Consider the following 56,008-nt stretch of genomic DNA (forward strand, 5'->3'; position numbering starts at 1 on the left):
AAGTACTAATAATTTAGCAAAAAGTTACTTTTAATGAAAAATGTGATGTTGCTTCATAGTTAAAGGCTGTTGGTCATAATTCAATAAAGAGTTGGCAGGCTTAATGGTTGTAATTCGTGTGAAATAAGTTTGCTTTAAGAACGGTTGTTTAAATTGGCTGTTTTTAAGTTGTTGTTAATGCTAGTCATTTCATGGTTTTAATGACGGTTTCCTGGTGGGTGATTTGTTGTGGTGATTACTGGTCTTAAATTCATTTGTCGAGGTTATGGTTTGGTGGTGGTGAGGTTTATAGCAGGTCAAGGCTGTTGGCTTGGCAAAGAAAGCGGGCTTTTATCGTTGCTCTTGACCGATAAAGAACCCGCTAATTTTATAAATATTATTAAGTGTCGATATTGTTAACCTTATGCGCTAACTGCTTCTAACTTAATATCTTTTCTTTGTTTCTTTTGAATGTCTTTCCATACTAATGGCACTACAATCGCAGCCAATAAGATGTTTGACAGTGGGACTGATAACCAAACACCGTCTACACCGATGTATTGCGGCAAGAAATATAAGAAAGGCAATTGCACCAACATATTACCTGCTGAAATACCCAGAGCTTTACCACCTTGGTTCACCGCCATAAAGTAAACAGAAGCCAATGCAATAAAGCCATCAAGGAACATGGCGAAGAGGTGCAACCGCACACCATTGATGGTTTCTGCTGCTAATGCTGGATCGCCATTGCTGAACAGGCTAACCAAGGTGTTAGGGAATAAGTTCAGGAATGCGACCGAAGCAATACCAGACAGGACGACAACCTTGCTGGCTAAAATCAGTGTTGCGCGAATTTTCTTACCATGACCGGCGCCGTAGTAGTAGCTAACAGGTGGCTGCATACCGCTTGCGATACCTTCGGCAAGTAGGTAGTACATGGTCATCAGGTAGCCAACAATGGCAAAGGCACCAACATGGATAGCACTGCCATAGCTCATGAATAACTTGTTGTGTACTGCAACAATAAAGCTGAAGTAGGCGTACATAAATAGGCTAGATGTACCCAAGCTAACCGCATTCACTGCAATGCGTGAGTTAAACCTGAACGTTTTTAGCGATAGCCTTAGTTTTGAATAAGACGTAAAAAAATAGCCTACCGCCACAACGGTAATACTGATCTGCGCGATGATGGTTGCTATGGCAGCGCCTTTAAGGCCCATGTCCATGTGCCCAATGAACAGGTAGTCCAGAATGATATTGATAATAGCGCCCGCCATCATCAAACCTGTCGAGAAGTTAGGGCTATCATCGTTACGAATCAACATGGGGAGCGCGCCAGCTGCTATGGTAAACACTGCGCCCCACGTGAACACTTCGATATAAGCACTACCCATTTCAAGTGGTACACCTGTTGCACCTTGAGCAATCAACAGCGATGGTGCCAGTGTCGTCAACAATGCCATCACTAGTAGGCCAGCAATAGCAATCAATATAAGACCCGTCGATAAAGCTTGTTGTGCCTTGGTCTGGTTCCCTTCACCCTTGTAAATAGAAATAAGGCTACCTGAGCCCATACCCACGAGTAAGCCCAAACCTGCAATTAGGCCGATGATTGGCCAAGCCATATTGATACCTGCTAAGCCTTCGAAGCCAATAAAGTGACCAACGAAGATACCGTCGATAACTTGATAAAGGCCGTTGACCAGCATGGCGGCAACCGATGGAATTGCATAACGCCAGAAGGTTTTGCTGATGCTTTGGTTGTCGATGGGAGTGTTGATTGATTCTTGCATGAGTTTCTCTGGCTTTTGTGACTTTGTGGGGCATTATCTATGTTTACCAGATTGGTTGAAGTTACTATCTATCCGCTTTTCGGATGGTACAATAAAGACTGACAGAGAGAAATAAGTGCGAGGCAGCACATGAATTGGACGATAGATCAGTTAGATGCCTTTGTCACCGCCGTGCAGCAGGGCTCGTTCTCGGCAGCGGCGAGAAAGTTGGGCAAAGCGCAATCACGAATCAGTACCGCAATTAATAACCTGGAGCTGGATCTTGGGTTTGAATTGTTTGATCGAACAGCACGTTTGCCTGTCCTTACACCTGAAGGAGAGGACATGTACATTGAGGCTCAGGCTGTGCTTGCACAGTGTGAGCGGTTAAATGCTAGGGCGATGACTGTGACTTCCGGTGAGGAAGTCGCAATTACAGTAGCAATGGAAGAGGCGCTTCCTGTTACGGCATTTGAAGCCTTATTTGGTCGAGCAGCTGAAGCTTTTCCGACTTTAAAGTTGACGATCCTAAATGGCTCGCAAGACGATATCGCCATGTGGGTTGCAACCAAACAGGCCGATTTAGGTATTCTGTTTAATGTTAAACAGATCCCGGACTCGTTGGAGTTTATGTCCATTGGGCATTTTCAGCACTCATTGATTGTATCTCGTAAGCATCCTCTGGCGAATGTTAACGCCCCAACCATTAGCCAGCTTAACCAATACCGGCAATTAGTGATTCGTGGCAGGATGGACTATGGTCAAGCAAAAGCTATCTCGGCCAATTATTGGCACATTGATAGTTATTATTTAATCACTGCTATGGTAGCTCGAGGCATAGGCTGGGCGTTGGTACCGGAACATGTTGCGAAAGAAGAGTGGTATGTCAATGAATTGCTGGAGCTTTCAACTGAAGAAATCCCTGAGCCTTTATGGGTTGAAATAGGGGTGGTACGCCGGCGGGATAGAGGGTGCGGTAAGGTTATTGAGTGGCTTTATGATGAGCTGAGTGAAATGTTGTAATGGCAGACGCACTGACACAAAGATAACAATCAACCCATAGCAAAATCATACGTTTATTGATACTGTCAATGAAAGTAGTTGTAAGGAGAGCCAACCCGATATGTCAGATGAATCACCACAAAAACAAACCGAAGTTACCACTGATAATGCGTTACCTCTTATTCTGGCGGGGCCGATTTTACGAAAATGTAGCGGTTCAGAAATTACCTTATGGCTAGCGCTGTCGCAGCCCATTTCCGGCCAGTTTGAATTGTATCTTTCGGGTGATGCTCAGGCGTGTTTTGTTGGTGATTTAAATGCGGGTGAGCATATCCAATTGGGTGAACGGGCTTGGGTTTATCAGGTGACACTTCGGGGCGATTTTCCTGTTAATCAGCCCTTGGAGTATCAGTTGGTGACAGAGCAGGGGTTACTGACTGATCTTGTCCCGGAATTGCTGTATGAATCCGAAACGCGTCCGCAATTGGTGATAAAAACGCAGGCCGATTATGTCATGCATGGCTCGTGTCGTAACCCTCACTATCCGAGCCAAGACAGCTTGGTGGCGGCTGACGATAAAGTTGCGGCCCTACCATTATCGGAGCGCCCTTCATTATTAATGATGAGTGGTGATCAGATTTATGCCGATCATGTCGCAGGGCCAATGCTAGATGCGATAAGGCAAGTGATTGAGCTATTGGGGCTGCGTGATGAGCAGTTTGAACAAGCACCGGTAGAGACTGCTTCTGCGTTATATCAGCATGAATTTAACTTCTATCTTCGTGACAAGATATTGCCGCATTATCTCGATGGTGGAGAGGGGGCGATAGAGCGTTTTCCTAAACTCGAAAGTTGGCTTCGCCGCAAGGTACCGGTATTTAGCTCTCGGGAATCTGGCAACCACCTAATTTCACTTGCTGAGTTTGTTGCCATGTACTTGCTGGTGTGGTCGCCGACATTATGGCAATACGTTGATAGCGCTAAACTGCAAAAATCGAATTTTACCCATAGCAACCGTACGCTTGAGCCGCAATGGCAACAGTTGTGGCAGGCCGAGAAGGAACAAATCGATCTGTTTGTTTCAGGTTTGCCAAAAGTACGTCGGTTAATGGCGCATTTGCCGACTTATATGATCTTTGATGATCATGACGTGACCGACGATTGGAATCTTACCCGAGGTTGGGAGCAAGCTGCTTATCAGCATCCGTTTTCTAACCGTATCATTGGTAATGCATTGATTGGCTACTGGGTATTCCAAGGATGGGGAAATGCACCCGAGACGTTTGACGATCGTTTCGTTTCAGATATTAGGCAGATCTTTGTTCAGCAGGATAACGAACATCATGATGCTGTGATTCAACGCCTGTATAAGTTTGAGCAATGGCATTACACCATCGAGACCAGTCCAAAAGTGCTGGTGCTGGATACCCGTACCCGGCGCTGGCGATCAGAGTCGAAGATGAACAAGCCATCGGGTTTGATGGACTGGGAGGCGCTCACTGAGCTTCAGCAGTCTTTATTGAATGAACCGGCTGTGATTATCGTCTCACCCGCTCCGATGTTTGGGGTGAAGTTTATTGAAATGCTGCAACGTGGTATGACTTGGTTAGGGCAACCCCTGTTGATTGATGCAGAAAACTGGATGGCCCACCCGGGCTCGGCTAATACGCTATTGAGTATTTTTACTCACTCGAAAACACCGACTAACTTTGTGATTCTCTCGGGGGATGTCCACTATTCGTTTGCGTATGACATCAAGCTTCGATATAGCAAGAGTAGTCCTAACATCTATCAGATAACCTCAAGTGGTATCAAGAACGAATTCCCCAACGCATTGCTCCGTGTTTGTGATTTCATGGATAGAATGCTGTATAGCCCACGTTCGCCATTGAATTTCTTCACTAAGCGTAAGCGTTTAAAGATCTATAAGCGGGATCCTGACACTAAGGGTAGCCATCGCTTAATCAATCGAAGTGCGATAGGTGAGGTAAGACTCGATGAGCAAGGTAAGCCGGTTGATATTGCGATACTTACCGCTGAAGGTGAGCAGGTTTCTTTTCCACCAACCAAGTTGTAGGCGGCTTGGTGTAAAGGTAAATAGGATGAGTAAGGCAACCCTAACTTGCTAACGCATTTCGTCGTTAACTGAGTTGGGTTGCTGCTTGATAGGGCTACGAGTATGAGCGACTTTGCTGAGCGATATTTGCTCAAGCCGCTTCGCAAAGGTGGCTAGCTTGGGTGATCTCATCGATAAGTAGCATAGAGGCAGATTGCTGATCTGCAGCTGAGCTAAAATCGATAGACAGTACTTCAAGCAAATCTTTTAGCAGGAAAGCCAGATGAGAGGCTTCGCTATCGTCTTGAGTGTAGGGCTCAAGATCGAGGATAAGCTTCTCAACATCTTTCGTTATCGCGCTAGGCGTATCACTCTTCCAATGTGCCCCTTTTTCCTTTACAGCATGATAGATTGAGTGGCATGTATTCATTGCTTCAGTGTCCTTAATAGAACATTCAGTTATAAGGTTTCAATTTTCTTAAGGTACTCTGAGTTGCTATCACAGTAAGCACTTTGTTACCCATAAGAACTGTGAGGAATTTTAAATCCACTGAACGAAAAACACTAGTAGGGTTAAGGTTATTTGTAATGCAATTAACAATTCTTTGCTTCTGGTCAATTACGCAACAGCTGAGCGTTACCGCTGATATATCACGCACCAATCACTTGCTTGGTATCATGTTTCATCGGGTATGAAACGCAAGAATGAGCGTGTTACGCTGTCATGACGTTAGATCATAAAAGTGGTCATTCGGCTAAACACCTACTTAGGTATTGATTCTAGCTAAAGTTGATGCAGTAAAAAGTAGAGGCCTTTAGCAATTTGCTTAATTTCATTCAACCTAGGATGGATTCTGGAATAAGTTAATAATGACTTTTAAAAGTATCGAATGTTTCATTTTCTATTAATTAACTTAAGAAAAACTTAATCGAAATTTAAGAAAAAGTTTATCCCTCATCATTTGGCGTTAATAAACCGAGTTTAATGTATACCTCAGTAACGAGGGCTTATATCCACCTCATATAAATGCACATTATTATTAGATTTAAGGGATAAACACATGTTGAAAAAAGCTGCTATTGGCATTGTCGCTGCACTTGCATCAGGTGCGGTAATGGCGAATTCTGAAGTGACGGTTTATACCGCTTTTGAGTCTGACATGCTACGTAATTATGAGCGTGCATTTAACGCACAATATCCAGACACCAAAATAAACTGGGTGCGTGATTCAACAGGTGTGGTTACAGCAAAGCTATTGGCTGAAAAAAATAACCCTCAAGCAGATGTTGTATGGGGCTTAGCCGCAACAAGTTTGATGGTGCTAGATAACGAAAAAATGCTAGAACCTTATGCGCCAGCAAACTTGAGTGCACTTTCTCCAGCATTTCGCGATAGCAATGAAACTCCCCATTGGATTGGCATGAATGCGTGGATTGCGGGTATTTGCTTCAATACTGTAGAAGCAGAAAAACATGGCCTTGAAATGCCGAAAACATGGGAAGATCTCACTAAGCCAGAATATAAGGGCCATGTGGTCATGCCTAACCCAAACTCTTCAGGTACTGGTTTTCTTGACGTAGCGGCATGGCTACAAACCTTCGGTGAAGAGAAGGGATGGGCATACATGGACAAACTGCACAACAACATTGACCGATATACGCACTCAGGTTCGGCGCCGTGTCAGTTAGCTGCAACCGGTGAGACGACGATGGGCGTATCTTTTGCGTTCCGAGGGGCAAACCTTAAGAGTCAGGGGGCGCCAATCGAACTCATCTTCCCTGAAGAAGGGCTAGGTTGGGATATGGAAGCGGCCGCCAAAATTAAAGGTGCGAAAAACCCAGAAGAAGCAAAACAAATCCTAGATTTTGCCGCAACGCTGGAAGCAAATCAGCTGTATAACAAAGGCTACGCTGTCGTTGCCATTCCTGGTGTCGCGAAACCTGTTAAACACTTCCCCGAAAACCCAGAAACGTTAATGATCGAAAATGACTTTGCATGGACAGCAGCAAATCGTGAAAGCATCTTAAGCGAGTGGGCTGAACGTTACGACGGTAAAACCGAAAAGTGATCTTTTAAAGAATTAGCTGGAGGGCGGATAGTTCTCCAGCCTTTTACCAATAAACGAATCGTACGGCAATCACCCTCGCCATTCATTGCTGTACCGGTTTATCAATTGTCTCAGGTTATTTTATATGTCTATGCAGACCTATCTCAGTATCGATAATGTCGTAAAGAAATTTGACCAGTTTACTGCACTGAATGATATTTCTTTGAATATTAAGCAAGGTGAATTTGTTTGTTTTCTTGGCCCTTCAGGCTGCGGGAAAACAACATTGCTACGTGCTATCGCTGGTTTAGAACTGCCAACCAGTGGTACTATTATTCAGGATAATAAAGACATTACTTTTTTACCGCCTGAACAGCGTGATTTCGGTATTGTTTTTCAATCTTATGCGTTATTTCCGAATCTGACGGTCGCAGAAAATATTAGCTTTGCTTTAAGAGAGCAGGGGCATTCAAAACAGGAAGTAAGCAAGCAACTTGAAAAGTGGCTAGGTATTATTGATTTGCCTGACTCGGGTTCGAAATACCCATCGCAACTTTCAGGTGGTCAGCAGCAACGTGTGGCATTGGCAAGGGCGCTTGTATTATCTCCGGGCTTATTATTACTTGATGAACCGTTGTCAGCGCTTGATGCGAAAGTAAGAACCCACTTACGCAGTGAAATTCGCCGTATTCAAACAGAACTTGGTATTACAACCATTATGGTAACGCACGATCAGGAGGAGGCACTCTCAATGGCTGATCGGATTGTGGTAATGAATCATGGTGTGATTGAGCAAGTTGGCACACCGCAAGCGATCTATAAGCAGCCAGCGTCTGAGTTTGTGGCCCGCTTTGTTGGTTCAATGAACTTCATTCCACCTCATCACGCATTGTTAACCGATAAAGACCTGCCTTTTGGCGGTAAAGTTGTTGCGCTTCGCCCAGAAGATATTTTGCTTGAAAGTAGCAAGCTAGCATCGGCTGACAACAATGCTGTGGTGAGTGCTTGTGAGTTCTTGGGACCTATAGTGCGCATCAGTTGCAAAATTGATGACGGGTTAAATCTGACTGTGGATATGGCAAGTGATGCGTTTTTGCGAGAAGCCATCGAAGTAGGGAGTCGAGTATCCCTCTCATTTTGCAAAACGAAACTACAAACCTTTGAAGCGGAGGCGGCATAGCATGGACGCTTCAGTATTGCCCGGCGCGCAGGTACAGCAAACACAAAAACTGCCAAAAATGGGTTTCAAACGTCTAAGCCGTGACCAATGGCTTATGGCGTTCTTATTATGCTCGGTCATTATTTTAATGACGATTGGCCTGGTATTACCGCTTTTGACTATGTTAATCAAAAGCTTGTATGGCACAAATGGTGAGTTTGTTGGTCTTGCAAATTATATCCAATACCTATCTACGCCATCATTAAGCCAATCGCTTTCCAACACTCTAACCATGGGGGTAGTCGTGACCGCAGTGGTTGGTGTGGTGGCGTTTGGCTATAGTTTTGCACTAACCCGCACTTGTATGCCAGGCAAGACTGTTTTTAAAGCACTTGGCTATTTACCGATTTTAACTCCCTCGTTGCTGCCGGGTATTGCTTTGGTCTATTTGTTTGGTAACCAAGGTGTTGCGAAGGAATTGTTATTGGGCAGCAGTATTTATGGCCCGATAGGGATCGTGCTTGGATTGGTGTTCTGGTGCTTTCCCCACGCGATGATTTTGATCTCAACTGGCCTCTCTAACTCCGATGCTCGCTTGTATGAGGCAGCTAAGGTGTTGCGTATACCTGCGTGGAAAACCTTCTTTGTGGTGACGCTTTCCAATGCCAAATATGGGCTTATCTCGGCACTGATTGTTATTTTCACCCTTGTGGTATGTGATTTCGGTGTAGCAAAAGTGATTGGCGGCCAATATAACGTATTAGCGACAGATATCTACAAGCAGGTTGTTGGTATGCAAAACTTCTCGATGGGGGCAGTAACAAGCGCTGTGTTGTTATTACCTGCATTGGTTGCTTTTGCTATCGATCGCTGGGTCAGGAAAAAACAACAGCAAATGATGTCTACCAGCGCAGTGCCTTACCAGCCTAAGCCGAACAAGTTACGTGACGGTGTCGCGTTCGCGTGGTGTTTACTTGTTGCCCTGAGTATTCTCACTGTCATCGGTATGGCAGTGTATGGCTCTTTAGTGACTTTTTGGCCATACAACACCACATTAACGCTGCGTCATTATGACTTTGAAAACCTGACAGTATACGGCTGGATGCCGTTTTATAACTCGATCAAGATGGCATTGCTAGCTGCGGGTATCGGTACCGTGTTTACCTTTGTGATTGCCTATGCTGTCGAGAAGGCCAATGGTATGCAGCGCCTACGTAGTTTGATTCATTTGATCGCCATGTTACCAATGGCGGTCCCTGGCTTGGTACTTGGCCTTGGCTATATCTTTTTCTTTAATGATTCAAGCAATCCGCTGAATGTGCTGTACGGCACCATGGCTATTTTGGTGCTGAACACCATAGTTCACCTCTATACCGTGGGGCACTTAACCTCACTGACGGCATTGAAACAATTGCCTGCAGAAATTGAAGCAGTTGCAGCATCGTTGAAAATTAGTCAATTCAAAGCTTTTTGGAAAGTCTCTGTCCCGGTTTGTCTGCCAGCGATACTTGATGTGTTCATTTATATGTTTGTCAACGCAATGACGACTACGTCTGCGGTGGTTTTCTTATATTCGACACAAAATATAGTGGCCAGTGTGGCGGTCATGAACATGGCTGATACTGGCGCGATGGCTTCGGCTGCAGCAATGGCAATTATGATCATGTTGTTAGCCGCTGGTGCGAAAGTGCTGCATCTGATCATCAGCCATTTCCTTCTCAAGCATACCCAGCGCTGGAAAACACGTTAACGACTGAGAGTTAGCCTCCCTGAAGTAGGGGAGGCAGGATAATGAAATGAAAAAATACCTGATTATTTTTGATATGGACGAAACTTTGGTTTCGTCGGATTGCTCGACTCTTTGGCATAAGTATCTTGTTGAGAAAGACATCGCCAATGAGCCAGGCTTTTTGGAAAAAGATAAAGCGTTGATGCAGGCATATTACGAAGGGAATATGTCGCTTAATGAGTACTTTTCTTTTTCGGTTGAGCCGTTAGCACAATTGAGTGAACGCGAGCTCACCTTACATATTGAAGATTTTATTGAAGAAAAAGTGCTTGCGAATGTTTACCCTCAGGCGCAGGCATTGATCCACCGGTTGAATAGCCTAGGCCATACCACCATGGTGATCTCAGCAAGTGCCAGTTTTTTGGTGGAACCAATAGCCCGTCGTTTAGGTTTGCATGAAGCGATGGGCGTGGATTTGAAGAGGTCATTATCAGGAATCACAGGTGAAGTTGAAGGTATTGCCAGTTACCAAATGGGCAAGGTACTTCGTTTGAAGTTATGGCTAGAGCATAAAGGCCCTTTTGATAAGATCACTTTCTTTAGTGACTCGCATAATGATTTACCCCTGCTGGAATACGCGGCTTGCGCAGTTGCCGTCAATCCAGATAGTAAACTGGAACACATTGCCCGCGAGAGTGGCTGGAATATTTGTGAATGGTCGGTTGCATCCTCATTATCGGTGAGCCAACAGCATGCCAAATCGCTGATATCGATGATTGAAAACAGTTAATACTCGTTGGCGGGTCATTTAGCCGTCATCTGCTTTACATCATGTGGTTATATTCGTCGATTAGTCTTGGTGGTTTTCATTGATATGGTAAGTGAGTCTATGTTGCCACCTTTACGTGCTTTGGTTGTATTCGAAGCTGTTGCACGTCTTCGCTCTGTTAGCCTTGCGGCAAAAGAATTGAATGTTACTCAAGCTGCAATTAGCCAGCAGCTCAAGCAGCTTGAGTCTTTTCTTGACACTCAGTTGTTAGAAAGGGGGCGGAGCGGAATGACATTAACCCATGCAGGGCAAAAATATCACCCTGTTGTATCTTACACCCTTGGCCAGTTAAAAAAGAAAACCCAGTCGTTATTTGGCGAAGAAAAGTCTGAAGTACTCAGAATGCGGGTGAACAACAGCTTGGCACAACAGTGGCTACTTCCTCGGCTTAAAAGTTTTTACCGTCAGTACCCATTTATTCGAATAGATATCGACACCGTCGATTGGCCATCGCGTAACCCTTGCGATACTGTCGATGTTGAAATCACCAACGGCCGGTATGGCGGATCTGATATTCAAACCGAGCGGTTGTTTAACGAACAGTGGCACTTGGTTTGTAGCCCTAAATACTATGAAAAGCACAAAGAAAAATTAGTACGCTTCGAGCTTAATGATCTGGATGCTATTCAAGTGAAGGGGTACGAAGATGATTGGTATTCATGGTTGCATTTTCATGGCTTAACCTCGGCGCCACCGCGTGTCATTCTTGAAGTGAACAACTCCCTTCAAGCGATGCAAGCCGCGAAGCATGATATAGGGCTACTGATGGTGCGCTCGTTAGTGGCCATGGATATGCTAGAAAAAGGCGAACTGGTGATTGCAATGCCGGGGGAGATGCCAGAAGAGCGAGGTCATTACTTGATAACCCAGAGTAAACGTCCACCTAAAGTACAGCTATTTTGTGACTGGCTATATGCCCAAATGTCACATTCAAAACCAGATCTTGAAGTGATGCTACAGCACTAAGAAAGGCGTAAGTCGATAATTGCACTATATTTCTATTGTTACGCTTATTCTAATAATCGGAGGGAGCATGGCAGTGAAGAATAGTATATTTGTTTTAGGGGCGATTTTTACGTTATGTAGTGCGACATCTGCATGGGCAAATTGGAGCTTGGATGGGCCGAAATCCACGATTGGTTTTTCATCCGTAAAGAATGATTCAGTGCTGGAGCAGCACACATTCCGTAATCTATCTGGTGCAATCAGTGATGCTGGTGATGTGAAACTCTCAATAGATCTCACCAGTGTTGATACCAATATCCAAATCCGTGATGAGCGGATGAAGAAAGAGTTGTTTGAAACAGAAAAACACCCACTGACGATGCTGGTGGCCTCGGTAGATTCTGAAGCACTCAGCAGCATGTCGCCGGGTAAAACCATGGAAACGGATATTGAGTTCGAGCTTGATTTACATGGCAAGAAACAAAAACTTGGAACGCGAGTACAGGTAACAGGGCTAGAGAACGGCGGGTTACAAGTGACTACCCTGAAGCCTGTAGAAGTAAAGTCGGCCCAATTTGGACTGGATACCGGTATTGATAAACTCAAAGACATTGCCAAGCTCAATAGCATCTTGCTGACGGTACCCGTCTCTGCCAATTTGATTTTTGTGGCTGAAGAATAGTTCATCGAGTGAGCCGCTTTTTACATATTGAAGCAAATTGAATATAAAGAGCCAGCAGTTAGCATTGCTGGCTCTTTTTAATAGTGCTACTTTGGCATTTGTTAATAAACCGTAAATTCAAGGATGAAAATGAACAAGGTACGCTTTGGAAGCAATGAAATAACCCCAAGTAAAGTTGTGTGTGTCGGAAGAAACTATGTCGCTCATATTCATGAATTGGGCAATGAAATTCCACAGGGCATGGTGTTGTTCGTTAAGCCTAACTCAGCAATCTCTGCTCAGTTAGCTTCAAGCCATAATGGCGATCAGTTACATTACGAGGCAGAGCTCTCTTATCTGTATGAAAAGGGCAAATTTACCGCAGTGGCTATCGGGTTGGATCTAACTAAGCGTGAAGTTCAAAGCCAGCTGAAGGCTAAATCATTACCTTGGGAGCGCAGTAAGGCATTTGATGGATCGGCGTTATTTACTGACTTTGTACCAGTACCTGAAGAAGGGGAGCTAGCACTACGGTTATCCATCAATGATGAATGTGTGCAGCAAGGTGGGACTTCATTGATGATTTATCAGCCAGATGTCATTCTTGAAGAAGTACAGAGCTTTATGAGCTTGGAAGATGGCGATATCATCATGACAGGCACGCCAGCTGGTGTAGGCAATGTACCAGCGAACGCAAAATTCACAGCGTCATTACTTTGTGATGAACAAGAAATTCATACTGCGCAGTGGGTAGCAGACCAACCGTAGTCAAAAAAGAGTAAGCAGGTACAACATGTTTAATAAAGAACACCTTGTCAAACTGGCAAATGTGAAAATGCCATTTGGTAAGTACAGCGGGCGAGTATTGATTGAACTGCCTGAAGAGTACCTGCTTTGGTTCCAGAAAAAAGGCTTCCCCGAAGGTGAACTTGGCACCTTGATGGCTTTGGCACTAGAGTTCAAAATCGAAGGCTTGGAAAGTGTGATCAGGCCGCTAAGGCGTGACTAAGTGATTTTGTGGTTGTCTCGAGAAGATGCCAATTCGCCGATTTCAACTTACTGAATAATTTTCAGTCCATTCGGGTAATAAAGGTTTGCTCGTCATCCACAAAAGCCACATAGCCGCCGTGATAGATAAACACCCGACCACGCCCTTCAACTAGGCAGGCAAGCTGTGGGTTCAAATCTTCTTCGTTATCCTGGCTTTGGAAAGTGCCGGTATCGGTGATTACGCCGCTGAGTGTAGGCAAATATCCATAAGTGCGCTTGGCTTGATCAATCAGGTTCAATTCGCTGGCGGTAGAGAAGCAAGAGGGGATCGCACCGGCGTCTTCGATGAATATAGTTTTCAGTTCTTCAAACGCTGTAATCACCAGCCAGTCGATGCCGTTAACATGATGGATAAACATAGAGTTTCTCGTTAATTCTGATGCGGAGATTTTATCACTATCAGGGGAGAACGTAGTAGAGGTTTAGTTGCTAAAGGCGGTAATTCTGTGCCATGTAGTCTTTAATTTCACTGTAGCCAGTACGCTAGCCACCAACCTTAAAGTCTTTCGCCCAAACTGGCGTTTGCCGCTGCCGTTTTGTTGATTCTGTAATAGAATACCCGTAACAACTCTCTTTCATATTGATAAGGAATGCCATGAGCAGCCAGAATGCACAATCAGATGATGTAGTGATTGTCAGTAACTCATCCGACAACCCGTTTGCAATCGATGTTGCATATGCAATGGGCCAGGATGAAGATATCTCCGATGTAATCAGCATGAAGCACTTCATGAACACTGAGTTTTGCCCACGCTTTATCTCAGATGAAAATGACATGGAGAATATTGGTAACAGCTTAGCAGGCAAGACCGTTGTCATTGTAAGTACCGGTAACCTGGTTACAAGCCGCCAGGAATTGGCCATGCATAACCTTATCATTGCACGAGCGGCCAAAGAAAATGGTGCTAGCCGTGTGGTATTGGTTGAGCCAGACCTGTTTTTCTCAGCTCAAGATCGTGGTCCTCGTGCAGATTTGGGGGATACCCACGGTGAGCGAGACACAGCCGACATTAAGAAGTTTGATGGACAACCTTTTACTTCTAAACTCTATGCTCAGATGCTGAAGCTTGCTGGTGTTGATGATGTAGTGACGGTGCATAACCATTCTGTTTCTGTACAGAAGATGTTTAGCGAAGTGTTCGAAGGCCGTTTCTTCAATCTCATTCCTTACAAGATTTACGCTCACTACTTGCTGAGTTCAAATATATTGAGTTACGGACCAGATGGTGAAGGTCTCGTTCTTTGTGCGCCCGACAAAGGTGCTCGCGACTTCGTGAAAGAGATGTACAACACGCTTGGTTTACCCAAGGCTAAGTTCATTATGTTAGACAAAGAGCGTACTGCTGAACGTAAGGTTGAAATCACTCTTCACGCTGAGAGTGAAGACACATTCGAGGGCTTAAACAACCCGAGTATCGTTCTGTTTGATGATATGGTGCGAACCGGCTCAACAGTCGTAAAATCTTGTCAGTTCCTTCAGCAGTTAAAACCTGAGCGCATGGTATTCACTGTCTCACATTTCTATGCAAGTACTGAAGGTCGCGAGCGTATGTCTAACCCTGCTTTGGGTGAGATTCTGACACTGAATACAATGCCAACTATCTTGAACCGTGATGAGCAAGGTCGCTTACGCAAGAAAATGGTTGTGCTTAAAATTGAGAAATTCTTGGCCCAAGAGCTGTGCAAGATACTGAAGTTACCACAGCGATCTGAAGAGACGAACCCGTACAAAATTGACATGTCATCGAAGAACCCTCGCTTCCAGCGTAAAATTTGGTTCTCTGATCAACTGTCCGAACTGTAGTGGTTGATATAGCTATCACATAACGTTAAGCCTCCCGTTCAGAGTGATGAACTAAGGTCGGGGGGCACACCACATAGTAAGCTATCAGTTTTTTTACAACAATTTGGAGAACATGGTCATATATTGGGTTCCATAGAAGGGCCTCTCCGGAGAGTTCTTGGCACCTTGAAGGGGTTGGCATGAAAGTGTTATCAGTCCACTCAAGCATGACATGTTAGTTGTGTGACCACACATTTAGTTTCGGAATTTTAAATGATCCCAAAGTATAGTGAGTTAGAAATAGAAAGAAGATGGTTGGCGAAAGTTAATGAACTGCCAGATCTTGCGAAGTTAGAAAAAAAGCAAATTACAGACTCCTATGTAGATGGTACTCGACTAAGACTTCGAAAAGTAGAGTCGCCGAAAGGTATGTCTTATAAGTTGTGCAAGAAGTATGGAAAGATTAGTGGAATTTCTGAGCCAATAACTAACATCTATATTGATGAAAATGAGTATGCTGTATTTTCTCGATTAGAGGCGAGCATCTTGGTTCGCGAGCGGTATACCTATGAATTTAGAGAGGTTAAATTTAGCATCAATAGAATAGTTGATGGTACTGGTCCGGTCATCATTGAAGCTGAATTTCGAAATGAAGAAGAAGCTATAGCTTGTACTCCTCCGGCATTTTGCGGGGAAGAAGTCAGTGATAAAAAAGGGTTTGAAGCAATAAATTTTGCAAGTAAGAGCTGTATTATCTCGGACTAAACAAGATATTTTAATTGTAAAAGAAGATAGTTACTGCTCCACCTCAGAGCTCAACACTATGAGCCCTGAGATGGAAAAATTGGGCTTTGCTTATTTATCAACGTCACCAAGTGCGCCTTCATGTGACAGATCACCAGACAGTTCGGCTTGTATTTCCGCTAGGGTTTCTTCCTCAGCAGCAACGATTTCACCTGTTAGTGCGTTTATCTCTACTTCGTAAGCTTTATCTCCTTTTTTAACAAATACATCCCATTGGGCATCTGGTTCGTCGTGGCGAATACCAAGCACTTCAACATCAACCGCAGCAAGTGCCGACTTAATTGCTTCATCTTTACTAATGATTTTTGCGTCCGACGCTGCATAGGTTGGTATGCAGAATGTAATGAAAGCAATTACAGCACTAGTTAAAAGAAATTTTTTCATGAGTATCTCCACTATTATCAAAGCCAGAACATTTTTAATACGAACAAAATCGATGACAGTGCTTAGTAATTTAGAATGATCTCTCCTCTCAATTTGTCCTTATCACCATTGAATTTAGGTAATAACCTTGATTATTGCAGGGGAACGAAGTGAATACTCTGATTATGAGGCCAAAGAATATGCTTTTTAAGCGTAAGTGATTGATGCCTTTTTGTTGAGGCAGACGTATCATTACTAATAGGTGAAAGTGAGTTAGATACATGGAGCATTAAAGCGATGAGTAAACGAGAGGGAGCAGAGGTTCCTGCAAACATTTTTAATCTTAGTAGCCTTGCTAAGCTATCAGATTATTCATTGCTTGAGACTCTTAACCCAGATCCTGATGCCACATCAGACGGTGTTGATTTTCGCCCAAGGCAAGTTTATTCAGGCCATTATGTGCCAGTTAAACCGTCTCCAATTGCAGACCCTATCTATGTCAGCCATGGCCACCAATTCTTTAAGGAATTGGGGCTAGAAGATAGCTTGGCGAAAACCGATGAGTTTGCAAAGTTTTTCTCTGGAAGTCTCGATGATGCGCCTGCACCTATGCGAAACATGGGGTGGGCCACGGGTTATGCGCTATCGATTTATGGCAATGAATACACACAGCAGTGCCCATTTAAAACGGGTAACGGCTATGGCGATGGCCGGGCCATTTCGGTATTTGAAGGTGTGATAAACAACAAGCGCTGGGAGATGCAGTTAAAAGGCGGTGGACCAACACCTTACTGCCGTGGTGCGGATGGTAGGGCAGTGTTGCGTTCTAGTGTGAGGGAGTTTCTTGCTCAAGAATATATGCACGCACTCGGTATTCCTTCCTCTCGATCTCTAAGCCTCTTTGTCTCGGCGTCTGAAACCGTTGACCGCCCATGGTACAGTGAGGGGTCTCGCTCAGAGAACCCAGATATCATGGTCTCAAACCCTGTTGCGATTACTACCCGCGTCGCACCTTCTTTCTTGCGAGTTGGTCAGCTAGAGCTCTTTAGCCGAAGAGCGCGTGTTAATGCGCATCCAACGGCACTGGCAGAGTTAGAAACGATAGTGCTGCATGTTATTGACCGAGAATACAGCGCGCAGATTGGTAGTGACTTGCCAATGGCGGACAAATTGCTGATTTTAGCAGCTGAGTTTCGGGACCGATTGACATCGTTAGTCACCAACTGGCTACGAGTAGGTTACTGCCAAGGCAATTTTAATAGCGACAATTGTGCTGCGGGGGGATACACCCTGGACTACGGGCCATTTGGTTTCTGTGAGTACTTCGACCCGTATTTCCAACCTTGGACTGGAGGCGGTCGCCACTTTGCCTTCTTTAACCAGCCTTTAGCTGCCGAGAAGAACTTCGAGTCATTTTGCTCAGCCTTAAAGCCGCTTTTACAAGCAGATTCAGAGGCATTAGAACAGCTAGAGCAGATCGTTGAAGGCTTCTCTTTTGCTATGCAGGATAAAGTTAGCAAAATGTGGGCAGAAAAACTCGGGCTAGACACATTCGATAGTGAGTTGTTTAACCAGCTGCTATCGCTGATGATGAAAACCCATGTTGACTACACGATATTTTTCCGTGAGCTTTCAAACATCCCGACAGATGTTTCAGGTATTTCGGCTAGCTTCTATGCGAAACCAAGTAAGGAGCTAGAAGAAGCGTGGTCACTATGGCTGAATTCATGGCGTGAAATGCTTAACCCAATGCAGAGTATTGAAGAGGTTTCGGGCCAGATGAAGCAGGTGAACCCTAAGTATACCTGGCGAGAGTGGCTCATTGTGCCTGCTTATGAGCAAGCGAAGAATGGGGATTTTTTACTTATTCATGAGCTACAAGCTATTCTAGCGACCCCATACAATGAGCAATCAAAAGCCGTGGAAGAGAAGTACTACCGCTTAAGGCCTCTTGAATTTTTTGCAACTGGCGGCGTCTCTCATTACAGCTGTTCCTCCTAGCGTAGAGGGGGCTTTCTGGCAAGGTGAAAACTATCTTTAGTGTGATTAACTAGTTGTTGAATATCAGTGTGACGCATTAGTCCAATGCGCGCTTCAGCCCAGAAACATAGTCGGGAAACTGTGAAATATCATTGTGACCGGCCCCAGCAATGACAATCACCTCAACCAGTTGATCGCTAAATTCAGCAATTAACTGGTCGGTTCTGGCTCGGGGGATCACCCGATCATCTTCTGCAACGAAAATATAAGTTTGAGCGGTAATCTCTTTTACTCGACCTAAAGAATTGAACCGGTCTTTAATCATCCAGGATACGGGGAACATCCAATAAATGTCTTTTGCGACATTTTCGACGCTATCAAAGGGTGTCACCAAGATTAGTTTGTCTACCTGCCGATTAGCCGCCACGTAGGTAGCAACACCAGAACCAAGGCTCCGGCCCATCAAGGAAATGGATTCATGTTTGGTTTTAACTGACTGAAAGACATGTACCGCATCGCTATATAGAACCTTTTCAGTCGGCGTACCGACATTATTCCCATAACCACGATAGGGAATAAGGTAAATGGTATAATCGGGGATTACCGACTTGAAGAAGGGAATATTGGCTTCGATACTTTCTGCATTTCCGCCGTAATAGATTAATGCCTTAGGTTGCCCTTCGTTCAGTACCCAGCCTAAAAGCTGCGTACCATCAACGTCGAAGCTGATATTCATCTCGCCATAAACATGACTGGCATCTTGGGGAAAATACAGAAACTGACGCTGCAGGGAGCAAAAAGTAAGCGCAAACAATGCGTAGAACACCACGAAGGAAACCAATATGCATTTCATTCCCGTCACCTATCTTGCTTGAGCTTGTACCAATAATAGACGAGCGCATAAATAATGAAATTGATAGCCGTTGCCGCAATGCCCAGTAAAACCTGAACATCAAAGTTCAAGTTAACCGGGTAAATGATGGGAATAATATAGTGCTCGACAAATCCACCCGCGTAGCCTTGTTCACCTGCCAAGTGTCTCAATGTGTTTTCCAGTGGCGTTAAAGGGCAAACCCAACTGTTGAAGCTCACCAACACCACCCATATTGCAGCAGGTATGTGGGCAAATAGCATGTACCTGCGCCACAACACCAGCGAGCCGCCAAGCAAAGCGAAGATGATAAACAGTAGATGAAGCAAAACGATAAGATCTGCCAGCATTCGGTAAATCATAGGCTATCACCTCCCTTTCTATGATCAAATTATGATCATACTGAGCCTAACAAGCCAATGGCTGTTATCCACATGCTGGTTAACGTTTGGAAGTTATACCGACCGATAATGCGTGGGATGATAGGTGTTATTAACAAAAACTGGGGATAGTTTCGATTGAGGGAAGTTGATAAACATAAAAATAGCCCGGCTAGGTTGTCGGGCTAAATGTGTAAGTATCACACAAGTGATTGGGTTAGCTTGCTTGGTACTCAGGGTAGTCAAGCAGCCCCTTTTCAGCACCGCCAAACAGGGTGTTTGGATCGTGGGCTGTCAGTGGATAGTCGTTCTTAATACGGCTTGGCAAGTCTGGGTTCGAGATGAACGGGCGACCAAAGCCAACCATATCTGCTAGCCCATCGTTTAGGGCCTTCGCGGCTTTTTCGCTATCGTAGCGACCGGCATAAATGATGGTACCCTGATATGCTTCGCGAATGGCATGCTTGAACGCCATCGGTGTATCAGGTGCATCATCCCAATCTACTTCAGCAATGTGGACGTAAACAACGTTTAGCTTGTTGAGTAGCGCAGTAGCTGCGGTATAGGTTTCTACCGGTGTTTTATCAACCGTGCCGTTTAGTGATGTAAACGGCGCAAGGCGAACACCAACGCGCTCAGTACCAATGGCATCGGTCATTGCTTCAACCACTTCACCCAAAAAGCGTAGGCGGTTTTCGATAGAGCCGCCGTACTCGTCAGTACGATTGTTGGCTTCTGAGTCAATGAACTGGTTGACCAAGTAACCGTTGGCGGCGTGGAGCTCAATGCCATCAAACCCTGCTTCAATAGCGTTTAACGCGGCTTGACGGTATTCAGCTACAACTTGCTTGATGTCCTCTTTGGTCATCTCGCGAGGCTCTACAACTTCAACAAAGCCGGGCTCATCTGTACCGTTGTCGATGAAAACTTTAACGTTTTCAGCCTTTAGTGCAGAAGATGAAATTGGTTGCTGCCCGCCAATGTTATCTGGGTGGGTAACACGGCCAACGTGCCAAAGCTGGGCAAAGATTGCGCCTTCTTTTTCATGTACGGCATCGGTGACTTTTTTCCAGCCAGCAATTTGCGCTTGGCTGTAAATACCCGGAGTCCAAGCGTAGCCTTGGCCCATTTCAGAAATTTGCGTACCTTCAGCTACGATAAGGCCTGCTGTTGCACGCTGAGCGTAATACTTTGCCATCATGTCATTGGCAACATTACCCGGCTGAGTCGCACGAGAGCGAGTCATCGGTGGCATTACAATACGGTTTTTTAGGGTAAGGTTACCCAATTGCATTGGTTGAAATAGTGCGTCTTTCATTACTTCAATCTCTTAATTCGTTTGGTCTTAATGCTTGTGGTCTTCAGGAACGATGACTTATTTGCTTTGCTGAATCAGCTCAATTTGGTAACCGTCTGGGTCACGAACAAACGCAATGTGGGTAGAACCACCTTTTAGCGGACCCGGTTCACGGGTCACGTTGCCGCCACGGCGCTTAATCAGATCACACGTGGCGTAAATATCTTCAACACCGATAGCTAGGTGACCAAAAGCATTACCCATGTCGTACTGGTCAGTATCCCAGTTGTGGGTCAGCTCAATGGTTGTGCCGTCAGCTTGGTCTTCATAACCAACAAAAACAAGGGTGTAGCGATATTCGCTGTTTTCGAATTTCTCTAGAAGGCTCATGCCCATTACTTCGGTGTAGAACTTGATAGATTGTTCTAGGTCAGTAACGCGGATCATGGTGTGTAGCAGTTTCATAATTAACCCTTCTTTCCCAAACCTGACCAACATAAATTGATGGGGCAGGTGCTGAATACAAATGTTTGGAATCTGCCAAACAAATTAAATGATTCAATATGAATTGTGAAATTATCAATAATTATTGTTTTAATAATTTTACATTATCAAAGGGTGGGGTAGCTAAATGATTAATTTGAAGCCCAAGGTTTTATCCAAGGGCTTCGAGCAGGGAGCCAAATTGGGGAGGACGTGACTAATTTGACTTGATAGGCACAACGAGGATATCAACAGGAGAGTTGTTGATCAGGTGCTTAGAGTAAGACACGATTTTACTCCAGAAGTCATGGTGGTGCCCGCAAATCAACAGCTCGACGCCATTTTCTTCAATTGTCCCTTTGAGCTTTTCGCTTAAATCCCCAGTACCAATTAAGAAGTGTTTCACTGGGTGGTTAGCTTGAACGACAAATGCCCTTAGTTGATCCATTTTTGGCTCACCCAGCGGGTTTTCATCCGGTTGTGCTTGGATGTCGACAAGTTCCGGGTAGATCTCCCCGTGAGTACCATCGATATGAATAAAGGAAACGTCAGCATTGAACTGTTTTGCAAGAAAAACAGCTCTGTCGATGAGTACGTTACTTTCTTCAGAGAGCTCTAGCGCGACAAGGATGTGTTTGTATTTCATAACTCTCTCCTTTTGCTGTCTATATAGGGTATAGCAACAGCATAGTTCGAGAAGAGAATAAATATTGTAAAGAAAGTCGCAAAACAGCAAAAAAGCCAGATTAAATTAGATTTTATCTATTTGATATTAAATAGTATTTAATACCTTTAGAAGGCGGTGACTGTATTTAAGGAATTGAGTTTTAATGATATTTGATAGTTACTTGTTTAGTTAATTATACAAGATTCAACTCACATTAGTGTCTCGGAAGAATGTGAGCTGAATTGATGATATTGCGTTTATTATCGTGATAAATCGGATTAGTCATTAATATCTTGTATGTTGATAACCAACTCCTCCCAATTTCGTTGATTATCAATATCAAATTGGGCGCCTTGCTCATCTGCCCATGTAAAGCGCTTTATTGCCGCAGTTTTGCTAGTGGCTTGGTAGAGCCAATAGGCTTCGGCTTTTAACGCTTCCTCAATAGGCTTATCGATTGATTCATAGACAGTTTGTTTACAAGCATTGATGGATTCCGCTGGGAACTTGGCAATACGTTTGGCAAGATTTTCAACATACTCACCAATTTCTTCAGGCTCAAGTGCTTTATTGATTGTACCGTAGGCTTCGGCTTCATCTGCATCAAAGTCTCTCGCACTTAAGATGATTTCTAAAGCACGGCCAAGCCCAACTTGTCGTGCCATGCGTGAAGCGCCGCCCCCGCAAGGTAGGATTCCCATCGCGACTTCCATTTGCATGAACTTGTACTTGCCCCTTGCGGCAAAGCGCATATCACAAGCTAGGGCAAATTCATGTCCACCACCTCTGGCATAGCCTTCTAATTTGGCGATGGTTGCTTGTGGCAGTTTACTGATGCGTTCCAGAACGGATTGGAGGTCGAGTAATTTAGCGTCATCACGGGAAACGGCTTCTTTAGACATGTCTATTAATAAGTTGGTGTCATAGTGGCAAACCCAAATTTCTTGGTGAGCAGACTGAAAAACAACAACTTTGACTTCACGATCCCGCTCCAGTCTTAAAGCTAAAGAGCTAAGATCAGCCAGCATTTCCTGTCCTTGTACATTCACGGGTGGAAAATCGAATGTTACCCAAGCTATAGCGTCCGCAACCTCTACATTGAACGTGGTGAAGTTTTTGTAATCCATGGTGTTACCCTCTGTTACTGCTGTAGTGAAGAACATGACTGCGCGCTGTATATAACTAAAGCTAGGAGACAACCCGATTGAAGTGAATGTAGGTTTAGGGATAAGAGAATTCGGTATTTCTAAATAATTGCTTGGCTATATCTCAGTACTGATGCTTAGAGCATTCGTGTAATCAGCTAATTTAACTGAACAGATAGCTTGAAATTGTGTGTCGTTATTGTGGTCTGTCATTGTGGTGTAAGTGCCTAACGCGTGATGTTGTAGTAAAGGTGTAGTCGGGATATGGATACGGAAAGTTTGCGCCTGTTTGTTAAAGTCGCTGAGATACTGAACATTAGTGCTGCGGGCCGTTTACTCGGTTTAGCTCCGGCTATAGCATCAACTCGACTGGCAAAGCTTGAAAAGCAGTTAGGTGTCGATCTTGTTCATCGCTCGACAAGAAAAGTGGCACTCTCTACAGAAGGAGAGCGGTTTTTACCCTTTGCCAAAGAAATCTTACTTCAGCAAGATGCAGCGCTTGCAGCCATCGGGCGAGACACAGGCGAAGTCAGAGGTGTTTTACGCTTTGCGGCCCCCAGCACTTTTGCTCAGCTTTATGTTGCACCTATATTGCCAGAGTTTCTTGAGCGCTATCCATTGGTCGAGTTAGAGCTGAAATTAAGTGATCGTCAATTGAATTTAATTGAAAGTGGTATCGATTTAGCCCTACGCAATAGTGCTATTCAAGATAGCGATCTTAGAGCCCGTAAATTGGCCGATGATAAACGGATATTGTGTGCATCCCCCGGTTATTTGCAAAAGTATGGTATGCCCAAACACCCCGCAGACTTAAATACCCACCAGATGATTGTGTTCAAAGAGGGACAAGGAAGGAAGCTGGTTGCAAGCAATCAAAGCCTGACTTGCCGTTTCCCTCCGCTTAATTCTAAGGCTCGGGTGATATGCGATGACGGCACCAGTATGAAGGTGGCAACGCTTGCGGGTGCGGGAATATCAATGAATGCCTACTGGAGCATTCACCAAGAGTTAAAAGATGGCACTTTACAAAGAGTATTGCCCAATTACGAAATTGAGGATCAAAGTGCGATTTGGTTGGTATACCCGAAAGCCAATGCGTTAAGCGCTAAGGTGCGGGTGTTCATTGATTTTCTTGTTGAGAAAATTGGTGATCTACCTGTTTGGCAAGCTAAGTGATTTATAGTTGGGCGATAGTAACCGCATAAAACACGTGCCATATCAAAACTGGGTCGCGATTGGTCCATTACACTGAGTGTGAATATTAATCCCTAACTTTTCTATTTAATCGACACCTTACTAGCAGAAGATGAGCAACAGCAACGACCATAACGCCCTAATGGAAACTATTGCGAGTTTCACATCCATTGAGCAAGCCCTTGATTACTTTGAAATTGGCTATGACAGTCGGTTTATTGCTGCTAACCGAACAGAGTTGGTTAAGCGCTTTAATGGTTATTTGATAATGGCAAAACCTGACTGTTGGTTCTCCGGCCGCCGGGCGTTGAAAAATGCCTATTGCAAGGTGCAACGGAGCTTGTTAGACCGCCACACCCGCTCAGCCTGCCGGGGATGTACTTCATGTCAGCGGCGCTAACAAGTATGGGGGGATGAAGTGTTTGATTAGGCTTTCCTTTGTGGTATTACATTTAAAGAATTAATGCCAAGGAATGTCAATGAGAATGGAAAAGCCAACTTTATACTACGTTTATGACCCTATGTGTTCATGGTGTTGGGGCTATAAGCCAATCTGGAAGCAGGTTGAGGAACGGCTGTCTGAAAAGGTTGAAATTCAGTATGTGCTTGGTGGCTTAGCGCCGGATAGTGATGTGCCAATGCCGGAGGCGATGCAGCATCAGATTACCGCATATTGGCAGAAAATTGAAAATTACCTAGGAACCTCGTTTAATTACGATTTTTGGCAGCAAAACACACCGCGCCGTTCGACGTATCCGGCTTGTCGCGCGATTATAGCCGCAAGAGAGCAGGGGGCTGAAAAGCCAATGTTGGATGAAATTCAACACGCTTATTATTTAGACGCGAAGAACCCTAGCGATAACCCGATATTGTTGGGGCTTGCTGAGTCCATTGGGCTTGATATGACAAAGTTTGAGTCTGACTTTCTTTCAGATGAATGCCATCAACACTTATTAAGTGAAATCGGTTTTGCCCGTTCAATTGGCGGTAACAGCTTCCCGTCTTTATTTGTGGTGTCATCGCAGCGAGTGACTGAAATACAGGTAAACTATGAAGATGGCGAAGACACGGTGTCAAAGGTACTCAAGTTGGTTGAGTAATCAAATCAGGAAGGAAGGTTATAGGCATTAAAAAGCCAGCAAAATGCTGGCTTTATCGTAGTCATGAAGACGCTAAAATTAGCACAAGTAAGCGTAACCAGTGGTAAATGCCGCTTCCTGGAACTGACGTAGGCCAGTTGCGCGGAATTCAATACCCAGCGGGTTGCGCTTCATTTTTTGTTTGATTTCTTGGTTGGTCATGAAGTCAACTTCAACACCATCAATAAGCTGAATAGCGGCTTCAAGTTTAAAGCCAATAGCGCTACCTGCAAATTTACCGCGAGTTTCACGAGTACGGATAACAACGCGATCAACTTGGTAGTCTTCTAGTAACTTAGCAAATGTTGCTTGGAATTTGCGCATTTGCTCGTTATCTAGCATGTCCTGCATGATGAACTTTTGTGAACGGCACTCTGGAATATCGAATAGACCGTTTTCTTTTGTAAGAAGGCAGATGATTGCCTCGTTGCTTCGTAGCTCAACAGCACAAATTTTCATGTATACACCTAAATATTTTGTTAGCACGCTATTGTAAGGAAAAAGCAGGCAAAAGTCAGATTTTTCAATCAAGCCTAGCAGGCATTTGCTTATCTTTAGCCCGAATGTGCTGCTGCCTCGTAAATCGAACCGTCTTTATCTATCTGGGTGAGCAATAAGCGCATATCAAGCTCTAGCTGGTGGTAGTTAGGCTCCATATGACAGCACAATTTGTAGAAGGCTTTGTTGTGCTCTTTTTCACGAACATGAGCAAGTTCATGCACTGCAATCATCCTTAGCAGGGGAAGTGGCGCTTGCTTGAAAATGGATGAAATACGGATTTCATTTTTGGCCTTTAGCTTGCCACCGTGGGCACGCGAAACAAAGGTGTGCAAACCTAGCGCATGATTCACGACATGGATCTTGCTATCAAAAGCCACCTTGCTGATAGGTGACGACTGCTTTAAGTAAGTGTTCTTCAGTTCCATCACATACTGATAGAGCGCCTTTTCAGATTGAATGTTGTGGGCAGTTGGGTACTTATTTAGTAGGTAACTTTTTAATTTATCATTCGCGATCAGGTGCTCGACCTGCTCGATAATGGTTGCTGGGTAGCCCTGAAGGTACTTTAATTGCTGAGATGGCATAATAAGTGATGTCGTGACAGTCGATAGTAGAGGGCAAAGTTTATCGACCTGGATGCGATCACGCAAATCCTACCCATGTCGTCGTATGCTTAAAGGGTAGGAGTACATTGGAGGTTGATATGAACATGAAGTTGCCGCCACCATTAATCTTTTTACTCGCACTTGCTGGGATGTATGGGCTTTCGGTTTATTGGCCATTGGTTGAGTTCAGCTTTCCTGGGCAGAGAATGCTGTTATTACTGTTTTTATTGCTAGGAACCTTGGTTAGTCTTGCGGCTGTTATGTCGTTTGCACGGGTTCGAACAACCATTGACCCTCGATACCCGAACAAGACCTCCTACCTTGTGACGAAAGGTGTTTTCAGTATTAGCCGAAACCCAATGTATCTAGGGTTGTTGTGCTTTTTATTGGCAGCCTTCATTTACTTAGCGGCATTGTCGGCGTTTATTGCGATCGTACTCTTCGTGTTTTTTATCACCATGTTTCAAATCCAACCTGAAGAAGAGGTGTTGGAGGCGATGTTTGGTGATGAATATCGCGATTATTGTAATAAAGTAAGAAGGTGGATTTAGGTCTGTTAAGCAGCAATTTGCTGTGACTTAAGCAAGAACAACTAAACTTGTGTCATGTGTTAGCTTTGAAGCTAGGTTGGCAACAGTGAGGTGCTCAAATGAGTAACGTGCATGGCATTTACGTAGAAATCGATAAACTCGACGATAAGGTGTTCATGGAGTTCAAGGCGATTGGCACGCTCAAGCACCAAGATTATGAAAAAATTACCCCGCTCATTGATGATGCCTTAGAAGGTATTGATAACCCCATTGTTGATATCTACATCGATGGTACCGATTTTGAAGGTTGGGATCTCCATGCTGCTTGGGATGACCTAAAGCTGGGTCTAAAGCACGGAAAGAAATTTCACAAAGTCGCGATATACGGCAATCAGCATTGGCAAGAAATAATGAGCAAAGTCGGGGACTGGTTTGTTTCTGGTGAAGTTCGCTTTTTCGATGAGCCATTGGATGCAATAGCTTGGCTCCGGGACTAATTTAACCTTCCTCTGTATGGTGTTGAATATTAATCTGAATTAATATTGCCCTATTGTATTGATAGGGCATAGCGGGTTAGATAACTCCTTTTTAGCTATGCACCGGCCCGATAGGTATTAAAAACCATGATAAAAAGGATAACTGCAGCTGGTGCGCTGCTATTTATGTTGCCAATTACCGCTGTGTGTGACGAAGTTGATGAATCAGTAGTGGTTGATCAACTAGAAGAGACGGATGTTGTTGAAGTCGCACCTCAGTCACAATATTTTATTGGCTTACGTGGTGGTGCAAGCCTGTTGGGTCATGATGACAGTATCACTCTTAACGGTAATGTGCTTGATGCCGATGAATCAGAATTTGATGGAATGTTTGGCTTAGATTTCGGTATTTATACCCCTAAAAGGAATAGCCGAATTTACTATAGCTATGAATACCATCAGTCAGAATCTACCTTCAAAGATCAACCAGCGTTTGATAATGAGGTTTCACTTCACTTGATCAATGCCGATTATATCTACCGCCACGATAAGAGCATTACTCCTTTTGCCGGTTTGCACTTCGGTTATGCATCGGGTGAAACAACATCTGATGCTGGTGGCAGTACTGATGTAAGCGGTTATGTATTTGGTGTTCAAGCTGGTCTTGGTTGGCAGGTGATGGATGACTTTGGGCTGGAAGTTGGAGTGAAGCACACTGTACTACCGTCGGATCGCCGTACCTGGAGTACCAGTGATGGTCAGGGCAATAGTGTTAAAGTGGAGTCTCAGCTAAAAGGGCTAACGACGATGTTCCTAGGTGCAACATACCGTTTTTAACTCGATGTTTACTCCCACATTTAGCTGCGTATAATGCCCTGCTAGTTTAACGACAACCATTATCAGTAAGGACTTCACGTTGAAGCTATTTGTTAGAGATCTTACCGTCATCGATGCCTCTTACCTTTGTGAAACAAGGGGCATGGTAGGCGAGAGCTGGATTCTCGATGTGGTGATGTCGGGTGAGTTAAATGAAATGAGCATGGTGCTCGATTTCAGCCGAGTCAAAAAGCAGATCAAGCACATTGTTGATGAATTCGTTGATCATCGTTTGATCGTACCAAGCCAGAGTAAAGCTGTTCGCATTGCTGCGTGTAAACCCGGTTATTCAACGGTTGACTTGCTACGTGCTGACAAAGGCATTCATTTGAATTGCCCTGATGAAGCATATTGTTTTGTTGATGCAGAAGCCGTCACTATTGAGTCTGTGACTCAGCATGTTTATAAAGTGCTCGAAGGAAAGTTACCTGAGAACGTTCAGGGGCTAGAGATCACGCTACGTTATGAAAACATTGATGGTGCGCTTTACCATTATTCTCACGGTTTGAAGAAACACGACGGTAATTGCCAGCGTATTGCCCATGGTCACCGCTCACCGGTTGAGCTGTTGGTTGATGGCAAGCGCGACAGTGAGCTTGAAGCAAAATGGGCTGAGCGCTGGAGCGATATTTATCTTGGCAGTGATGAAGACGTATGCCCACTTTCGGCCCTGTCTTTAAGCGCCGAGGCAAAAAACTTAAGTGATGAGCTTCACTACGGTTTTAAATACACGGCACCACAGGGTGAGTTTGAGCTGGCCATTGCGCGTTCAGACGTGGAAATGCTAAACACTGACACAACCGTTGAGCTATTAGCACATTACATTGCCGAGCAGGTGAGCCCGCTGGTTGATGCAGGCAAGACCCTTGATGTCCTTGCCTATGAAGGCGTTGGTAAGGGTGCCATGGCAACGGTTGCTGGAAGCAAACAGTAACTACAGTTGATTATTTAACGTTTAAAAAGCCCTTGTAGTGCATGTTACAAGGGCTTTTTGTTGTTTTATAATACTGCGGATGTTGCTTGCTATGGCTGAAAAAAGCAACGAGGGTTAGAGCTGATCCTCGATGGGCAGGATACTGGCAAACCAAGCTCCCATTCGTAGCCAAATGCTGGCATCTGGCTCGGTGCTGTATATGACGCCAGATAAGTCGTTATGCCAAACGACATCGCCATCTTCATCCAGTGAGAGTCGGTAGGTATCTCGGCGTAGGTTAGATTCAGCTTCTTTGTATACTTCTTCTGCAAACTCAGGCGAGTGGAGCAATATCCCCATTTCTGTATTGATATAGGCAGAGCGTGGGTCGAAGTTAAACGAACCGACGAATACGTCCTGCTTATCAATAATGAATGTTTTAGCATGAAGGCTCGTACGAGAACTGCCTAACCAAGAGCGTTTATTCTTCACGCTAGGATCGACTTTAACCTCATAAAGTTTGACGCCAGCTTCCAGCAACTGCTCGCGGTACTTGGCATACCACCCATGAACCGCAAATACGTCATTTGATGCTAATGAGTTGGTGATGATAGTGACATCAATGTCATCTTGGGCTGCCTGACTGAGTGCATCCGCCCCTTTTTCAGTCGGCACGAAATACGGTGAAATTAAAAGGAACTCCGATTCGGTTCTATCTAGCACACTGCCAAGTTCATGCATGAGGAAATTGCTTTCTTCGGGCGCATACACTTTTGACGGCGGATCGTAATAGAGTTCGGCCTCAGCCCAGTAAAAGTCGATAGATTGGTTAATAATACGCTTGACCAGAGGCAGCTCTGAAATTGACTCGGTGTAACTTGAACCCTCGAACGTTGCCCTTAATGTTGCTTCCCATTCTTTCACGAGTTCATCAGACGGCGGGGTGATATCTTCTACTACTGCCTCGATAGGTATTGCTGGGGCGCTATTCCAATAGAGATCAAACTGCACTGCGATTTCAGGTACGACTTTACCAAGGGTAAGGATATCGAAATCACCGAAGTCGACATCACTGTTGGCTGAGAAGTACTCATCCCCAATGTTGCGGCCTCCGGTGATAGCAAAGGTATTGTCGGCAATAATGGCTTTGTTATGCATGCGGCGATTCAACCGATCGAAGTCACCAATAAAGCCAAGTGCTTTGAAACCTCGGTTTTCAAATGGATTGAATAGGCGGATATCAATATTTGGGTGGCTGGATAGTGACGCCATGGTGTTGTCATTACGCGACTGCATGTCATCCAATAGAATCCGTACCCTGACACCACGCTCGGCTGCCTGATACAGTGCATAAGTCAATAATGAACTCGTGCTGTCGTTGCGGTATATGTAGTATTGAAGGTCGATGCTGTTTTCCGCAGTATGAATGACGGCAAGTCTTGCCATCAGCGCTTCTTGCCCATCCCCCAATGGGTAAAACCCTGTCAATTCAGGCTTGGCTTCAACAAAAGGAGAAGCGAGCTTGGCAAGTTGAGTGTTGCTGTCGTAAGGGATTGTATGGCTAGGTGCTTTTTCTACTGCTGATATGTCGACGGTGCTGCTGCAGCCGACAAGTGCACTGCTTGTGAGTATGACCAGTGAAGTGAATATCGATTTAAATCGGAACGTCATAGTTTGGTGTTCGTTTAATTCCATTAATTCACAAAGTGTAATGTGCTAAGTTGCTGTTTACAAATGTTTGTTATGAATACTAAACGAACGAATATACCCCATATTTATTGCTAGTTGTTAAAGCCAATAGAGGCGAAAAACTGTCATTAAGAATTGGCACTATAGCCAATCTTCAATAGGGAAAATACCTGCCAACCATGCGCCTAATCTCAGCCATATACTTGCATCTGGCTCGGTATTATAGGTCGTGCCCTGTACATCGTTATGCCATTCAATCTCACCGCTACCATTAAGTGATAACCGGTAGGTGCTTTTTTTTAGCGCAGACTCGAAATTGTTGTAGATGAGGTCTGTAAATTCGGGGGCATGAATGAGCACGCCCATTTCCGTGTTTAGGTAGGCCGAGCGTGGATCGAGATTAGTCGAACCCACGAAGACCTCTTTCTTATCAATAATAAAGGTTTTGGCGTGCAAGCTGGTTCGCGAACTGCCTAGCCATGAGCGCTGTTTCTTCAGGCTTGGGTCGATTTTAACCTCGTATAGCCTAATACCAGCTGCGAGCAAGTCTTTGCGGTATTTAGAGTACCAACCATGGACTGCAAATACATCGTTTGATGCTAAAGAATTTGTGATGATGATGATCTCAAGGCCCTGATTAGCGGCGTTAACCAACGATGCCGTGCCAGCCTCGGTCGGAACAAAATAAGGGGAAATCAACAGTAGTTTTGAATCTACTCGCTTTAGCGTTTCACCCAGCTCGTGGAGCAACAGCGTGGTATCACTTGGCGAATAGATTTTAGAAGGGAGATCGTAAAAGAGAGTAGCTGACCCCCAATAAAAATCCAAAGTGTGGTTCGCAACATGCTGTGCGATAGGCAAGTCAGTAAACTTCTTTAGGTACTTAGTGCCTTTGAAAGCACTTTTTAGTGAGCGCTCCCAGCTTGCAATAACTTCAGGTGAAGGCGGGGCTTTGTCTTTAATGAAGGTCTCAATAGGTGTTGCAGGCTGGCTGTTCCAATAAGTATCGAACTGATTTGAGATGTCAGGCACGACAGAGCCAATCGTCAGAATATCAAAGTCACCAAAGTCGACGGAGTTATTGGCAGAAAAGTACTCGTCACCAATATTACGCCCACCCGTGATGGCAATTGCCCCATCGACCACTAATGCCTTATTGTGCATACGGCGGTTTAGGCGATCAAAATCGAAGATGTCTAACGCTCTAAAGCGTCGGTAATTGAACGGGTTAAAAAGCCGGATCTCAATGTTCGGGTGGCTCGAAAGTGATGCAAGCCCACGGTCATCTCGTGATTGGAAGTCATCTAGCAATACCCTTACTCGCACCCCACGCTCTGCTGCCTGATACAGGGTATAAGTGAGTAGTGAGCTCGTATTGTCTTCACGGTAAATATAATACTGTAGATCGACACTCTCTTGCGCCGACTCAATAATTGCTAATCGCGCCCATAAGGCTTCTTGTCCATCAACTAAAGGGTAAAAACCGGTCATACCAGGGTGCTCGTGGGTGTAGGGAAGCACCATAGCGGCTAAATCAGTTTGTTGGCTGAAGGGAATTGAATAGCTGGTCTTTTTCTCAACTTCTGGTATTTCGCTACAACCGGAAAGGGTACTGGTTATAAAAAGAAAGGCTAAAAGTGCTTTGAAATAAGTGCCCATATTTTCCGGTAATTGCTTTAAATCGATAGGAGATAAAGTTTAATCTCCCAAGGCTTTGTTTACAAATCTTCATTTAACTGTAAAAAAGGTCTATTAGTTTAATTGGGCATATTAATAATGGACTAATTAATGACTATGAACCGCTTTAAAATTTTTGGCATTTCGTCAGCTGTACTACTTCTATCTACACCAGTTTTGGCTGCAGACTACGCTAATGTAGAGCAGGGGGATGTATTGAATGTCACCTTGCATCAACTTAAGCCAACCCAGCCTTCTGTCGGATATGATCAGGTTTACTATAAGCTTGGTCGCTTCCAATATGACGTTAAAAAGCAATTTGACGAAGTGTGTGAAGCGAATGGGCAAAAGGGCTTAGAGAGCTTTGATGCAACGTCACATCCAAACATTGCTGCTACCTTCGCGTGCGAAGATGAAGTCGGTGCACATAAAGGTGACATGAAAACTGTCGTAATTGCACCAGATAACAAGTTATACCTCACCGACGGCCATCATACCTTCAATACTTTTTGGCATATGAATGGCGGTGGGGCAGACTTTAATATCAATGTGGTGGTTGATAAAGATTATCGTGAGTTGCCATCTATGGATGCTTTCTGGCAAGCCATGATTGAAGATAAAAATACTTGGCTATTTAATAAAGAAGGCAATGCCATTGCTTATTCAGAACTGCCTCAATCACTAGGATTACAGCACTTCGGTAATGACCAGTACCGTGCCTTGATGTACTTCTCTCGTGGTGTGGGTTGGGACAAGCCGAAATCACCAGTACCATTCTTGGAGTTCTACTGGACGAAGTCACTGCGTGAAGACATTGATATTAGCCAGTTCGACTTAAAAACGATGCCGGGTTATTTGGCTGCCATTGAAGCAAACAGCCAAGCAATCCTAGCGCTTAAAGATAAAGACTTGGGTGGTTCAGGCAAGTCTGTTGAAGAGATGGGACAATTTACGTCGTTCGATAAGGCTGGCTTGGAGAAAGCAGCTAAGCGAAACAGCAAGCTAGATTACATGCTGCGCTACAAAACAGCTTCAACATTTAATGGGTTAGCTTACGACAAGGCGGTTAACTATAGTAAGGCGTTTGTTTCGAATGATGAGTTCAGCATCGAAGCCAAGCAAGACTTGATGGCGTTGCCTGCGTTGAACAATGAAGGCATGATTAACGCAATTGTTGAAATCCCGACAGGCACTTCGGCTAAGTGGGAACTAAACAAAGAGAATACCAATCAGGTGATCTGGGAGTTTAAGAAAGGTAAGCCACGCGTGGTTAATTACCTAGGCTACCCTGGTAACTACGGTACCATTCCTCAAACAGCGTTACCGAAAGAGTTGGGTGGCGATGGGGACCCGCTGGATGTCATCGTGCTAGGTCAAGCTGTACCGCGTGGTGAGGTTGTGCAGGCACGTCTAATTGGTGTGCTGAAAATGTTGGATGATGGTGAGCAAGACGACAAGCTCATTGCTGTAATTGCAAATGATTCACCATTCCAAGATGTTACCTCAATGAAGCAACTTGATAGTGAATTCGGCGGTGTGTCTGACATTATTAAACTGTGGTTTGCTAACTACAAAGGTGCTGACGGTGGCATGGAAGTCCAAGGCTATGAGGAAGCGCCTGTTGCTCAAGAAGTCTTGCAGCAAGCAATGGAGTACCACAGCGAGCAGGGTTGATTGAGCAAGAGGTAGCATGACAACCGTGTTATAAAGTACAGAGGCGTGCTAAACAGCACGCCTCTTGTGTATGCAAATCATGATGAATGGTATAGGCCCTAATAACTAACAGGTAGTAGATATTTAGATTGATTAGATGATCTTATTCTCTGAAGTCTAGTGTCAGCAATAATCGGCGTTCATCATTCAGCAATGTTGGTGAGCGGTGAACAAGCCCCGTGTTTTCGTTACCAACCCATCGTTCCCCTTTAAGTAGCGCGACGTCCCCAGAAGTGAGTTGCTGAATATCCGCTTCTTTCGTATATAAACCAGAGACAGAATCTGGACGACCATTGCTCCCATGGCCGAGTTTCGAGCGGTTGAGCGCATGATTAGGGAGCCATTCTGTAGCGATACCATGGTAGGTTGTGACTAGTCGGCAAGGTACTTTATCCGTGTGAAAACGCGGGCACATTGCGGTTTTCAATACGGCTAAACGTAACCCAGCGCGTTCAAGGTCAAACAAGCAGCAGAACATGTCTATAAGCTCTGCAATGTTGTCGAGAAGTACCTTAGGGGCTGTGCCTTTCGTCATTTGTTCTAGTTCGGCAAACGCATTCTGTGGGGAAAGTGTGAGCGATTTTTCAAACGTCTCATTGGCATCAATAAACTGATTTACCGCTTCTTTTAGCTCTTTATTAAATGAACGCTGCCAAATAGCAATATTGGTGTGTTCTTGATAGATGTCGGTCAGCACCGTCGGGTGTTTTCCTGAGGAGAAAAAGTTTAAATACTCAGGTGCTACATCGTCATCTGAGGAAAGTGGTTCTTTTATAGCAGCAGTCATTGTTGAGCCTCTTGCACCCCTTGTTATGTTATAACATAGCTTTATGTGGGAGGAAAAACAACCTCAGTGACTCTAGAGGGAAAATAAAAAGCCGAGCAGGTTATGCTCGGCTGTTGGCTTGAAGATTGATTCCAACTGTTAATTTCAGTCATAACATGTCGTTGATAATGGCGGCAATGTTGTGAAGAGGTATTAGCTGACTTGTTCGCTTGGATGCCCCCACATGAGTGGTTCGGCGTAAGGGCCCGTTAGGCTAGAGGTAGATTCGCCAATACCATCTAATGCACCCTGAGTTAATTCTCGAGCAAACCAGCATTCCAATGGGGCTTGAGTCCTGACTGGTGGCAGTACTTTGTGCGGTGTGTTGTAACGGTTGCCATAGTGGAATGGTTCGCCCATCACAAAGATCACATCTGCATCCAGCTGTTTCTCGGCTTCTTCCATCAGTCTCGTCGCATAACCTTTCCCCTGGTACTCAGGTAGCACGGCCAAAGGAGCTAAGACATAACATTTAAGGTGTGGGGCTGCATCTATCGTAATGGGTGTGTAGCAAGCGTGTGCAACGCCTTCATAAACGATAGAAAAACTGCCGTCTTCGATTAAATCATCAGCAAAGTTGGCATACAGTTTCGCATGCCTTTCATCATAAAGACCGCCTGCAGCAGCAAAAGCTTCGTATTGGATCTCGTGTGGTGTTTTCATTTTATTTTCTCAAAACCTAGAAGTAATAAGTATTTGTTGATGAATCGTTTTTTGATTTCCTCAAGTGGGTAATCATCTTTAGCAAATACATAATTGATAGCGATACCGTCTATCTCGGCGATTAACATATGGCTGTCCACAACACCGTCAGCAGAAGGTATATCCCGTAAAATTGTCTGGAAAGATGCCATCATTAACCGGTATCTATCTTCAATTAAGTCTTCCAGCACCGCCCGCATCGTAGACTGGCAAAGGATCTGGAGTTCAAACTGGTAAGACAATTGCTTTTCAGGCAAGGCCATCGACATAAAAATATGATCTAGAAGGTTAATCAACTTTTCTTTTGCTGATAGCCCTTCAGTCATGGCGTCGACATTGTCATCGACCTCATTAACGATCTCCGCCATATGAATGAAGACTTCTCTAAGTAGCTCTTCCTTGTTTTTAAAATGGTGGAAGACTGCGCCCTTTGATACGTGAGCATGCGCGCAGATAGCAGAAATAGATGTCTTTTCATAACCTTGTGTAGCAAATAGCTCGATGGCTACCTGAATAATTTGTTGTTTTTTACCCATATGATTAACTCATGAAAAACATACCGCCCGGTCGGTATGTTTAATTTGTTTAAATTTATGGTGAGTTTTTGTTAGAGACCCGACTATCCGCATGTTCATAGCCCTCTTTAGGCTAATGAGCAATAAATATAACCATGACTCTTGCTTAACGCAGTGAGTATTTTTAGGAAGGATTATTGTAAGTTTGGAGTAACTCCAATGAATATTTCAAAGCATGAACAGCGTGTGCTGCATGTCCTCGCATTGGGTGGTGAGATTCACTACTCTCGTATTGAAAGTAGCAAAATTAATGAAATCATCTGCTACACCCGAGAAGGGCATGTCTTGTCTGATTGTACGATTGCTATCTTTAAACGCTTAAAAAGCAAAAAATTAATCAGATCGAAAAATAGCCAGCCTTATCGGATAACGCCATTGGGAGCCGGCTCTGTCCGTTCCCAAATGATGCAGCGCTAGCTAAGCCAGGCACCTATACAGTTACCAAATTGATGACACCTTCTCACAAAGGATGAGTTCTAGGTTGGTCACGACACTGTATAGGTGCAATAGTTGCTTGATTGCCAGGGCTTATAGCTCCTGCATCAACTGGATGTAGTTCCCGCAGGTATCATCGAGTACTGCTATCATCACAGGGCCGGCTTCTCGGGGAGTGATAGAAAAATTTACACCGAGGTTTGAAAGCCTTTCGTATTCTTTTTTGATGTCGTCGACAGCAAATGAAGTCCAAGGAATACCGGCTTCCTTAAGGGCGCTTTGGTATTGCTTTGCAGGTTCGAAGGCCATCGGTTCAAGGAGCAATTCAACGCCTGATTGCTCCAGTGGAGAGACAACAGTTAACCACTTGTGCTCGCCAAGTGGGACTTCTGCTTTCTTGATAAACCCTAAAATATTGGTGTAGAAGTTCAATGCTTTATCCTGATCATCGACAGGAACGCTGGTTAAGCTGATTTTAATCACTTATATGGGCCTTTACTGTTATGGAATAAGTAAAAGATAGCTAAAGCTTCGAACGAAAACTTATTCCAGATTGCTTTTATGCAGTTTTTGAAATGCTTTGGGTGAGTATCCTGTAGATTTCCGGAAAACAGTGGAGAAGGTTGTTAAGCTTTCATAACCCACATCGAAACACGTTTTTGTAATGGAATTGCCTTCTCTCAGTAGCGTTTTGGCCTTCGAAATACGCAAGTCTTTTAGGTAGCTTCTAGGCGTTAGCCCATACATTTGCTTGAATATTCGTACATAGTGAAAGCGGGACATAAAGGCTGCTTTGGCTAAGTCGTTTAGCTCAATGTTATCTGAGTAATACTTCTCCATGAAAGCCTTGGATTGCCTTATCAAGATGTATTGCTTAGGCTGCAGTGGTAGCTCACTGTACAAGCGATCGATTTCTCTTTCATAGAAGGTCTTTGTGGGCGTTTTCATCGGCTATAACTTCTTACCTTGTGTTTATAATCCTATTTTAGTCCTCAGACCAAACATCCAAAAATGAAGGCCACCCCCAAGCTGTAATTGATACACCTTTTAACACACCTTCAAAATGAAGCGTCTGCCTGTGATGGTATAAGGGGAGTAGCCAGTGTTCGTTAATCATTGACGTCGCAATAGGCTCTAACCCTTGCATGTATTCTGTTACTGGGTGATTTTGACGAACAGTGACTAGCTCATTGATTAACCAATCGCTATTTTCTGTTGTTAGGCTTTGATGTAAAACCTCATTAGAGAGTAACCACCGAAAGGCTGAAGTTGGTCGGTTGTCATCCAAGTTCAGGCTCGTCAGGATCAAATCTTCAGCAAGGCTATTTTCGCTGGCCATGGCATGGAACGCTTCAAATGAATAGATATTGATATTGCATTCAATACCAAACCGTTTGAGCTTTTCGGCCATGGAATTCGCACAACCAATTAATGCTGGATGTTCGAATAGCCCAATTGCTAATGTTGGCGGCAATGCCTGCTTCGATATTGGCGAGGTTAAGGTGTTCATCCAACTTGGTACTAAGTTGCGAGCAGGTATCGCTTCAATTTGAAAATTGACTAGTTGAGAAGGGTTCAAGATTTGGCTTACGTATTTTCTCTGAGCCCTTAATAGCTGTGAGCGGTGGTTGAATAGCATTAGCAAGCAACCATCTTCAATTCTTGTATATTGATGACTTCCTATGATGTCATTGTCGTTGTGGACTGATAGGTAGTGAGAGCAACTAGGCTGATCACTCACACAGGCATCTGCCTTCAGCTCAGTTTTGCCAAAAGAATCAGCCTCCTGCAAAGGAACTTGCCAAATAGTTACCGTTTCAACGATGGCGCGACATGCAAAGTAGTTGTCGAATGCTTGTAGTTGTAGGCGGCTTTCGCTGTGCTCTTGCACTTGAAACGCTCCGCTTCCAATTGTCACGTTGGCCGACTGGAGCTGAGAGGTAGGTTGAATCGAGTATTTGACATCGGCAATTAGCCCAGCAAAACCGGGGTCAGGCTGATCTAATTGAAAAGCTATACAATACGGATTGATAGCTGTTATGCCTTTTACATGCGACAGCTCTTTTTTGTATCTAGGTAATTGTTTTAATGAGCTAAATAGCTTAACGATTTCGTCTGCACTGATCTCACTGCCATCATGAAAAGAGAGCTGTGGTCGAATATAAAACCGCCATTGGTAGGTATTTTCATCATATTGCCAGTGATGGGCGAGTTGAGGGGTCACATTGCCGTTCTCATCACACTGGGTTAAGCATGCGTAGACTTGACGTAGTAAGAAGCGCTCACTGTTCCTCAGTGGCTTGTGGGGAAGGAGCTCTGAAAATTGACGATGATACGTTAGTTGAATATGCAATCGTCCTTCCCGTCGGCGCGTTCCTGATGACTTTTGCAACAGTTGACCAAATAGTGCCTGATCATTATCGACAAGTACCAGCGCTTTCTCGTATTTACCATGTGAAATCATTTGGTTGGCGAGGGCGATCTTAAGTTCTTCAGGCTTATACCTTAGATGGAGAGTGGATCGTTGATTGCGTCCCGCTTTTGGTGTCCATTCAAGCCAACCAATACTTTCCATCTCTTTTAAGAGGGTTCGACAGTGTCGGGTACTTGTAAACATCGTCTCCGCCACGTCATGCAAAGCGATGAGGATTTCTTGCTTAATGCCCAGCTTAACTAGGCGCAGATAGTAAAGAAGTAGTTTATCTTTTGACAAAACCAGTACCATTTAATGTTGAGTGCTTCCGCATTTTATCGTAATTCAGCTGAAAAGATAAAAAAACGGTCTGTTACCTTTAAAACACGGAACGACTGTTGAGAATATTCTCTGTTTTTGTGTTCCTGTTTATCGTGAATAATGAGCGTGTAACCATTAATGAGGATGTCACTATGTTCGAGGCAATCAAAAATGTTCTTCGGTTAAAGCCTGGTCAGTCATTATTAGCGTCGCATTATCGTGCTCGGTTGGTAAAAACTCGCAATTTGATTGAAAAAGAAGCAATCCTTTATATGTCATCGCTTTTAGACGTTTACGCTTGGAATCAGCAGGATAAGGATGAACCCAATAAAAAATGAGCATAAATTTTTGCGATGCTCGGTGGCTCTATGAGCCAAAGCAGCATGTTGTCAATCAAGACAAAGTCACAATAACAACAGAGCCGTTTACAGATTTTTGGCAGCGCTCTTTCTTTGGACTTAGCAATGATAATGCGCCGGCGTTACTGATTGAAAACTCAGATAATGTTACTTTCACATTGAAAGTAGGAATGGATTATAGAAAGCAGTTCGATCAGTGCGGGTTACTGGTTTATATCAATAACGATAACTGGTTTAAAGCATCGATTGAGTATGAAACAGATACGATTTCACGTTTAGGCACTGTAGTAACGAACTTTGGCTATTCTGACTGGGCGAGTGTTGATATTTGTCCAACCGAAGTTGTTTGGTATCGTTTGAGCAGGAGAGGGCCTGATTTTTTAATCGAATACTCACTCGATGGGGAATCATTTATGCAGATGCGTATTTTTCATATGCATAAACTAGGGCAAACAACAGTTGAAATGGGCAACGCCTATAATCCACTGCCAACTAAACAATCCATTCGTTTCGGGGTTTATGCCAGCAGCCCATTACTGTCTTCCTTTGAGGCAGTATTTTCTGAGTTTAAGTTTGAGTCTTGTAGATGGGGCGCATACGATGAGGCATAGCTTAAGCTTAAAAAAACCGAGCAGGTTATGCTCGGTTTTGTCATTTTGGGGGGCAATGATTTTTAGCTCTCAGCCACCCCATGCCATTGATAATGGTTGTTTGGCTTTTTGCTGACTATCCCTTCTTCCATGAACTGTTTGAAGATCTTATCGACTTCGTCGCTACTGGTTTTCAGGTGCCGGGTGACCGCGCGTTTTGTACAGTTGACTTGGTTAGTGCTTAGCGCTTCAATTGCCTGCTCATAAAGCGACTTAGGCTGCTGTGGCTCAGCGGTTGCGTTATCCGAAGATTCAATGTCTGTACGTGTTTGAGTGTTAGGTTGTTCTGTAGATGGCTGTACCGATTGAGTTTGATCGGTGATTAGCTCAGGCTCTTTAGGCTCGTGGTTATTACTAAAGGCATCGATAGTAATTGGGTTCATACGGCGGAACTGGTTACGGAAACGTAATTCTTCACCGATTAAACCAACAAAAAATGCCGCAAAGAAATCGAGTAGTACCGAGAGGAAAATGACAAGGCCCAGCTGAGCGGTTTGGGTTTGAACCTGTAGGGATTTGGCAAGGCTGTCGATAAGACCAATAACAGAGCCTTGGTTTACGACAGGCAGGCTATCACGTTCTTTCGCCAGTTCTTGCTGTTGTTGACGGAGTTGATCGTTTTCGCGCTGAAGGCGAGCAACGCCAGTGGCGATACGTTCCATCTGAATGTATTTTTCTGCGGCAACATTATTGAGTTCGATTTGCTTTTCAATCGCATCAATCTGCATGTTATAGCTGCTAATTTTGCTCTGCTGCACATTTACATGGCTTTGGGCTTGGTTCGTGGCACTGTTGATACCGCCCACAGAGCCACCGATAGAAATAGCAGCGAGTACGGCATAGAACCCAAATGCTGAGAAAGCCCCCATGTAGTTGCGTCGTGCGCGTCTTTCCCCAAACTCATACCAGGCAAAGAATTTACCGAGTTCAAAGATAACAGCCAAACCACCGAACAAGATCTGCATGACAGGATCTTCATCGATGGATAGAAATAGCAGCAAGGAAAAGATAATCGATGCAAGAATAGATGCGCCAGTGAAACTGTACACCGTCCACATTGCAAATGCGCCCTTAGGGTAGCGAACTGGTAGGTTGTCGTTGTAAAGCATAAGTTATAGTCGTTCAGAAAGCCTATTGGCTTAAGGCTTAAATACAGGGCGGCAAAAAATCACTTTATTCGCTGCCACCCCTTCAAAAAAGGTGGCTAAGCATACCTCAAAACAAGGCTGTAGCCCTTATAAATTAAGGCTTTTCATGCTTCTCCGTTGAAATTTTACACGCCGCTGTCACAACTGGAGAAATGTTGTTCAGTTCGACATTGTTAACGTGCTAGATAGATGAAGATAAAGGCTGGCGAGATCCCGCTTTTAATAACAAATGTTGTAAAAGTGTTATTAAGAAGCTAGGTTAATTACTCTAAGCTAAACGCTTGTTTGAACTTTCTGATGCCAACTAACCTAACAAGGACAGGACTATGAAGGATCTATTAGACGGGTACCCAGTGATAACACAAATTCCAGTAGCATGGGGTGAGATGGATGCACTTAATCATGTCAATAATGTGGTGTACTTCCGCTATTTTGAAACCGCACGGTTAGAGTATTTTTCTCATATTGGCATGATGGAAGAGCTGGCACGCACGCAAGTGGGCCCGGTACTTAGTGAGACCAGTTGCCGCTACAAGTTGCCAATTACTTACCCAGATACACTGCATGTTGGTAGTCGAGTTGTGGAAATGCAAGATGACCGCATCATAATGGAGTACGCCATCTACAGCGAAAAGCTCGGGGCTATTTCTACCATCGGGACTGCGAAAGGGGTGATGTTTGACTTCAAGAAAAATCGAAAGGCAGGCGTTAGTGAGTCGGTGAAGCAGCATATTATTGCGTTACAGCCTGAGTTGGCGGAGGATTTGAATGCTGTGCAATAAAACAGTCATTATTGTTGATTACTCTTATGATTCACTACCAGACAAGGGTTGCATATACCGGTGAGCCACAGTCATAAGCAAAAAGCGGCGATTAGCGCAGTTGATGAGCCTGATATTTCCAAACTGATCAATGAGAAAACCACGCCGATTTATTATACCGAACGTGAGCGTGTGATGTACGAACGGCTGGGTCAGGCTTATGCCTGGTATCAGGTGATGTGTGATGAAATTCAGCCCATTGAACAAGCCTTGTTGAGTGCGCATTACGAAGTGTGGCCGTCGCTGACCAAATTTAAATTTAAACGCTACGCTGAGTTGGTGGTCAATGAGGCACATGTGATGTTTGAGGTTGAGAGGATTAAGTCTAAATCGCCAGCAACCGCCGAGCAGCAAGCTTATATTGATGAGCTTAGTGAGCAGCGTAGAACAATTTACCCAGAATGGAACCGAGCCAAGAAAGCCCTAGAGTATATAGAAACAGAGAAAGCGTACTTGCGGGCGTTTCGTGATTTATCATCAGGCTAAGCATTGTTTGACTTATTAGGTATATAAGTAAGTTGGTATACTTATCAATAACATGGCTATAATGATGATAAGCGCTATGTTTATCGAGTTGTTCCAAAAGGAGAGGCCATGTTTATTGTTGTTCAGCACGATATCACCGATCCTGAGCTGTTCTGGCAAAAAGCGAGTGGGGCGTTAACCCATCCGCCAACAGGTTTGCGTTTGCATTCAACTTTGTTTGTGGAAAGGAAAACCTGTTGTCAGAGTATGTGGGAAGCAGAGTCGATTGATGCGATTCGTGAGTTTCTGGAACCTGAGCTCGGTGGGGCAAGCAATACGACCTACTGCGAAGTTGATCCTGATACGGCTATTGGTTAAGGCAATACTTATGGTCTCCATTCCTCTGGTCTCCATGCCTCATCGTTGTCGTTGGCAATGATGGAGAAGTTAGAACGCACGATTAAGCCTGTTTTCAATTTAATTTTTAATTAAATTGAAAACAGGCTTAGATTTGGATAGAAAAACGCATCATATTGGTATTGAAGAAGAATCTAAGCCACTTTATCTGAAACATTAAAAAAATAGGCAAATAGCAATATAAGAGTAAACCTAATGCTATTTTCATAGCTTGCACCACTCTTTAGCATCAGCGCGCTTCTAACAAAACAAGGCTAGGTTATGATCATTCTTATCACTGATGTAGTTGATGCTGAACACCCAAGTGAGGCTATTGATATCGTTTCATTTGACATTATTGAGGGTGCGCCAAATTTTGATGATATTGCAAGGTTATTGAACCGCGAAATGAACAAGGTGCTTGCTCTTTTTTATTCGTCAAATAAAGAAAGAGGACAATTTATTACACTTGGCCGTGAGTGTATTAAAGGCCAACATTTTAATGACGTCGAGCATTAGTTCTATTTTGCCTTTTGAGGTGAAGAGAGTGCCCCTTTACTTAGGTAGCAAGGAGGAAAGTAAAGGGGCAATGCACAAGTTAACAAGGCTAGTAAGCAGTGTGCATAACTATAAGATACCTTGAACGCAGCGATTAACAATTGCATGATGAAACGTTTTCTTTTATGAAATGCTAAATTATGAAGGTATTTTTAAGTCATATTGATCAAGTGCCCCTTTCAGGAAAAGAGGAAAGCAGAAAGGGGCGATACACTCGACAAATGGTTTAGGGACTATCATTTGCCATTAGTGCAAATTTAAAATTACATAATGCGGTTGGCCGCGCAATTGCATTTCTCAATATTTCCTGCATGAGAATGCTAATTTTATCGTGGGTGTGAGTTATTAAAAAAAGCCGCGACTATGTCGCGGCAAAACAGTTTTACTATTAAACAAGAGTGTTGTTTCCAATGAAGAAGTCGCCCCTTTATATAAAAATATATTAAGGGGCTATACCAAATGGTAAACGTCGGAGAGAGTTACCTTGGTATAGGTGTACAATTTACATTGTTTTCTTTTTTGCTCTATGGCACTTGTGAATAATCTATTTATAACAATGTTAAATTGATAATATGGATTAACTTCCTTCGAAATATTTGACCAGATATTGAATGGGATTGTCATTGCGATTTAAATAAGCCATAAAAAAAGCAGTCTGGTAAATATTATCAGACTGCTTTGGTAACGATTGAACTATATCCGTTTCAGTTATTTACCCGCGATGCTCAGTTTGTTGAAGCGTATAGTCGGCGCAAAGAAGTCACGCTCGTAATCGTGGGTTAGGGTATTACCCACCGCGTCAATCTCTTTGATCATCTGGTAGAAGTTACCTGCAACCGTGATACCACGAACAGCTTGAACACGCTTACCATTACGGCACAAGAAGCCGCTTGCACCAAACGAGAAGTCACCGCTGACAGCGTCGGCACCAGAATGCACGCCTTGTAGTTCAACAAGTTCCAGGTACTCGCCTGCTGTTGCTTCAGCTTCAGAGCTGGTACCCGTCGCAATCACTGTGTGACGAGATGATACGCCTAGGCCACCTTTTGCAGAGCGAGAAGCGTTGGCGGTGTTTTCAATGCCAAAGAAGCTCGCTGTGTGGCTGTTGTGGAGCAGGCTTTGCAGTTTGCCTTCACCAATCAGAATGGTGTCTTTGGTTGCGTAGCCTTCACTGTCAAACGCTTTAATGGCGGAGCCGCCTTCAACATAGGCTTGATCAGATACCGTTAGTAGCGGGCTTGCCACCACGTGGTTGACCGAATCGCGCCATGGGTTGATGCCTTTCATGGCTGATTGGCCCGAAAGGCACATGCCAAACGCACCAAATAGGCTGCTCAAACAACTCAGCTCAAAAATGACACTGTAACTTCCCGTCGTAATTGGTTCACCATCAAGCAGGGCTTTAGCCATTTCGTAGCCGTGTTCGATACAGTAATTTGGGTCGAGTTGATCAAAACGTCGGCCCGAAGACATGCCGCCATGCATTGACTGTTTGCCATCTTGCTCGTAAAGCGTGTAGGCGTAGCAATAGGTAGAACGCTCTTGGTGGTAGCAACGTGTACCTTGAGTATTGGCAAGGATAACCTGGCTGTCAGACTCACCAAAGCCATTATATGGTGCCGAGGTAGCGTTCGGCTTAGCAACCACTTCGCTCTCTAGTTTGAGCGCCAATGCGATTTTGTCGTCAACAGTCGCATCATCTTGCTGGTAGATTTCAGGGCTTTCTGTCGTCAGCTGGCTGCCCGCACAGCTAATGGTCTGATGCTCGTCTTGCTTGGTATACAGTGCGTTTTGCAGTGCATGCTCAACCATCATATCCAGGCTGGCAGGCTCCAATGATTCAGAGTAGCTGGTCGCAATATGCTGATCTTTGATAACACGTACACCAATGACTTGGCCTGACGTTACTTTGTACTCGTCAAGCTCGCCCGCATTGGCTTTTAGGGAAAAGTTGTTGCTGCCGCTCGCGATAACATCTGCTTCGGCACCAGAGGCTTTGACGCGATCAAGTACTTGATCGATAGCGTTTTGTAGTTGTTGTTGATCGGCCATTAGTTACCTCCCACAAGAATATTGTCTACTTTAAGCGCTGGCTGACCAACCGTCGTTGGTACAGAGCCACTTACTGAGCCACACATACCGGCAGCCAATTCGAAGTCACTGCCGACCATTGAAATTTCTTTCAATACTTTCGGGCCTGTGCTGATCAGCGTTGCAGACTTAAGTGGTTTGGTAATTTTGCCATTCTCAACCAGATAGGCTTCTTGTACTGCGAAGTTAAATTCACCGGTACCTGGTTGAACAGAGCCGCCGCCCATTTTCTTGGCGAAGATCCCGCGCTCGACACTTGCGATCATCTCGTCGAGAGAACTGTCGCCAGGCTCGATAAAGGTGTTACGCATACGAGAGGTTGGGGCGTACTTGTATGACTCGCGACGGCCAGAGCCGGTAGGTGCATAACCTGTTTTCAGCGATCCCATGTGGTCAACCATAAAGCTTGTTAGCTTACCGTCTTTAATTAGTTGGGTGCGCTGGGTCTCCATGCCTTCATCATCGATGTTGATTGAGCCCCATTCATTGCTCATGGTGCCATCATCGACAGCGTTAACCACTGGGTTGGCAATCATTTCACCCATCTTGTCGTGGAAGACAGAGGCTTTTTTGGCAACAGACGTTGTTTCCAGAAGGTGGCCACAGGCTTCGTGGAAAATAACACCACCGAAACCGTTACCAATGATCACTGGCATCTCGCCTGAAGGGCAGTTTTCCGCAAACAATTTCACCATGGCTTGTTTAGCGACTTTCTGGCCTAGCTCTTGAGCGTTCAGCTGAGAATTAAACTCCCAACCTGTCAGTGCACCTGGCGCTTCAAAGCCAGTGGACTGCTCGCTACCGTTCTGGGCGATGGCCGTTGCTGCTACGCGGGTGTAATGGCGGGTGTCGCCAATATGCAGCCCTGTTGAGTTGAAGATTTCTACTTGCTGTTCACGCTGCAGAATACGGCCAATGAACTGTGAGATCTTCTCATCTTCATTGCGTGCCGCCTCGTTGGTTTGACGTAAGAAGGCAATTTTAGCCTCAAGGTTAGCCCCTTGATTTAAAGGAAGCTGACATTGGTGCTTGCTGGTGTAGCGGCTAAGATTCAAGCTACCCGCAGTCGCAATTTGATCGCGTTTGTCTTTGGCTGCCAATAGGCTGGTAACGCGTTTAAGCTCTTCTTCATCAGTACTGTTGGTGTATCCATAAAGTACTTTATGACCGAAGAATAGACGAACACCGATACCAAAATCGATGCCGGAGTTTACTTTATCGATATCACCAGAAATCAGCTCAACTGAGCTTGATTGATGATGCTCAACGAACAATTCGGCAAAATCCGCACCGAGGAACAGCGCGTGATCGATGACCGCTTGTGCAGTAGCAGGGTTTAGCATAGTTGCTCCTTGCGTAATCGAGTAAAACCGGGGTTTTACCAAAGTGTATTTTACCAACTGATATTGGTTTAATTATTAGCAGGTTATAGCGGCTTTGACACCGCTATAACGACTTGGTTTACTTTTTCGTTGCCAACGAACATAGAATTTCTTCCAGTTCATCCCACGGTAGTTTGTCTTTGTCGATAACTTCAATACGCGACTCAAAGCCTTCTAGCGATAGCTCATTTACAGTCACAACTTGGTTCACGACATTGAAGGCGTAGTAGCCTTGCTCGGTATTCACGACAGCTTTCACGCGCTGGGCATTGATGTTCGAAAGTAGCGAGAACATGTTTGAGAAATCAAACTGTTGCTCAACAGCGAAGAACCAGCCGCAGCTGTGGTAGCCTTGACCACTATTTTCCTTACGAACAAACAACTGCCCTGGTGCCAGTTCAAAGCCGGGTAGCGGGGCATCGTCTTCGCCATGATGATGGTGGTGGCTATGCTCGGATTGACGTTCGATACGTTCATGGTCAAGCCAAGGTAGCTCAAGCTCGCCTTGGCTCACTTGGCCAATAACGGCTTTCTTTGGTTCAATTTGGCCAACGTATTCTTCGAAAGCAAGTAAGTCGTAATCGCTGCATTCGTCGATTTTGTTCGCCACAACAATATCAGCCAGTGAGATCTGATCTTGGAAGTTGTGGTTGTCGGTATACAGTGGATCAGACACGTGGCGAGGGTCAACCAAGGTAATTGTGGCCTTAAGGTCGATGTAGTTGCTGTAGGTGTCAGAAATCATCTTGTTGATCATTTCTTTCGGATGACCTAAACCGGTAGGTTCAAGGATCAAGCGATCGGGTTTTTGTGCAAGTAGGGCATTGATACCGACGGACATTGGCAGACCAGCAACACAGCACATGCAGCCGCCAGGTACTTCTTTAACAATCGCGCCTTGTTGATCAAGAATGGCACCGTCAACACCCACGTTGCCGAATTCGTTGATAAGAATGGCCCACTTTTCATTTTCTGGCTTACGTGCCAGCAGAGACAAGATAGAGGTCGTTTTACCCGCTCCCAAGAAGCCGGTAATGATATTGGTTGGAATGCGCTTCATACTCTGTGTCACTCTCCTTTGTAGTGAGTGCATCATATCATCCAATGAGCAACTTCGCGGTAAATAAGACGATATTGCATTAACTTGGGAGATAAACGGTAATTATTGTTCCAATTCTGGTCTATTTTTGAACCCTTCAAGTGCATCTGGGTTCGCAAGCGCCCCTCGATTTTTCACCGGTTGGTGATGGACGATGTTTCTCACTGCCAACTCCACTAATTTGCCTGATTTGGTCCTCGGGATATCGTTGACGGTAAGGATTATTTCGGGCACATGTCGTGGTGAGCAATTTGCCTTAATGGTTTCTTTAATTCGGGTTTTAAGCTGATCGTTTAATTGCTCGGTTTCTTTCAGTTGGACAAAAAGTACGATACGGCTGTCGCTGCCAACATTCTGGCTAATGACTAGCGAGTCGACAATTTCCGGCATTGGGTTAACCTGACGGTAGATTTCAGCCGTGCCTATTCTGACACCGCCAGGGTTTAGCACGGCATCGGAACGTCCGTAGAAAACCATTCCCCATGACGCGGTAAGCTCGACGAAATCTCCATGGTGCCAAACGTTAGGGTAGGTATCCCAATAGGCACTTTGGTACTTGCTGCCATCAGTATCGTTCCAAAAGCCGCAGGGTTGGTTGGGGAAGCTATTGCAACAGACAAGTTCGCCTTGTTGCTCAAAGACTGACTTGCCTGTGATATCAAAGACGTTGACATCCATACCCAGCGCTCGCCCTTGGCATTCACCGCGAAAAACCGGGCTGATGGGATTACCAATGGCAAAACAGCCACAGATATCAGTGCCGCCAGAAATGGAGGCTAATTGAATGTCGTTATGGATATGCTGGTACACATAATCGAATTGCTCAGGTGCCAGTACTGAGCCGGTTGAACAGACGGTTTTAAGTGACTTGAGTGGGTGATTGAGAGTAGGTGAGTACTGCTGCTTTTCTAATGCCTCTAGGTACTTGGCTGAAGTGCCAAAAATAGTGACTTGCTCTTGCTCGGCCATATCCCAAAGTACATTGCCATCTGGGTAGAATGGGGAGCCATCATAAATCACTAACGTGGCACCTGAGGCAAGGCCGCTGACCATCCAGTTCCACATCATCCAGCCGCAAGTTGTGAAATAGAACAGCCGATCGCCCGATTGGATATTGCAGTGTAACTGATGTTCTTTAAGGTGGTTGAGTAAGGTACCGCCAACGCTGTGGGTGATGCATTTTGGCTTACCCGTTGTCCCCGAAGAATACAGAATATAGAGCGGGTGGTTGAAGGCAACGGGCGTAAAATGGATTTCGTTTGGCTCAAATTGAGTCAAAATTTCATGCCATTGGGTCGTTTGGATACTTCCAATGTTGTTGTTTTCAGGAGAGCTGTTGATAAAAGGAATGACAACGACATGTGTCAGGCTTGGCAGTTGGGCAATGATTTGTTCTGTTTTCTCCGAATAATCAATGGTCTTGCCATTGTAGTAATAGCCATCAGCGCAGAAGAGGACTTTTGGTTGGGTTTGGCTAAAACGCTCAACCACGCTGTCAGTTCCGAAATCCGGTGAAGTGGAACTCCAGATCGCCCCTAGCGACGTTGTGGCTAGCATCGCCACAATAGTCTGTGGCAAGTTGGGTAAATAGCCTGCCACCACATCCCCTTGCTTTACCCCATTGGCTTTGAGGTAGCTAGCAACCTGCGAGGTTTGGCGATAGAGCTGTTGCCAACTTAAATGCTGCCTGCGACTTTGATCCCCTTCGCTATGAAAGATGATGGCATCGGCAGCTGCGTGACGCGCCCAACCATCAAGCAAGTTCTCGGCATAGTTTAATGTTGAATTGGGAAACCATTGCGTATCCTTCGCTGGGGCTTGACTATCAGAGGGACAAAAGCTGATGGGAGGCTGTTGATAACCTTTTACATTGCAAAATTCCCACAGCATCGACCAGAAAGCCTCACTGTTTGAGACTGACCATTGATGAAGCTGGTTGTAATCATGGAAGAGGGTGTTTTGCTGTTCACTTAATTCAACCATGAATTGATATAGCCGGCTGTCATGAATCCGATCTTTGTCTGGCATCCATAACATTTGTGAGATTGGGTGACGGTCATTGGCTTGATTACTGTCCACCAGAGCCTCCTTAACTGATGTGTATTCACGGATTCATTGGCGCTTCATCGTGCTAGGGCATTTGATTGTCTGGATGCGCTTTGACAAAAGCAGGAAGCTCAAGACAGCGCTGCTCAATTTCAAGTAGGTGTTGATAGCGGCTGGTATCGAAACCGAACCTTTTGGCGTTATAAAGCTGGGGAACCAAGCAAATGTCGGCCATGGTTGGGCTGTTTCCACAGCAAAACGTCGTATTCTGGCGACTGATCAGACTTTCAATTGCTTGAAAGCCGCGTTGTAACCAATGGTGATACCAAACCATCTTTTCGTTTTGATTGACCCCAAATTCAGTATTGAGGTAATTCAGTACGCGCAGATTGTTTAATGGGTGGATATCGCAGGCGATAGCGAGGGAAATTTCTCGGCATCGGGCTTTGTCAAAGGCATTCTGTGGTAACAGAGGTGGCTCGGGGTAGCATTCATCAAGGTACTCAATGATGGCAATAGATTGACCAAGCACGCCAGTGCTATCGGCATCGTCACTAAAGCCTGGCACCAAACCATTGGGGTTGATGGCTGTATAACTGGCACTGTTTTGCTCATTATCCAACAGCGAGACAGGGCGTTGGTCGTAGGCAAGCTGCTTTAGGTTCAGTGCAATGCGAACCCGATAGGAGGCAGAAGAGCGATAATAGTCATAAAGCTTAATCATTGAGTATCCTTGATCGTCACGATTAATGAGGTCGATGATGGTTTAGGTCTTCCTCTAGATACTTGTGCTCATAACGTACAACTTTCTGTTCGATAGCCCCGAAAATTGAATCGTTATTATCATCCAGCATTTCTATTCGCACGGTGTCGCCAAACTTCATGAATGGCGTTTGTGCCTCACCGTGTTCCAGTATTTCGAGCATTCTGCGCTCGGCTATACAGCAAGAGCCGCTGCTGCGATCTTTGTTCGATACGGTTCCCGAACCAATAATGGTGCCTGCCGCGATATGGCGACTCTTGGCAATGTGCTGGACTAGTTCGGCGAAGTTAAAGGTCATGTCTGTACCGGCATGAGGATTGCCAAATAGCTCACCGTTGAGGTGAACATTGAGCCGCTGATGCAGTTTGTAGTCATGCCAACTTTCACCCAGTTCATCGGGGGTGACGGCAACCGGAGAAAAGGAGGAGGCAGGTTTAGATTGGAAAAAGCCGAAGCCTTTGCCCAATTCACCGGGGATCAGGTTTCGAAGTGAGACATCATTGACCAGCATGAGTAGCTTGATATGGCCATGCACTTCCTCGGTGCGCGTGCCCATTGGCACATCGTTGGTGACAACCGCGATCTCTCCCTCGAAGTCGATGCCCCAGCTCTCATCGGCAACACTGATATCTTCATTAGGAGCCAGAAAACCATCGGACATGCCTTGGTACATTAACGGGTCACTCCAGAAGCTTTCTGGCATTTCGGCACCGCGGGCTTTACGTACCAGCTCCACATGGTTGACATAGGCACTGCCATCTGCCCATTGGTAGGCGCGGGGAAGTGGCGATGCGCAAAATGCAGGGTTGAAACTGAAGCTATCGGTGACAAGGCCGTCGTTAAGGTTGCGATAGATATGCTCTAGGTCTGCCGCGACCTGATCCCAGTTATCCAGCGCAAATTGCAGGGTTGGGGCGATATCATGGACGTGGGCAGCGGTTTTAAGATCGCGGGAGACCACAACAAGTTGGCCGTCACGACCGTGATTAAGCGATGCTAATTTCACGTTTTGCTCCTTGTTTACAATGTAAATTCTCGTTTTTCAGAACGAAAAACTGGCTGTATTTATTTTTCTTGCCATGAATAAACATAGTTGGTGTTTTCCGCCCCTTCCGGTAAATCAGCGACTTCGAGTGGATATCGGGCGTCAATCATTACTGCGACTTCGTCTGTTTCCGCTTTTGGCTGTGTTTGGCTGGCCGCTAATGCTTTGGGGTGTGGGCCATGCGAAAAGCCACAAGGGTGATGGGTTATCATGCCAGCCTCGATATTATCGCGGCTGAAAAAATTGCCTCGGTGGTAGAACAAGACTTCGTCGTAATCATCGTTATTGTGGAAGAAGGGGACTTTCAGGGCGTTCGGATCAGTTTCGATCGGGCGGGGGACGAAAGTACAGATAACAAACCCTTCTGCTACAAAGGTTGTATGCGCCGAAGGTGGAAGATGATAACGGTGGCTCATCAATGGGCGAATATCACGCCAATTGAGTTTAAAGGCGGTTAAATTGCCTTTCCAGCCTTGGGCATCAAGTGGGTTGAATGGATAGGTAATGGTGTTGAGGCTGTTTCTAGCCTTGAGTTTTACTTGCCAATGCTGTGCGTCATTTTCAGTTTGTTGGTCGAGAAAAGCTTGGTCAATTTTGGCATATTCCAGTACAGCGGGATCGTAGACAGCGTGTTGACCAACCAGTCCACGCTCTGCCATTTGAAAAGCACTATTCGATGCTTCAATCATCAGCAGGGTTGTTGGCGAGTTGGGTGATATTCGCCAGCTGGTGGCACGGGGAAGAACGATGTAATCGCCGTCACGATAGCTTAAGTGGCCGTAGTCACAATACAAATCGCCACTACCATGGTGGACGAATAAAACCTCATCGCCATCACCATTGCGGACGAGGTGCGACATGTCTCTTTCCGTCTGCCACACCCTAAGCTTAAGGTTATTGTTGTGAAGGATCAGCGGTGCTTGCCAAGGGCAGGCTGTGCTTGCGTTCATGGCATTGGTATCGATAGCGCGAGGGCGAAGCGGTCCTTCCCAGTTTATCCAACCTGTTGGTGGGTGGCTGTGATACATGTGGCTAGCAGGACCAAAGAAGCCTTCCTTGCCACACTCTCGCTCGAAGGTGCCTTCAGGAAGATCGCAGTGAGCTTGTTTAGAGGCTTTACCTTCCGTGATAGGGAACTGAAACCATTGCCGCATAATCACTCCTTAACCGCTGCCAGATGTTAACACTTGATGTTTTAACTCTGGCTTAACATATCCATTGGGGCAACTTTTTGCCTTGATAGCATGACTTGCAGATATGTCCTATCGGGTTTACATCTCATTGTTATCAAAAGAGAGATTAGGATTTTTCTTAGCGGTGCTCTCTGCGGTAATGATTATATCGATGTAAATTTATTGTTACATCTGTGGTGTAGGTACTTGTGCTTGGCGGGAGGAAATTAAGCGGTTGGGGCATCTACCCTTAATAATGAAAACTAAATAAATGCGGTTTGATTTGTGCCAGGGAGAGGTAGGTATAAGGAATACATTATGGGTAGTGCGACTAAATATAGCTCCAAGAAGCCTGATAAACAGGGCACTGTTGATTGGAACACGGTTGAAGATGAAATTTGGCATGATTTGGTGACACGACAACTGGACTGTGTCAACGGGCGTGCCTGCGATGAGTATCTGCATGGATTAGCCCTGTTGGATTTACCTCAGCAAAGGGTGCCGCAACTTGGTGAGATTAATCAAGTACTGGGTGATACCACCGGGTGGCAATGTGCAGCGGTGCCTGCGTTGATCAACTTTGATCGTTTTTTTGCACTACTGGCTAATAGGCAGTTTCCGGTGGCGACATTTCTGCGATGTCGAGAAGAATTTGATTATCTCCAAGAGCCCGATTTCTTCCACGAAATTTTCGGCCATTGTGCCATGCTAACCAATCCTGCCTTTGCCGAATTTACCCACACTTATGGTCAACTGGGGTATGCCGCCACGCCTCAAGAGCGGGTGTTCTTGGCTCGCTTGTATTGGTTTACCGTCGAATTTGGTTTACTGCGTCAGCAAGGGGATATTAGAATTTATGGCGGTGGAATTTTATCGTCACCCGGTGAGACCCAATATGCGATGACAGGCTCCGAGGCTGTTGAGCAGCAGGTTGATGGCGTCCCCATTTATGCGCAATTTGATCCGGTGGAGATCATGAGAACCCCTTACCGTATCGATATCATGCAGCCGAAATATTTTATTTTGGATGATATCCAGCAGCTATTTGAGCTTGCGCAACAGGATATTATGCAATTGGTTTATGAGGCTCGACAAAAAGGGCTACGTGAGCCACTGTTCAAGTGCGCATCATAATGAATACTCATCTAGATTAGTTATTACACGGCGTTTTAGTATGCCTGTGGCTTTTGATGAATTTTAAGAAGGAAACCGAATGTCTGATTTACACGAGTTGAAGTGCGAAGCTTGCCAAGCCGGTGCCCCTATGGTGACAGAGCAAGAAATCGCGCAGCTGATGCCAGAAATTCCTGAATGGTCAATCATCGAGTTGAATGGCGTCAGCCAGCTGGAGCGGGCGTACTCGTTTAAAAATTTTAAGCTTGCGTGGGCATTCACCGACAGAGTGGCTGAATTGGCAGAGCAGGAGTTCCATCATCCTGAAATTACCCTAGAGTGGGGTAAGGTGACGGTACGGTGGTGGAGCCATTCGGTGAAAGGGTTACATAAGAACGACTTTATCTGTGCGTCCAAGACAGACCTGTTGTTTTAACTATATAGGGATGCTGTAGTAGCTAATTGATGGCTACTACAGCAAAAGAGAGTTGATTAAGGGGATATATACGTTCTCAAAACTGTCTTATCTTTTGTTAATTTCATAGTTAGAAGCACAAATAATATTGTTAAAAAGATAGCCTTTGTGCTGGGGGATGGAACTTGTGATATTACTTCAATTGTTGTTGAGTCTTGGGCATTTTGACCTAAATTATTGGTTGCACGGAATAAAATGGTAATTTGATCTCCTGCTTGTAATAGCCCGAAAGTATTTAACTCAGACCAAGAAATATTAGCAATTATATTGCTGAAATCAAAGGCTCCATCAGTGTCAAGATCCCACTCTCCTAAAATAATACTTTGTCCATTAGAGTCAGTTGTTTGAGATCCATCTAATCTTATGTTATTTCCTTATATAACCTGATATGGTCCCCCTGTATCAATAATTGGTATTGCATGACACTTTGATGAGACAACGAATAGAATTGTAAATATACCAATGACGACTGATAATATTCTCATGATTGCACCTCATTTATTGAATGTGACTTTTCTTATTGTCGAGAATAGGAATAGAAATACAATTGCCATTATAGGTTGCTCTGATATATTGTTAGCCTTCTCCCAAACAGCATAAGTAGTATCGACTTGCTGACGTGTATCTAGTAATGCTAAAATAGTACTTAGTGCAAAATTATTAGGTATTAGCCCTGCATTATTGGCAGCAAAGCTTTCTTGAACAGTAGGGAATGCAGATTGATAAGGTGTTACCATATAACAAACCTGAATTGATTCGCAGCCTTGTGTTAGTTCAGGCCTAAGGTCGTAAATATTATTACTAAATATATCGATTAAGGCTGAGGAAGCTGATAGT

59 protein-coding genes (1 of these 59 only partly in view) are annotated in these 56,008 nt (G+C 44.7%); 30 read left to right on the forward strand and 29 right to left on the reverse strand.

Going from position 1 to position 56,008, the window contains the following annotated elements:
* Positions 1 to 401 precede the first annotated feature (401 nt).
* The gene (locus tag C9I98_RS10340) at positions 402 to 1,772 is read right to left on the reverse strand and encodes an MATE family efflux transporter (RefSeq protein WP_107271944.1); all 1,371 of its coding nucleotides are present in this window, start codon (positions 1,770 to 1,772) and stop codon (positions 402 to 404) included.
* Positions 1,773 to 1,901: 129 nt separating this feature from the next.
* On the opposite strand from C9I98_RS10340, the gene C9I98_RS10345 reads away from it, so the two are divergent.
* Both C9I98_RS10345 and C9I98_RS10350 read left to right on the forward strand, forming a co-directional pair.
* Positions 1,902 to 2,774: a LysR family transcriptional regulator gene (locus tag C9I98_RS10345; protein WP_036818119.1), complete on the forward strand. Its 873-nt coding sequence runs from the start codon at positions 1,902 to 1,904 to the stop codon at positions 2,772 to 2,774.
* 100 nt (positions 2,775 to 2,874) lie between these two features.
* Positions 2,875 to 4,830, forward strand: coding sequence for an alkaline phosphatase D family protein (locus C9I98_RS10350; RefSeq protein ID WP_051901938.1), 1,956 nt, complete (start codon positions 2,875 to 2,877; stop codon positions 4,828 to 4,830).
* Positions 4,831 to 4,960: 130 nt separating this feature from the next.
* Here C9I98_RS10350 and C9I98_RS10355 read toward each other — a convergent pair whose 3' ends face one another.
* Positions 4,961 to 5,239 carry a hypothetical protein gene (locus C9I98_RS10355; RefSeq protein WP_036818121.1) on the reverse strand — a complete coding sequence of 93 codons (279 nt, stop codon included), beginning with the start codon at positions 5,237 to 5,239 and terminating at the stop codon, positions 4,961 to 4,963.
* Positions 5,240 to 5,870: 631 nt separating this feature from the next.
* Between C9I98_RS10355 and C9I98_RS10360 the strand changes: the two genes are divergently transcribed.
* The 8 genes from C9I98_RS10360 to C9I98_RS10395 all read left to right on the forward strand — a co-directional run bounded on the left by C9I98_RS10360 (position 5,871) and on the right by C9I98_RS10395 (position 13,189).
* A complete protein-coding gene (locus C9I98_RS10360) occupies positions 5,871 to 6,878 on the forward strand; it encodes a putative 2-aminoethylphosphonate ABC transporter substrate-binding protein (RefSeq protein WP_036818122.1) in 1,008 nt (335 codons plus the stop codon).
* A gap of 124 nt (positions 6,879 to 7,002) precedes the next feature.
* A complete protein-coding gene (locus tag C9I98_RS10365) occupies positions 7,003 to 8,037 on the forward strand; it encodes a putative 2-aminoethylphosphonate ABC transporter ATP-binding protein (protein ID WP_051901940.1) in 1,035 nt (344 codons plus the stop codon).
* Between the two features lies 1 nt (position 8,038).
* On the forward strand, positions 8,039 to 9,766 hold the full coding sequence (locus C9I98_RS10370) for a putative 2-aminoethylphosphonate ABC transporter permease subunit (RefSeq protein ID WP_107271945.1): 1,728 nt from the start codon (positions 8,039 to 8,041) through the stop codon (positions 9,764 to 9,766).
* A 46-nt stretch (positions 9,767 to 9,812) separates the two neighbouring features.
* Entirely contained in the window at positions 9,813 to 10,535 is a 723-nt protein-coding gene (locus C9I98_RS10375) for an HAD family hydrolase (protein ID WP_051901792.1), read from the forward strand.
* Positions 10,536 to 10,634: 99 nt separating this feature from the next.
* Positions 10,635 to 11,540 carry a LysR substrate-binding domain-containing protein gene (locus tag C9I98_RS10380; protein ID WP_036816222.1) on the forward strand — a complete coding sequence of 302 codons (906 nt, stop codon included), beginning with the start codon at positions 10,635 to 10,637 and terminating at the stop codon, positions 11,538 to 11,540.
* 67 nt (positions 11,541 to 11,607) lie between these two features.
* Complete coding sequence (locus tag C9I98_RS10385; protein WP_036816225.1) at positions 11,608 to 12,201, forward strand: YceI family protein; 594 nt, start codon at positions 11,608 to 11,610, stop codon at positions 12,199 to 12,201.
* A gap of 129 nt (positions 12,202 to 12,330) precedes the next feature.
* Positions 12,331 to 12,948 (forward strand): fumarylacetoacetate hydrolase family protein, encoded by a 618-nt coding sequence (locus C9I98_RS10390; RefSeq protein WP_036816228.1) that lies wholly within the window; start codon positions 12,331 to 12,333, stop codon positions 12,946 to 12,948.
* A gap of 25 nt (positions 12,949 to 12,973) precedes the next feature.
* Positions 12,974 to 13,189: a DUF3820 family protein gene (locus C9I98_RS10395; protein WP_036816231.1), complete on the forward strand. Its 216-nt coding sequence runs from the start codon at positions 12,974 to 12,976 to the stop codon at positions 13,187 to 13,189.
* A gap of 61 nt (positions 13,190 to 13,250) precedes the next feature.
* Here the strand turns inward: C9I98_RS10395 and C9I98_RS10400 are convergent, their stop codons facing one another.
* A complete protein-coding gene (locus C9I98_RS10400; protein WP_036816233.1) occupies positions 13,251 to 13,589 on the reverse strand; it encodes a hypothetical protein in 339 nt (112 codons plus the stop codon).
* A 236-nt stretch (positions 13,590 to 13,825) separates the two neighbouring features.
* Between C9I98_RS10400 and C9I98_RS10405 the strand changes: the two genes are divergently transcribed.
* Together C9I98_RS10405 and C9I98_RS10410 are read left to right on the forward strand one after the other, a co-directional pair.
* Positions 13,826 to 15,034, forward strand: coding sequence for a phosphoribosyltransferase family protein (locus C9I98_RS10405; protein WP_036816235.1), 1,209 nt, complete (start codon positions 13,826 to 13,828; stop codon positions 15,032 to 15,034).
* Positions 15,035 to 15,286: 252 nt separating this feature from the next.
* The gene (locus tag C9I98_RS10410) at positions 15,287 to 15,778 is read left to right on the forward strand and encodes a CYTH domain-containing protein (protein WP_051901794.1); all 492 of its coding nucleotides are present in this window, start codon (positions 15,287 to 15,289) and stop codon (positions 15,776 to 15,778) included.
* A 90-nt stretch (positions 15,779 to 15,868) separates the two neighbouring features.
* Here the strand turns inward: C9I98_RS10410 and C9I98_RS10415 are convergent, their stop codons facing one another.
* Positions 15,869 to 16,201 carry a PepSY domain-containing protein gene (locus C9I98_RS10415; protein WP_036816238.1) on the reverse strand — a complete coding sequence of 111 codons (333 nt, stop codon included), beginning with the start codon at positions 16,199 to 16,201 and terminating at the stop codon, positions 15,869 to 15,871.
* 276 nt (positions 16,202 to 16,477) lie between these two features.
* Here C9I98_RS10415 and C9I98_RS10420 point away from each other — a divergent pair, with 276 nt between their 5' ends.
* Positions 16,478 to 18,181, forward strand: coding sequence for a protein adenylyltransferase SelO (locus C9I98_RS10420; RefSeq protein ID WP_036816240.1), 1,704 nt, complete (start codon positions 16,478 to 16,480; stop codon positions 18,179 to 18,181).
* 76 nt (positions 18,182 to 18,257) lie between these two features.
* On the opposite strand, the gene C9I98_RS10425 is transcribed toward C9I98_RS10420, so the two are convergent.
* From C9I98_RS10425 to C9I98_RS10450, 6 genes are all read right to left on the reverse strand, one after another.
* On the reverse strand, positions 18,258 to 19,013 hold the full coding sequence (locus C9I98_RS10425; RefSeq protein ID WP_036816242.1) for an alpha/beta hydrolase: 756 nt from the start codon (positions 19,011 to 19,013) through the stop codon (positions 18,258 to 18,260).
* A 5-nt stretch (positions 19,014 to 19,018) separates the two neighbouring features.
* On the reverse strand, positions 19,019 to 19,393 hold the full coding sequence (locus tag C9I98_RS10430; RefSeq protein ID WP_036816244.1) for a DUF2784 domain-containing protein: 375 nt from the start codon (positions 19,391 to 19,393) through the stop codon (positions 19,019 to 19,021).
* 235 nt (positions 19,394 to 19,628) lie between these two features.
* On the reverse strand, positions 19,629 to 20,729 hold the full coding sequence (locus C9I98_RS10435) for an alkene reductase (protein WP_036816246.1): 1,101 nt from the start codon (positions 20,727 to 20,729) through the stop codon (positions 19,629 to 19,631).
* A gap of 57 nt (positions 20,730 to 20,786) precedes the next feature.
* Complete coding sequence (gloA, locus tag C9I98_RS10440) at positions 20,787 to 21,173, reverse strand: lactoylglutathione lyase (protein WP_036816248.1); 387 nt, start codon at positions 21,171 to 21,173, stop codon at positions 20,787 to 20,789.
* 235 nt (positions 21,174 to 21,408) lie between these two features.
* Positions 21,409 to 21,837, reverse strand: a complete 429-nt coding sequence (locus tag C9I98_RS10445) for a universal stress protein (protein WP_036829639.1) — start codon at positions 21,835 to 21,837, stop codon at positions 21,409 to 21,411.
* A gap of 299 nt (positions 21,838 to 22,136) precedes the next feature.
* Positions 22,137 to 22,985, reverse strand: coding sequence for an enoyl-CoA hydratase/isomerase family protein (locus C9I98_RS10450; RefSeq protein WP_036827803.1), 849 nt, complete (start codon positions 22,983 to 22,985; stop codon positions 22,137 to 22,139).
* A 282-nt stretch (positions 22,986 to 23,267) separates the two neighbouring features.
* On the opposite strand from C9I98_RS10450, the gene C9I98_RS10455 reads away from it, so the two are divergent.
* The 3 genes from C9I98_RS10455 to C9I98_RS10465 all read left to right on the forward strand — a co-directional run bounded on the left by C9I98_RS10455 (position 23,268) and on the right by C9I98_RS10465 (position 25,297).
* The gene (locus C9I98_RS10455) at positions 23,268 to 24,179 is read left to right on the forward strand and encodes a LysR family transcriptional regulator (RefSeq protein WP_107271946.1); all 912 of its coding nucleotides are present in this window, start codon (positions 23,268 to 23,270) and stop codon (positions 24,177 to 24,179) included.
* A gap of 130 nt (positions 24,180 to 24,309) precedes the next feature.
* Positions 24,310 to 24,597: a nitrogenase-stabilizing/protective protein NifW gene (locus C9I98_RS10460; protein ID WP_036824964.1), complete on the forward strand. Its 288-nt coding sequence runs from the start codon at positions 24,310 to 24,312 to the stop codon at positions 24,595 to 24,597.
* Between the two features lie 79 nt (positions 24,598 to 24,676).
* Positions 24,677 to 25,297 carry a DsbA family protein gene (locus C9I98_RS10465; protein WP_036824968.1) on the forward strand — a complete coding sequence of 207 codons (621 nt, stop codon included), beginning with the start codon at positions 24,677 to 24,679 and terminating at the stop codon, positions 25,295 to 25,297.
* Positions 25,298 to 25,375: 78 nt separating this feature from the next.
* Here C9I98_RS10465 and C9I98_RS10470 read toward each other — a convergent pair whose 3' ends face one another.
* A complete protein-coding gene (locus C9I98_RS10470) occupies positions 25,376 to 25,795 on the reverse strand; it encodes a DUF3010 family protein (RefSeq protein ID WP_107271947.1) in 420 nt (139 codons plus the stop codon).
* A gap of 95 nt (positions 25,796 to 25,890) precedes the next feature.
* Complete coding sequence (locus C9I98_RS10475; protein WP_036816766.1) at positions 25,891 to 26,421, reverse strand: YgjP-like metallopeptidase domain-containing protein; 531 nt, start codon at positions 26,419 to 26,421, stop codon at positions 25,891 to 25,893.
* A 119-nt stretch (positions 26,422 to 26,540) separates the two neighbouring features.
* Here C9I98_RS10475 and C9I98_RS10480 point away from each other — a divergent pair, with 119 nt between their 5' ends.
* From C9I98_RS10480 to C9I98_RS10495, 4 genes are all read left to right on the forward strand, one after another.
* On the forward strand, positions 26,541 to 26,993 hold the full coding sequence (locus C9I98_RS10480) for a methyltransferase family protein (RefSeq protein WP_036816756.1): 453 nt from the start codon (positions 26,541 to 26,543) through the stop codon (positions 26,991 to 26,993).
* A 98-nt stretch (positions 26,994 to 27,091) separates the two neighbouring features.
* The gene (locus C9I98_RS10485; protein WP_036816759.1) at positions 27,092 to 27,469 is read left to right on the forward strand and encodes a SpoIIAA family protein; all 378 of its coding nucleotides are present in this window, start codon (positions 27,092 to 27,094) and stop codon (positions 27,467 to 27,469) included.
* A 126-nt stretch (positions 27,470 to 27,595) separates the two neighbouring features.
* Positions 27,596 to 28,285 carry an outer membrane beta-barrel protein gene (locus C9I98_RS10490; RefSeq protein WP_051901827.1) on the forward strand — a complete coding sequence of 230 codons (690 nt, stop codon included), beginning with the start codon at positions 27,596 to 27,598 and terminating at the stop codon, positions 28,283 to 28,285.
* Positions 28,286 to 28,364: 79 nt separating this feature from the next.
* The gene (locus C9I98_RS10495; protein ID WP_036816761.1) at positions 28,365 to 29,258 is read left to right on the forward strand and encodes a 6-carboxytetrahydropterin synthase; all 894 of its coding nucleotides are present in this window, start codon (positions 28,365 to 28,367) and stop codon (positions 29,256 to 29,258) included.
* A gap of 114 nt (positions 29,259 to 29,372) precedes the next feature.
* Here the strand turns inward: C9I98_RS10495 and C9I98_RS10500 are convergent, their stop codons facing one another.
* A complete protein-coding gene (locus C9I98_RS10500; RefSeq protein ID WP_245907128.1) occupies positions 29,373 to 30,932 on the reverse strand; it encodes a phospholipase D family protein in 1,560 nt (519 codons plus the stop codon).
* Between the two features lie 135 nt (positions 30,933 to 31,067).
* A complete protein-coding gene (locus C9I98_RS10505; protein WP_245907129.1) occupies positions 31,068 to 32,417 on the reverse strand; it encodes a phospholipase D family protein in 1,350 nt (449 codons plus the stop codon).
* A gap of 297 nt (positions 32,418 to 32,714) precedes the next feature.
* Between C9I98_RS10505 and C9I98_RS26820 the strand changes: the two genes are divergently transcribed.
* The gene (locus C9I98_RS26820) at positions 32,715 to 34,277 is read left to right on the forward strand and encodes a ParB-like protein (protein ID WP_245907130.1); all 1,563 of its coding nucleotides are present in this window, start codon (positions 32,715 to 32,717) and stop codon (positions 34,275 to 34,277) included.
* Positions 34,278 to 34,419: 142 nt separating this feature from the next.
* Here the strand turns inward: C9I98_RS26820 and C9I98_RS10515 are convergent, their stop codons facing one another.
* From C9I98_RS10515 to C9I98_RS10525, 3 genes are all read right to left on the reverse strand, one after another.
* On the reverse strand, positions 34,420 to 35,103 hold the full coding sequence (locus C9I98_RS10515; protein WP_036831082.1) for a DUF1826 domain-containing protein: 684 nt from the start codon (positions 35,101 to 35,103) through the stop codon (positions 34,420 to 34,422).
* Between the two features lie 192 nt (positions 35,104 to 35,295).
* Positions 35,296 to 35,805, reverse strand: coding sequence for a GNAT family N-acetyltransferase (locus C9I98_RS10520; RefSeq protein ID WP_036831079.1), 510 nt, complete (start codon positions 35,803 to 35,805; stop codon positions 35,296 to 35,298).
* Positions 35,802 to 36,380, reverse strand: coding sequence for a TetR/AcrR family transcriptional regulator (locus C9I98_RS10525; RefSeq protein WP_036831078.1), 579 nt, complete (start codon positions 36,378 to 36,380; stop codon positions 35,802 to 35,804). Before C9I98_RS10525 ends, C9I98_RS10520 begins: the two co-directional genes overlap by 4 nt.
* A 198-nt stretch (positions 36,381 to 36,578) precedes the next feature.
* Between C9I98_RS10525 and C9I98_RS10530 the strand changes: the two genes are divergently transcribed.
* Positions 36,579 to 36,836, forward strand: coding sequence for a YjhX family toxin (locus C9I98_RS10530; RefSeq protein ID WP_036831077.1), 258 nt, complete (start codon positions 36,579 to 36,581; stop codon positions 36,834 to 36,836).
* 111 nt (positions 36,837 to 36,947) lie between these two features.
* Here the strand turns inward: C9I98_RS10530 and C9I98_RS10535 are convergent, their stop codons facing one another.
* Genes C9I98_RS10535 through C9I98_RS10545 form a run of 3 tightly spaced genes read right to left on the reverse strand, consistent with a single transcriptional unit; the run spans position 36,948 to position 39,567 of the window.
* Positions 36,948 to 37,337, reverse strand: coding sequence for a VOC family protein (locus C9I98_RS10535; RefSeq protein WP_036831076.1), 390 nt, complete (start codon positions 37,335 to 37,337; stop codon positions 36,948 to 36,950).
* 60 nt (positions 37,338 to 37,397) lie between these two features.
* On the reverse strand, positions 37,398 to 37,802 hold the full coding sequence (locus C9I98_RS10540; RefSeq protein ID WP_036831074.1) for a helix-turn-helix domain-containing protein: 405 nt from the start codon (positions 37,800 to 37,802) through the stop codon (positions 37,398 to 37,400).
* 37 nt (positions 37,803 to 37,839) lie between these two features.
* Positions 37,840 to 39,567, reverse strand: a complete 1,728-nt coding sequence (locus tag C9I98_RS10545; protein WP_245907131.1) for an SgrR family transcriptional regulator — start codon at positions 39,565 to 39,567, stop codon at positions 37,840 to 37,842.
* 173 nt (positions 39,568 to 39,740) lie between these two features.
* Here C9I98_RS10545 and C9I98_RS10550 point away from each other — a divergent pair, with 173 nt between their 5' ends.
* Positions 39,741 to 39,926: a hypothetical protein gene (locus C9I98_RS10550; RefSeq protein WP_146153876.1), complete on the forward strand. Its 186-nt coding sequence runs from the start codon at positions 39,741 to 39,743 to the stop codon at positions 39,924 to 39,926.
* Positions 39,923 to 40,558 carry a DUF1349 domain-containing protein gene (locus C9I98_RS10555; protein ID WP_036826193.1) on the forward strand — a complete coding sequence of 212 codons (636 nt, stop codon included), beginning with the start codon at positions 39,923 to 39,925 and terminating at the stop codon, positions 40,556 to 40,558. Before C9I98_RS10550 ends, C9I98_RS10555 begins: the two co-directional genes overlap by 4 nt.
* Positions 40,559 to 40,620: 62 nt before the next feature.
* Here the strand turns inward: C9I98_RS10555 and C9I98_RS10560 are convergent, their stop codons facing one another.
* Positions 40,621 to 41,706 carry a bZIP transcription factor gene (locus C9I98_RS10560; protein ID WP_036826194.1) on the reverse strand — a complete coding sequence of 362 codons (1,086 nt, stop codon included), beginning with the start codon at positions 41,704 to 41,706 and terminating at the stop codon, positions 40,621 to 40,623.
* 365 nt (positions 41,707 to 42,071) lie between these two features.
* Between C9I98_RS10560 and C9I98_RS10565 the strand changes: the two genes are divergently transcribed.
* The 4 genes from C9I98_RS10565 (at position 42,072) to C9I98_RS10580 (ending at position 43,946) form a co-directional block, all read left to right on the forward strand.
* Positions 42,072 to 42,527, forward strand: coding sequence for an acyl-CoA thioesterase (locus C9I98_RS10565; RefSeq protein ID WP_036826195.1), 456 nt, complete (start codon positions 42,072 to 42,074; stop codon positions 42,525 to 42,527).
* Between the two features lie 60 nt (positions 42,528 to 42,587).
* Positions 42,588 to 43,052 carry a hypothetical protein gene (locus C9I98_RS10570; protein WP_245907132.1) on the forward strand — a complete coding sequence of 155 codons (465 nt, stop codon included), beginning with the start codon at positions 42,588 to 42,590 and terminating at the stop codon, positions 43,050 to 43,052.
* Between the two features lie 108 nt (positions 43,053 to 43,160).
* Entirely contained in the window at positions 43,161 to 43,409 is a 249-nt protein-coding gene (locus C9I98_RS10575) for a hypothetical protein (RefSeq protein ID WP_036826198.1), read from the forward strand.
* 300 nt (positions 43,410 to 43,709) lie between these two features.
* On the forward strand, positions 43,710 to 43,946 hold the full coding sequence (locus tag C9I98_RS10580; protein WP_036831410.1) for a hypothetical protein: 237 nt from the start codon (positions 43,710 to 43,712) through the stop codon (positions 43,944 to 43,946).
* Positions 43,947 to 44,693: 747 nt separating this feature from the next.
* Here C9I98_RS10580 and C9I98_RS10585 read toward each other — a convergent pair.
* The 7 genes from C9I98_RS10585 to C9I98_RS10615 all read right to left on the reverse strand — a co-directional run bounded on the left by C9I98_RS10585 (position 44,694) and on the right by C9I98_RS10615 (position 53,565).
* A complete protein-coding gene (locus tag C9I98_RS10585; RefSeq protein ID WP_036831408.1) occupies positions 44,694 to 46,037 on the reverse strand; it encodes a TldD/PmbA family protein in 1,344 nt (447 codons plus the stop codon).
* Positions 46,037 to 47,419 carry a TldD/PmbA family protein gene (locus C9I98_RS10590; RefSeq protein WP_036831405.1) on the reverse strand — a complete coding sequence of 461 codons (1,383 nt, stop codon included), beginning with the start codon at positions 47,417 to 47,419 and terminating at the stop codon, positions 46,037 to 46,039. The genes C9I98_RS10585 and C9I98_RS10590 overlap by 1 nt, the downstream gene beginning before the upstream one ends.
* 118 nt (positions 47,420 to 47,537) lie before the next feature.
* Entirely contained in the window at positions 47,538 to 48,518 is a 981-nt protein-coding gene (locus C9I98_RS10595; protein WP_036831403.1) for a CobW family GTP-binding protein, read from the reverse strand.
* A 102-nt stretch (positions 48,519 to 48,620) separates the two neighbouring features.
* Positions 48,621 to 50,594, reverse strand: coding sequence for an acetoacetate--CoA ligase (locus C9I98_RS10600; RefSeq protein WP_036831416.1), 1,974 nt, complete (start codon positions 50,592 to 50,594; stop codon positions 48,621 to 48,623).
* A 94-nt stretch (positions 50,595 to 50,688) separates the two neighbouring features.
* Positions 50,689 to 51,327 carry a maleylacetoacetate isomerase gene (gene maiA / locus C9I98_RS10605; protein WP_211318320.1) on the reverse strand — a complete coding sequence of 213 codons (639 nt, stop codon included), beginning with the start codon at positions 51,325 to 51,327 and terminating at the stop codon, positions 50,689 to 50,691.
* A gap of 22 nt (positions 51,328 to 51,349) precedes the next feature.
* The gene (locus tag C9I98_RS10610) at positions 51,350 to 52,372 is read right to left on the reverse strand and encodes a fumarylacetoacetate hydrolase family protein (protein WP_036831401.1); all 1,023 of its coding nucleotides are present in this window, start codon (positions 52,370 to 52,372) and stop codon (positions 51,350 to 51,352) included.
* Between the two features lie 59 nt (positions 52,373 to 52,431).
* The gene (locus C9I98_RS10615; protein ID WP_036831399.1) at positions 52,432 to 53,565 is read right to left on the reverse strand and encodes a homogentisate 1,2-dioxygenase; all 1,134 of its coding nucleotides are present in this window, start codon (positions 53,563 to 53,565) and stop codon (positions 52,432 to 52,434) included.
* A gap of 336 nt (positions 53,566 to 53,901) precedes the next feature.
* On the opposite strand from C9I98_RS10615, the gene phhA reads away from it, so the two are divergent.
* Together phhA and C9I98_RS10625 are read left to right on the forward strand one after the other, a co-directional pair.
* Positions 53,902 to 54,717, forward strand: a complete 816-nt coding sequence (gene phhA, locus C9I98_RS10620) for a phenylalanine 4-monooxygenase (RefSeq protein WP_036831397.1) — start codon at positions 53,902 to 53,904, stop codon at positions 54,715 to 54,717.
* Positions 54,718 to 54,796: 79 nt separating this feature from the next.
* Entirely contained in the window at positions 54,797 to 55,132 is a 336-nt protein-coding gene (locus C9I98_RS10625) for a 4a-hydroxytetrahydrobiopterin dehydratase (protein WP_036831395.1), read from the forward strand.
* A gap of 533 nt (positions 55,133 to 55,665) precedes the next feature.
* Here C9I98_RS10625 and C9I98_RS10630 read toward each other — a convergent pair.
* Positions 55,666 to 56,008, reverse strand: the 3' portion of a protein-coding gene (locus tag C9I98_RS10630; protein ID WP_107271949.1) for a hypothetical protein. Its footprint extends 164 nt past the window's final position; only the last 343 of its 507 coding nucleotides appear in the window; its start codon lies off the right edge, out of view — the gene reads right to left on this strand; it ends in the stop codon at positions 55,666 to 55,668.

The organism is Photobacterium sanctipauli, assembly GCF_003026495.1.
GTDB classification, from domain to species: domain Bacteria; phylum Pseudomonadota; class Gammaproteobacteria; order Enterobacterales; family Vibrionaceae; genus Photobacterium; species Photobacterium sanctipauli.

What these genes read in the sequence shown, in the direction of transcription:
- C9I98_RS10390 (WP_036816228.1), top strand. Translation starts at nt 12,331, where the DNA reads ATGAACAAGGTACGCTTTGGAAGCAATGAAATAACCCCAAGTAAAGTT.
- C9I98_RS10565 (WP_036826195.1), top strand. Translation starts at nt 42,072, where the DNA reads ATGAAGGATCTATTAGACGGGTACCCAGTGATAACACAAATTCCAGTA.
- C9I98_RS10460 (WP_036824964.1), top strand. Translation starts at nt 24,310, where the DNA reads ATGAGCAACAGCAACGACCATAACGCCCTAATGGAAACTATTGCGAGT.
- gloA (WP_036816248.1), bottom strand. Translation starts at nt 21,173, where the DNA reads ATGAAACTGCTACACACCATGATCCGCGTTACTGACCTAGAACAATCT.
- C9I98_RS10395 (WP_036816231.1), top strand. Translation starts at nt 12,974, where the DNA reads ATGTTTAATAAAGAACACCTTGTCAAACTGGCAAATGTGAAAATGCCA.
- C9I98_RS10345 (WP_036818119.1), top strand. Translation starts at nt 1,902, where the DNA reads ATGAATTGGACGATAGATCAGTTAGATGCCTTTGTCACCGCCGTGCAG.
- C9I98_RS10380 (WP_036816222.1), top strand. Translation starts at nt 10,635, where the DNA reads ATGTTGCCACCTTTACGTGCTTTGGTTGTATTCGAAGCTGTTGCACGT.
- C9I98_RS10490 (WP_051901827.1), top strand. Translation starts at nt 27,596, where the DNA reads ATGATAAAAAGGATAACTGCAGCTGGTGCGCTGCTATTTATGTTGCCA.
- C9I98_RS10405 (WP_036816235.1), top strand. Translation starts at nt 13,826, where the DNA reads ATGAGCAGCCAGAATGCACAATCAGATGATGTAGTGATTGTCAGTAAC.
- C9I98_RS10615 (WP_036831399.1), bottom strand. Translation starts at nt 53,565, where the DNA reads ATGCGGCAATGGTTTCAGTTCCCTATCACGGAAGGTAAAGCCTCTAAA.
- C9I98_RS10575 (WP_036826198.1), top strand. Translation starts at nt 43,161, where the DNA reads ATGTTTATTGTTGTTCAGCACGATATCACCGATCCTGAGCTGTTCTGG.
- C9I98_RS10525 (WP_036831078.1), bottom strand. Translation starts at nt 36,380, where the DNA reads ATGGGTAAAAAACAACAAATTATTCAGGTAGCCATCGAGCTATTTGCT.
- C9I98_RS10625 (WP_036831395.1), top strand. Translation starts at nt 54,797, where the DNA reads ATGTCTGATTTACACGAGTTGAAGTGCGAAGCTTGCCAAGCCGGTGCC.
- C9I98_RS10505 (WP_245907129.1), bottom strand. Translation starts at nt 32,417, where the DNA reads ATGACCGGTTTTTACCCTTTAGTTGATGGACAAGAAGCCTTATGGGCG.
- C9I98_RS10600 (WP_036831416.1), bottom strand. Translation starts at nt 50,594, where the DNA reads ATGTTATGGATGCCAGACAAAGATCGGATTCATGACAGCCGGCTATAT.
- C9I98_RS10365 (WP_051901940.1), top strand. Translation starts at nt 7,003, where the DNA reads ATGTCTATGCAGACCTATCTCAGTATCGATAATGTCGTAAAGAAATTT.
- C9I98_RS26820 (WP_245907130.1), top strand. Translation starts at nt 32,715, where the DNA reads ATGACTATGAACCGCTTTAAAATTTTTGGCATTTCGTCAGCTGTACTA.
- C9I98_RS10350 (WP_051901938.1), top strand. Translation starts at nt 2,875, where the DNA reads ATGTCAGATGAATCACCACAAAAACAAACCGAAGTTACCACTGATAAT.
- C9I98_RS10470 (WP_107271947.1), bottom strand. Translation starts at nt 25,795, where the DNA reads ATGAAAATTTGTGCTGTTGAGCTACGAAGCAACGAGGCAATCATCTGC.
- C9I98_RS10370 (WP_107271945.1), top strand. Translation starts at nt 8,039, where the DNA reads ATGGACGCTTCAGTATTGCCCGGCGCGCAGGTACAGCAAACACAAAAA.
- C9I98_RS10375 (WP_051901792.1), top strand. Translation starts at nt 9,813, where the DNA reads ATGAAAAAATACCTGATTATTTTTGATATGGACGAAACTTTGGTTTCG.
- C9I98_RS10425 (WP_036816242.1), bottom strand. Translation starts at nt 19,013, where the DNA reads ATGAAATGCATATTGGTTTCCTTCGTGGTGTTCTACGCATTGTTTGCG.
- C9I98_RS10340 (WP_107271944.1), bottom strand. Translation starts at nt 1,772, where the DNA reads ATGCAAGAATCAATCAACACTCCCATCGACAACCAAAGCATCAGCAAA.
- C9I98_RS10355 (WP_036818121.1), bottom strand. Translation starts at nt 5,239, where the DNA reads ATGAATACATGCCACTCAATCTATCATGCTGTAAAGGAAAAAGGGGCA.
- C9I98_RS10455 (WP_107271946.1), top strand. Translation starts at nt 23,268, where the DNA reads ATGGATACGGAAAGTTTGCGCCTGTTTGTTAAAGTCGCTGAGATACTG.
- C9I98_RS10410 (WP_051901794.1), top strand. Translation starts at nt 15,287, where the DNA reads ATGATCCCAAAGTATAGTGAGTTAGAAATAGAAAGAAGATGGTTGGCG.
- C9I98_RS10420 (WP_036816240.1), top strand. Translation starts at nt 16,478, where the DNA reads ATGAGTAAACGAGAGGGAGCAGAGGTTCCTGCAAACATTTTTAATCTT.
- phhA (WP_036831397.1), top strand. Translation starts at nt 53,902, where the DNA reads ATGGGTAGTGCGACTAAATATAGCTCCAAGAAGCCTGATAAACAGGGC.
- C9I98_RS10435 (WP_036816246.1), bottom strand. Translation starts at nt 20,729, where the DNA reads ATGAAAGACGCACTATTTCAACCAATGCAATTGGGTAACCTTACCCTA.
- C9I98_RS10555 (WP_036826193.1), top strand. Translation starts at nt 39,923, where the DNA reads ATGAGCATAAATTTTTGCGATGCTCGGTGGCTCTATGAGCCAAAGCAG.
- C9I98_RS10590 (WP_036831405.1), bottom strand. Translation starts at nt 47,419, where the DNA reads ATGCTAAACCCTGCTACTGCACAAGCGGTCATCGATCACGCGCTGTTC.
- C9I98_RS10415 (WP_036816238.1), bottom strand. Translation starts at nt 16,201, where the DNA reads ATGAAAAAATTTCTTTTAACTAGTGCTGTAATTGCTTTCATTACATTC.
- C9I98_RS10595 (WP_036831403.1), bottom strand. Translation starts at nt 48,518, where the DNA reads ATGAAGCGCATTCCAACCAATATCATTACCGGCTTCTTGGGAGCGGGT.
- C9I98_RS10550 (WP_146153876.1), top strand. Translation starts at nt 39,741, where the DNA reads ATGTTCGAGGCAATCAAAAATGTTCTTCGGTTAAAGCCTGGTCAGTCA.
- C9I98_RS10445 (WP_036829639.1), bottom strand. Translation starts at nt 21,837, where the DNA reads ATGAAATACAAACACATCCTTGTCGCGCTAGAGCTCTCTGAAGAAAGT.
- C9I98_RS10360 (WP_036818122.1), top strand. Translation starts at nt 5,871, where the DNA reads ATGTTGAAAAAAGCTGCTATTGGCATTGTCGCTGCACTTGCATCAGGT.
- C9I98_RS10540 (WP_036831074.1), bottom strand. Translation starts at nt 37,802, where the DNA reads ATGAAAACGCCCACAAAGACCTTCTATGAAAGAGAAATCGATCGCTTG.
- C9I98_RS10500 (WP_245907128.1), bottom strand. Translation starts at nt 30,932, where the DNA reads ATGGAATTAAACGAACACCAAACTATGACGTTCCGATTTAAATCGATA.
- C9I98_RS10585 (WP_036831408.1), bottom strand. Translation starts at nt 46,037, where the DNA reads ATGGCCGATCAACAACAACTACAAAACGCTATCGATCAAGTACTTGAT.
- C9I98_RS10450 (WP_036827803.1), bottom strand. Translation starts at nt 22,985, where the DNA reads ATGGATTACAAAAACTTCACCACGTTCAATGTAGAGGTTGCGGACGCT.
- C9I98_RS10485 (WP_036816759.1), top strand. Translation starts at nt 27,092, where the DNA reads ATGAGTAACGTGCATGGCATTTACGTAGAAATCGATAAACTCGACGAT.
- C9I98_RS10480 (WP_036816756.1), top strand. Translation starts at nt 26,541, where the DNA reads ATGAACATGAAGTTGCCGCCACCATTAATCTTTTTACTCGCACTTGCT.
- C9I98_RS10580 (WP_036831410.1), top strand. Translation starts at nt 43,710, where the DNA reads ATGATCATTCTTATCACTGATGTAGTTGATGCTGAACACCCAAGTGAG.
- C9I98_RS10385 (WP_036816225.1), top strand. Translation starts at nt 11,608, where the DNA reads ATGGCAGTGAAGAATAGTATATTTGTTTTAGGGGCGATTTTTACGTTA.
- C9I98_RS10465 (WP_036824968.1), top strand. Translation starts at nt 24,677, where the DNA reads ATGAGAATGGAAAAGCCAACTTTATACTACGTTTATGACCCTATGTGT.
- maiA (WP_211318320.1), bottom strand. Translation starts at nt 51,327, where the DNA reads ATGATTAAGCTTTATGACTATTATCGCTCTTCTGCCTCCTATCGGGTT.
- C9I98_RS10515 (WP_036831082.1), bottom strand. Translation starts at nt 35,103, where the DNA reads ATGACTGCTGCTATAAAAGAACCACTTTCCTCAGATGACGATGTAGCA.
- C9I98_RS10560 (WP_036826194.1), bottom strand. Translation starts at nt 41,706, where the DNA reads ATGCTTTACAACGACAACCTACCAGTTCGCTACCCTAAGGGCGCATTT.
- C9I98_RS10400 (WP_036816233.1), bottom strand. Translation starts at nt 13,589, where the DNA reads ATGTTTATCCATCATGTTAACGGCATCGACTGGCTGGTGATTACAGCG.
- C9I98_RS10475 (WP_036816766.1), bottom strand. Translation starts at nt 26,421, where the DNA reads ATGCCATCTCAGCAATTAAAGTACCTTCAGGGCTACCCAGCAACCATT.
- C9I98_RS10430 (WP_036816244.1), bottom strand. Translation starts at nt 19,393, where the DNA reads ATGATTTACCGAATGCTGGCAGATCTTATCGTTTTGCTTCATCTACTG.
- C9I98_RS10520 (WP_036831079.1), bottom strand. Translation starts at nt 35,805, where the DNA reads ATGAAAACACCACACGAGATCCAATACGAAGCTTTTGCTGCTGCAGGC.
- C9I98_RS10530 (WP_036831077.1), top strand. Translation starts at nt 36,579, where the DNA reads ATGAATATTTCAAAGCATGAACAGCGTGTGCTGCATGTCCTCGCATTG.